Raw genomic sequence first — 57,671 nt, 5'->3', positions numbered from 1 at the left:
TGGTACGCCTCTAATTTTTGCACTGAGTTCACGCAATTGGTCTCGTGTGGGTATTATTTTATTGGGTATTATTTTAATGGTAATTATCATTGATTTTATTTCAAGTTCGATACGGAAGAAAATTGTATAATTTATTTTAAGCACCTATAAAAGGTGCTTTTTTATATAATAAGAATAATAAATGTGAACAATAGGGGGGATAATTTGGCTTTACAGCACGAGTTTGTATTTGTTTCGAATGAAAAAAAAGGGTTGGATTTTATAGGTATAGATTGGATTGAACTTTGTTTTCTATATAAAGAAGAGGCAACGATAGATGAGTGTGTTGTATTAAGTGATGAGCTAATCGTATATCTATTAGATTTTACCCATTGGATTCCGACCTATTATCCAGCGAAAAGAGCAGAAGGGTTTGGAATTCACTATTATGGTATTACGAAAATAGAACAGCAAGGGGCAGTGATAGCAGAACAGTTATTTTGTTCGCTAGTTAACATGTTTTCTCTAGCGCCAGAAACAATCGAACTGACAGGGCAGTTTCAATGGGAAAATGATAATAATACTGATGGAGGATATGAAAGATACGTATTTGATCGAGATAAATTATGCCAAGATTTAAATTCTTTTATTCGTTTGCTTTGCAGAGTGAAAAATGGGGAAGGATATATTTTGCATTATGGAATTTGAAAATGATGAATAAATATACAGATAATTCCCTTTCTTTTTAAAATAAAAATAATGAAAAAGTATGTCATATTGAATACCCATACATTCCCGAAATCATTGATTTTTTTATGAAAAGCCAAAAAAATATCAACATATTTGTCGATACATGTTGTATAATCTTGCGTGGGAAGCTATCATATAAATGTATAAAACGTTTACTAATATAAGCGAAGGGAAGAATAGCATGTCACATTCAATCGAACAACTTTCTATCAACACGATTCGCACATTATCCATCGATGCGATTGAAAAAGCAAACTCTGGTCACCCAGGAATGCCAATGGGTGCAGCACCAATGGCTTATACATTATGGACTCAATTTATGAAACACAATCCAAATAACCCAACGTGGTTTAACCGTGATCGTTTCGTATTATCTGCAGGTCATGGTTCAATGTTACTATACAGCCTACTTCACCTATCTGGTTATGATGTAACAATGGATGACTTAAAGAACTTCCGTCAATGGGGAAGCAAAACTCCAGGACATCCTGAGTACGGTCATACAGCAGGTGTAGACGCAACTACTGGTCCACTTGGACAAGGTATTGCAACTGCTGTAGGTATGGCAATGGCTGAAAGACATTTAGCGGCTAAATATAACCGTGATGCGTATAATGTAGTAGATCATCATACATACGCTATTTGTGGTGATGGAGATTTAATGGAAGGCGTTTCTGCTGAAGCATCTTCATTAGCTGCTCATTTACAATTAGGTCGTCTTGTTGTGCTTTATGATTCAAACGATATTTCATTAGATGGCGATTTAAATCGTTCATTCTCTGAAAGTGTAGAAGATCGTTACAAAGCATACGGATGGCAAGTAATCCGTGTTGAGGATGGAAACGATATTGAAGCTATCGCGAAAGCAATCGAAGAAGCGAAAGCTGACGAAAAACGCCCAACGCTAATTGAAGTAAGAACGACAATTGGTTTCGGTTCTCCAAACAAATCAGGAAAATCAGCTTCACATGGTTCTCCACTTGGTGTAGACGAAACAAAATTAACGAAAGAAGCATATGCTTGGACTGCTGAGCAAGACTTCCATGTAGCAGAAGAAGTATATGACAACTTCCGTAAAACTGTACAAGATGTTGGTGAAACTGCGCAAGCAGCGTGGAACACTATGCTAGGTGAATATGCACAAGCATACCCAGAATTAGCAAACGAATTACAAGCGGCAATGAATGGTCTTCTTCCAGAAGGTTGGGAGCAAAACTTACCAACTTATGAATTAGGATCAAAAGCAGCAACTCGTAATTCTTCAGGTGCTGTAATTAATGCAATTGCAGAGTCTGTACCATCATTCTTCGGTGGATCTGCTGACCTTGCTGGTTCTAACAAAACATACATGAATAACGAAAAAGACTTTACAAGAGATGATTACAGCGGAAAAAACATTTGGTACGGTGTACGTGAGTTCGCAATGGGTGCAGCAATGAACGGTATTGCACTACATGGCGGTTTAAAAACTTACGGTGGTACGTTCTTCGTATTCTCTGACTACTTACGTCCAGCAATTCGTCTTGCAGCATTAATGCAATTGCCAGTAACGTATGTATTCACACACGACAGTATCGCTGTTGGTGAAGATGGTCCAACACATGAACCAATCGAGCAATTAGCAGCGCTACGTGCAATGCCAAATGTATCTGTTATTCGTCCAGCTGATGGTAACGAATCTGTTGCAGCTTGGAGACTAGCTCTAGAATCTACAAACAAACCAACTGCTTTAGTATTAACTCGTCAAGACCTTCCAACATTAGAAGGTGCAAAAGAAGATACGTATGAAAAAGTAGCAAAAGGTGCATATGTAGTTTCTGCAAGCAAGAAAGAAACAGCTGATGTAATCTTACTTGCATCTGGATCTGAAGTAAGTCTAGCTGTTGAAGCGCAAAAAGCGTTAGCAGTAGACGGCGTTGACGCAGCTGTTGTCAGCATGCCATCTATGGATCGCTTTGAAGCTCAAACAGCTGAGTACAAAGAATCTGTATTACCGAAAGCCGTAACAAAACGTTTCGCAATCGAAATGGGTGCTACATTCGGATGGCACCGTTACGTAGGTCTTGACGGAGATGTGTTAGGTATCGATACATTCGGTGCTTCTGCTCCTGGTGAGAAGATTATGGAAGAGTATGGATTTACTGTAGAGAACGTTGTTCGTAAAGTAAAAGAAATGCTTTAATGATTTTAGAAAAATCTCTCCGGCATGGAGAGATTTTTCTATGTAAATGAGTTTTTTCGACAGAAAAAGTTTTTTATCTCTCCGCAGTCAGACAATCATTGCAAAATTTCTTCTATATAATGAAGGGAAAAGGTTGTCCAGATTGGGAGGCGAAAGATGAAAACGTATGAATTGTATTTAATTCAAGAGGATATTGCGAAAGCTTACTTTGGTCGTGAATATTTGTTTTTTGATTTATTTGCTAGATTTTCAGAATCTGGGTCCCTTTCGGAGAGAAAAGTGTTATATAAACAAATGATGTATATAACGATGCCATTACAAGTAATGAAAATTCACCATAAATTAGAACAAGCTTTGCGCGTTCTTGGTAAATATGATCGAACACATCATACACATACACTTTATACAGGAGCGGAATACGGCGAAATAATGGTGAAACCGCACTATATTCGCATGAATACCTCTGGAAACGTTTCTATGGAAACGACTTTCTTTGAGGTGTTAAGAAAGTGTGAATTAACATTTTTAGCTATGGATTATGAAAATACAAAGTACGGATGGCTGAATCCTCTAAAACAAGTACGAACATATGTGTAAAAAATGTCGAATTGTATCTTGTCTTATTGAAAAGGTTTTAGTACACTGTAAGGTAGACAACATGAAGGAGGAAAATATATGCCAATTTGGTTAGGTATTCTAGTGGGCGTAGTAGCACTAGTAGCAGGCGTGGCGTTAGGATTTTTCATTGCCCGCAAATACATGATGAACTACTTAGAAAAAAATCCACCAATTAATGAACAAATGTTAAAAATGATGATGATGCAAATGGGACAAAAACCTTCCCAAAAGAAAATCAATCAAATGATGAGCGCGATGAATAAGCAACAAACGAAATAAGCGCTAAAAGACACTCGCTAAGAGTGTCTTTTCTTTTTGTTAGTTATGTAGTTTAAAACTTTTAAAAATTCAGTATTTTTGGTAAACTGAAAACATCGCTCATTTTAAGGGAGGAGGATAAAAATGAAGGTATTTATTAATTTAGCGTGGTTTTTTAAACAAGAAAAACGAGCGTACATAATCGGAATTATTATGTTATTTGGTGTCGCGCTTCTTGAACTTGTAGCTCCGAAAGTACTAGGTATTGTAGTAGATGAAATTAATAATGGAACATTAACATCTGAAAAATTGTTGAAGTGGGTTATTCTGTTAGTAGTTGTAGGGATTACTATGTACATATTACGTTATTTATGGCGTATTATGATTTTTGGATCTTCGTTAAAACTAGCCCGTCAATTACGAAAGAATTTATATGAACATTTTACAAGGATGAGCCCATCTTTCTATCAATCACGTCGTACGGGTGATTTGATGGCGCATGCGACTAATGATATTCAGGCGATTCAACAAACTGCTGGATCGGGCGTTTTAACACTTGTTGACTCATTAGCGGTTGGGGGATGTGTACTCGTAGCGATGGGTTTTACAATTAGTTGGAAGTTAACATTGTTAAGCTTAATCCCAATGCCGATTGTAGCGATTTCGACAAATTATTATGGAACGTTATTACATAAAAGGTTTCATAAAGCGCAGCAATCGTTTTCAGAAATCAATGATAAAGTGCAGGAGAGTATGAGTGGGATGAAGGTAATTCGATCACTTGGACAAGAGAAAGAAGATTTACAAGCATTTCGAAAAAAATCAGAAGATGTTGTACATAAAAATATGTTAGTCGCACGTATTGATTCGTTGTTTGATCCAACAATCTCTCTTATCGTTGGATTTTCTTTTTTAATTGCAGTGTGTTACGGGTCAGTATTAGTTGTGAGGGGTGAATTAACTGTAGGTGATCTCGTTACATTTACAACGTATTTAGGTACCCTCGTTTGGCCAATGTTAGCCTTTGGATGGTTGTTTAATATTATGGAGCGTGGGCGTGCTTCGTATGACCGTGTAGAAAAAATTCTCTCGCAAAAATCAGATGTAGTAAATAGAGAAGATGCTGTACATAAAGTAGCAAGCGGTGATGTTACATTTGCGGTCGATTCATTTTCATATAAGAAAAATGAACTGTTACAGCTAATAGATGTTCACTTTGATTTGAAGAAGGGTGAAACACTAGGAGTTGTCGGACGTACAGGAGCAGGGAAAACGACTTTATTAAAATGTTTAATCCGTGAGTATGATCATTTTAGTGGTGAATTAAAAGTTGGGGAGCGGGATATTCGCGATGTAACACTTTACGGTGTCCGTTCTGCCATTTCATACGTGCCGCAAGATCATTTTTTATTTTCAGCGAGTATTGGGGAGAATATTGCCTTCGGAAAGGCGGATGCTACATATAATGAAATAACCCGCGCTGCAGAGATTGCTTGTATTCATAATGACATCCTCCAATTTTCAGAAGGGTATGAAACGGTAGTAGGAGAAAGAGGCGTTTCGTTATCTGGAGGTCAAAAACAGAGAATCTCTATTGCACGTGCTTTATTAACGAATGCGGAAATTTTAATTTTAGATGATTGTTTATCAGCGGTAGATGCAAAAACAGAAGAAACGATTTTAAATGCATTAAAGAGGGAAAGAGCAGGAAAAACAACGATTATTACTGCTCATCGTTTAAGTGCAATTCAACATGCCAATCTTATACTTGTTGTGGATGAAGGCAGAATTGTGCAACGAGGTACACATGAACAATTAATGAAAGAAAACGGTTGGTATAAAGAAATGTACGAGAGCCAGCAGTTAGAAGCATTAGTCGAGAAAGGAGGCGTATGATGACCGGGAAGAAGCGGAGTGATTTAAGTAGATTACTTTCTTATATGAAGCCATATAAAAGGTTACTATCTTTAGCATTTATCTTTTTAGTTGGTGCAACTGTAACTGAAATGATGGGTCCTTTTTTAATTAAACAATTTCTTGATGAACATTTAGTACCACGTAACTTTGATCAATCAGCACTTGTTACTCTATTTGTAGTGTATCTTATTGCTCACTTATTAAAAGTATTATTTACTTATTTAGACTTATTGTATTTTCAAAATATCGCTTTTAAAATTGTTCAAGATATGCGTGTTGAAGTATATAATCATGTTCAAAAGTTGTCATTAAGTTTCTTTGATCGTACGCCGATTGGTACGCTTGTATCGCGCATAACGAATGATACGGAAGCAATTAAAGATTTTTATGTCAGTGTATTATCCACATTTGTCAAAAATGTAGTCTTTTTAATAGGTATTTTAGTAGCAATGTTTTTATTAAATGTAAAACTAGCTCTATTTTCTCTCGTATTAATTCCGATAATGTTTGCAATTATGGTGCTATATCGCCGGAAGAGTGCAGCCTTTTATTTAGAAGTACGTAATCAATTAAGCGTGTTAAATGCAAAGTTGAATGAGTCCATTCAAGGAATGAATATTGTTCAAGTGTTCAGGCAAGAAAAGCGTATGAGAAAAGAGTTTGAAGAAGTGAATAATAAACATTATAGTGCAGGGCGACGGACGTTAAAGTTAGACGCGTTACTTTTACGTCCAGCAACTGATTTAGTTCATATTGTGGCTATTGCGTTAGTACTTGGTTTATTTGGAATTGATGCTTTGAAGAGTCCTGTTGAAGTAGGTGTCTTATATGCGTTTGTTAACTATATACATCGTTTCTTCCAGCCTGTAAATGAGATGATGATGAAATTATCATTTTTCCAACAGGCACTTGTTTCATCATCACGTGTATTTCATTTAATGGATGAGAAAGATTTAGCTCCAGTTCAAAAAGGGGATGGAAATCCTCAAGTTGTTAATGGAGAAATTGAATTTAAAAATGTTACTTTTTCGTATGATGGAAAACGTGATGTTTTAAAAAATGTATCTTTTCACGTGAAACAAGGGCAAACAGTTGCTTTCGTTGGGCACACTGGTAGCGGAAAAAGTACTATTATGAATTTGTTAATGCGATTTTATAATATTAAGTCCGGAAATATTGTAATAGATGGTGTAGATTTAGAGAGATTTGAAGAAAGAGAAATTAGAAAGAAAATAGGACTCGTATTGCAAGATGCATTTTTATTTGCGGGAAATGTAAAACAAAATATTCGTATGTACAATGAAGAAATTACGGATGAAGAAGTAAAAGAAGCGGCACAATTTGTGCAAGCGAATACGTTTATTGAAAAATTACCAGAGCAGTATGAAACAGAAGTAGTAGAAAGAGGAGCTGCATTTTCTAGTGGTCAACGACAATTAATTGCTTTTGCTAGAACGATAGCAACGAATCCGAAAGTATTAGTATTAGATGAAGCAACAGCTAATATTGATACAGAAACAGAAGATGCGATCCAAACAGCATTACAGCAAATGCGAAAAGGGAGAACGACTATAGCAATTGCACACAGATTATCTACAATTCAAGATGCAGATCAAATTTTTGTTATGCATGATGGAGAAATAGTAGAAAGAGGAACACATCAAGAATTACTGAGTGAGCAAGGGTTGTATTATAATATGTATTTACTACAAAATAAAGGGATTTTACAAAAGGCCTTGTAATTATAAGGCCTTTTTACTTTGTTTATAAAATATGTTTGCTCTCAATTTCTATAGTATAAACGTCGTGACCCTTTATTAAAGTTGTACATATTGTATGTATACGAAATGAAAAAAATTGATAGGAGCTTTTATATGCAAGATAGATCTAGTTCAAATATTACGTTTATCGATGTGTCTCATTGGGAAGGGAACATTGATTGGAATGCAGTGAAGGGATCGGGTATTTCAGCGGCGTATGCAAAAGCGACAGAAGGTGTGAATAATCTTGATCCTACTTTGGTTCAAAATGTACAAGCAGCACGAAATGCGAATGTATTAATCGGTGCATACCATTTTGCACATCCAGAACTAAATGATGCAATTTCAGAAGCGAAACATTTTGTGAATATATTACAAAGCAATCAGACAGACTTAATGCCAGTTTTAGATTTAGAATCACCGATAGATCCGAGTAATAGTAATTTAACTGGTACTGCTATATCTAATTGGGCAAGAAGTTTCATAAATTATGTGAAACAGGCTACTGGAAAAGATGTCATGTTATATACAGGAGTTTGGTATATTAATGAGTTTGGAATTAACGGATTAAGCGATATTCCACTTTGGATTTCTAAATACTCTAGTACGCCGCCTGCTGATGCTGGTGGATGGACAGAGTGGACAGCATGGCAATACACAGATTCTGGTCAAATTTCAGGTGTAGTAGGAAATTGTGACGTATCAGCAGCGGTTTCATTAGAAGCTTTGCAAGGAAATGGAACAAATGGTGGTGGAAATGTTTCTCCACCTAGTACTGCTACTGCAGTCTACGGCGTTGCTGTAATTAAAGGCGATAATGTAAATTTACGGAGTGGACCATCTTTACAATCTAGTGTAATTCGCCAGCTAAATAGAGGAGAATCATATGAAGTTTTGAATGAACAAGATGGTTGGCTTGCTTTAGGTGGAAACGAATGGATATACTATGATCCAAGTTACATTCAGTATAAACATTATGTGGCGACTATTACTGGTGATAATGTGAATCTGCGGGATGCTCCATCATTAAATGGAAATGTTATAAGACAGTTACATCGCGGTGAGGCTTATAGAGTATGGTGTAAGCAAGATGGCTGGCTTGGTTTAGGTGGAAATGGCTGGATATACTATGATTCAAGTTATATTCAGTATGGTGTACAATAAAATGCACGTAAAAGGTATCTCGCCTGAGATTCCTTTTATTCTGCTATTTGCGAGCAACCTGAAACAATCAGTAGGGAATGAGAAAAATCGCTTATTAAAGTCTCTCTTCATTAAAAATATGTGATTTTTACAAAGTGTATATTGAAAGCATAGTATAATATAATGGATGTTTATAAAAATAAATGAAAATGGAATAAAGGAGTAAAGATATGGATTATGTGCTAATAGGTGTGATTTTATTATTATTAGCTGTAGTATTCGTGCTGTTCTATAAAAATAAACAGCTAGAATCAGAGAGTCAGCAAGTAGAATTTGAAAAGAAACAAGCAATTGAAACGTATGAAACTGAAATTGCAGCTACGGTTACAGAGCATAAAGAACAACAAAATACATTGAAAAATATGGAACAGAAGAAATACAATGATTTACAAATAAGTGCAGCTAGAGAACTTGAAAATATGCGTATGATGAAAAATCAATTAGCTATGCAACATAGTAAAGAACGAAGTGAAATACAAGAAAAACATAGTAACGAAATACACATGTTTCAAAAGTTAATTGCAAATTTGCGAGAGTATACGAAAAATGGAGCTGAAGTGAATACACACGAAACATTACATTATATGAAGCGTGGCTTCGTAGAGCAAGGCATAATACTAGACACTGAATTGCATATTATGCCAAATGTTTTTATTAGAAATCAGCATGGAGGAAATGATTGTCGCATTCATCATCTTGTCTTAAGTAAAACGGGTATGTATCTACTTGAGACGAAAGAATGGACAGGGAAATTAATTCATGGCTTAACGAAAGAAAATGCTAGTATATATTCATTTATGATTGATGAAATTGGCAAGTATCAACAAGAAGTAGAGAAAGAAGAGACATTTGAATGCGTTACAGGTGAAGATTCATTAACGATACAAGTGAAAAATGAAGGGAATCCAGTATATAGAGCGAAGAAATTATCTCATATTCTATACAATTGTTTAAAAGAAATACAAGTTGATATTGTAAAGGAAAAAGTAAAACCGATTGTATATTTTTATAATGAGAGTGGGAAAGAAGTGCTAGATCTGTCTGAAGAAAAAACGCCGAGATTAAAAGATAGAGAGCAAATTGTAACGTTCTTCAGAAATGAGATCTTAACAGGGAAAGTAATATATACAGATCAAGAGTTAGAAAAACTTCGAGAAATCATTAGCCGGATGAATTATAAAATAAATTAAAAAGAGGTGGGCTTTTTGAGTGCTATATTAAGGGGTATTTTGTATGTTTATGTTTGTTTGTATATACTAATGTATCTTGCGTTTATGTTTGTTATTGATGTGGTTCATATGTCAGTAAGTGTAAAAAGTATGTTTGTAGTAGTCATGCCATTTGCTATATTAGTCGTAATTCAAAAGTTCGTCTTACGTACTTCTGTAAATCATAATACAGAAAAAAAGCAAATGCTAGGTGTAATGATAGTAGGTTGTATTCTATTGATAGTGTGCACTGCGCAATTAAGTATGAATACATACACCTCTAAGTTTAATCAAGATCGGTGGTTACATGCTGAAGAGAAACGGGTACATATGGTAGATGATCTAATGCAAAAATATAAATTAACAGGGAAGTCAAATGAAGAAATCACAAAATTATTAGGAACGCCTACTGAAACGAGAAATGGAGAAGAAGGGATTACCACTTCGTACTATCTTGGAAATGAACGTGGCTTTATTTCAATAGATAGTGAACAGCTTGTTTTACAATTTGATAGAGATGGTAGAGTTATGGAATATAAGGTGCATAGAGGTTAAAGAAATGTAGAGGGAAGCTATATATTATAGCTTCTTTTTATATTCCAATATAGTAAATGTAGGCAAATAGTAGTCATTCCTATCTATACGAATCGGAATGAGTCTGTTATATTGTAAATGGTTATGTAGTTTAATAGTTTACTAGATGTCCTATATTTTGGTTGAGGAGGGGGAAATTAACACGAATTTAATTATGGCGTGTTAAGTATTATGATGAAAAAAAGATTTTATAATGTTTTAGCTGCATCGATTGTATTTAGCGTGGTAACGATTCCGAATTATTCCTATGCTAATGAGTTGGAAAAAACTGTAGCGGTTTCACCTGATGAACAAGCTTTAAAAAGTATTGAAAACCATATGAAAGAGGAAGATGGTCGAGGAGAAGATAAAGGAGTAAAAAATGAAGTGCAAGGCGAATTTCTTGTACAAATAGTGAAAGAAGTACCTTTATATGATTCTAGTAATTTTCAAAAAGAGACAGGGGTTCACATTTCGAATCAAGTTGTAAAAGCTGAGAAGAGAAAAGGAAACGCTTACTATGTTCGGACTTCATCTGGAACTGGATGGATAGAAAATAGTGAGGGGAATGTAGAGGTTAAAGAATTTCACCCTTTATTAAGTGAAAAGTTGGTTATTAATGAAGTAACCTCTACTTACTCTGAACCATTTACTTCATACAAAGAAGAAAATGTATTGGAGCCACAAAATATTCAAGCAATTGGACAGGCCGGAGAATGGTTCCAAGTAAAAATAAATGATGAGATAAAATGGATTTATTCACCTTCAGCAAAATTTGAAGGAACAAAAGCTTCAATTATTCAAGAGGCAACACCAGCACGTACAAAACGTGCAGCAGTTATGTATGCTGCACCAATAGAAGAGAAAACAACGGATATTTATGGTGTAACTTTAAAAGAAATGATTGTACCGAAAGGAAATGAAAATATCCGTCCCGGTTATGCGATGAAGCCGAAGTATATTACGATTCATGAGACAGATAATTACAGTGTTGGGGCAAATGCTAAAAACCATGCAATATATTTATATAACCAAGCAACGGGAACGGAAGATCGTTCAGCGTCATGGCACTTTACGGTAGACGATAAAGAAATTTACCAACATCTTCCATTGAACGAAAATGCTTGGCATGCAGGAGATGGAGCAGAAGGAACTGGAAATCGAGAATCAATTGCGATTGAAATTGCTGTAAACGAAGATGGTGATTATAATAAAGCTGTTGAAAATGCTCGTAAATTAACAGCTTACTTAATGGGAGAATTACATATTCCTTTAGAAAATGTGAAGAAACATCAATTCTGGAGTGGAAAGAATTGTCCGGCTATTATGATTAAAAATAATGCGTGGGAACCATTCTTACAAGGAACAAAGGTTTATTATGATGCGAACCATAAAGATGATATAACAGGTGGTTGGTACGAAGCAGACATTCGTGAATTAGATAAACGAGGCATTATGATTGGGGATGGGAAAGGTTCTTATTGGCCAGAGCGTCTTGTCACACGTGGCGAATTTGCGAATTTAATTTCAAGATCATTACAGTTACCTGAAGGATCATCGAATTTTAATGATTTAAATACAGCACATCCATCGCTAATAGATGGTATTAATCGTGCAGCAACTGCCGGGATAATAAGTGGTAGAGGAAATGGGACGTTTGCTCCAAATGATACGATTAAACGAGATGAAGCTGTTATCATGATTGATCGTGCACTGCAATATAAAAAAATTAAAGGTAACTTAGTTCCGTTACCATTCTCGGATCAAGATTTAGCATATGATAAACAAGCTGTACAACGTGTTTATGGATTAGGTATTGTAAAAGGAAATGAAAATAATGAATTTATGCCGAAAGGTTCTGCAACGCGTGGAGAATCGGCAGCATTTATTAATAGAATGTTAAAAGTAATAGAAAGTAAATAATAAAAAAGCACTCGCTTTTGCGAGTGCTTTTTTATTTTTCAATATATTACGGAAGGGAGAGAAGGATTTTGAGTGGAATAAGGAATGAAAGCGGAGGTGATGCATATATATGGATGCATTGGGTTGTTTTTATCTCGCTATTTGCGGGCAATAAGACTCCCACTTCAAAGTTTCACTTTATCATATTGTATAAATGAAAAGGAGGTAAGACGGTGAAAGCAATCCCGACTGATGTCCTGAGTAAAGAATTAATGGAAAGAGAAGGAGTTATATCTATTACAGTAAAGGAATTTGAAAAGATAGAAGTAGCTGGAGTAGTAGTCGCTGGTCCGGCAGTTATTTTGATTAATCAAGATTAAGTACATATTATTGAAATAAAAAGCATCCATCTAGGATGCTTTTTATTTGTATACAAGGAAGAATATGATGGATAATTGCTTTACTGGAGGGAAAGTCTGTGGCAATTATTATAACGATGTTAGTAATGGGAGTTTTATTAGGATTTGTTGGAGCAGGGGGAGCTGGTTTTATTATCGCAATACTCACTTTAGTATTCCACATTCCTATTCATGTTGCGCTTGCAACGTCTTTAACTGCAATGGCATTTACGACATTATCTGGGGTTATAAGTCATTATCGTGAAGGAAATGTTGTAGTTACTATAGGAGGGATTGTTGGTGGATGTGGAGCACTTGGTTCTTATATTGGTGCAAAGCTTGGTTCACTTATACCACCGCATCTTCTTCATTGGTTTACAGCTGGGATGTTATTTTTATCTGCAATTTTTATGTTTGTTAAATTAATTAAGTTTCAAAATAGGGAAGAACTACTTTTAGCAGAAATTAAAGATTTTTCGAAAGACAATATAATGAAATGTATATGTCTCGGATTAGTCACTGGAATGATGGCTGGTTCATTTGGGATTGGTTCTGCACCATTTATTCAACTTGGATTAATGGCTCTATTAGGATTAACAATCCAGCAATCTGTAGGAACAACAATGCTTGTCATATTGCCGATTGCGATTGGAGGTGGGCTAGGATATAGTTCAGAAGGCTACCTAGATTATATACTGTTATTGCAAGTATTAATGGGCACGATGTTAGGAGCGTATATCGGGGCGAAGTTTACAAATTATGCACCACGTATGCTTTTGAAGCTTTCAATGATTATGACACCAGTTGTAGCTGGATGTATGTTATTGATGGAATAAAAATAATATAGCAAACTAATATGTTTTACGAATGAATTATGTAAGTAATTCATATTTCCCATATAAAAGGATTTACTTTAATATAATGAGTGTAAAGTTCGAGTATTCGAAGTACTACTTGAATTATATCCCTATCCCTTTTCTAAAAATGCGAACAAGTTTTGCCCTATTCTATTCAATAATTAATTGCATAGAAATATATTGTTCGATGACCATTATGGAACGTACATAATGGGAAAATCCCGATCCTTAAAGAGGATGCCCCTAATCTTCATGTGAAAATATGATCGGATAAGAAAGCTGACCAATTTATGGTCGGCTTTCTTTTTGTTCAAAAGTTATTTCTTCTTTAATTTCTGTTTGCAATAATAAAGCTTTTCCGAAACGACGTTTACATTCCGCACGCACTTTTTCAATGGCTAGTAGCTGAGTAGTGGCGGGAACTGTTACGATAGCTTGGCGTGGTTTTCGATTTTCTTCACAAAAGACACATTCCACAACATATTTAGAAATCATATTTTCATCCTTCCGTTTTTAATTTCTAAGAAGGGATTGTCTATGAAGTTAATGTGATTTTTCGTCATTAGTTTACTTTTTTCCTCTTTTTTCAAGGAGAAAATGATAAAAAAGGTGAATTTTTGTAGGGGAGGGATGTATATGGAAAGATGGATAGGTTGTGCAGCAGTATGTATAAATGAAAAAAATGAAGTTTTAATGGTGTTGCAAGGGCAAAAGGGTGAAGAAAAAAGGTGGTCTGTTCCAAGTGGAGGGCTTGAAAAGGGAGAGACACTAGAAGAATGTTGTATTCGAGAAGTTTGGGAAGAAACAGGTTACAATGTGGAAGTTGTAAAGAAAATATACGAAAAAGAAGGTATTACATACGGGGTTCCTGTATACATTCATTATTATGTCGTTAAAAAAATAGGCGGTAGTATGAAAATCCAAGATCCTGATGAGTTAATACATGAAATTGCTTGGAAGAGGATAGATGAAATGAAGGAATTAACGCTATCTTTCCCGGAGGATTATGAGGTTTTAAATAAATATATAAATAAAAAAGCGAGTGTTTAAACACTTGCTTTTTCAATGTATCCACGACAAGAAAAGCGGAACGATAACTAAACTAGCTCCTGCTGTTAAAAGCATAGATAAACTTGCAATGGTTCCTTCTACAGGGCCGATTTCGAATGCTTTTGATGTACCGGTTCCATTTGCGCTAGTGCCTAACATAATGCCTTTTGCGAGCGCTGTTTTAATACGGCATATACGTATGAGAGCAGGTCCGAGCAATGCTCCTGTTAACGCAGTTAAAACAACAAATACAGCTGTTAATTGTGACATACCACCGATCATTTCTGAAATGGCCATTGCAATTGGTGTCGTTACAATATGAGGCGCTAAACTATGTTCTAACGATGAATCAATTTGAAAATAATTAGCTAGTAGTGCTGAAGTAATAACTGATAAAAATGAGCCGACAATGACATTAAGTAAAATAGCTATTCCATGTTTCTTGAGTAAATCAAAGTATTTATAGATTGGCCATGCGAAAGCAACTGTTGCAGGCTTTAATAATTCTGTTAACCATTGACCACCTGTTTCATATGTTTCATAAGTTGTGTCTAGTCCGAGTAATAAAGCAATTAAAATAATAGGGCAGACGAGAAGAGGAGAAAGTAAGCTCCAATTCCAGCGTTGATACATTTTCTTCGATATCCAATATGTGAATAGTGTTAATAGTAAACAAAGAAAGCCGATCATTGTGTTGATCCTTTCCGCTTTAGTAGCAATTCTGTTAGGAGTCCTGTAGCGAGAGTGACACAAAGTGTACTAATCATAATAATTAAAATGAGATCGATTCCATATTGTGATAGTGTATCTTTGTAGCGTATGACAGCGACTGCAGAAGGAATGAAAAATAAAATAAGTTCTTTTAATAAAAAGTCTGCTCCGTCCTGTACCCACTCTTTTTTCACTAGGTTAAATTTTAATGAAATTAACAATAAAAAAATACCGAGTATACTTCCTGGAACTGGGAGGTGTGCCTGTTTTGCAATCCATTCACCTGTCCAAGCGAAACAAAATAATAATAAAATTTGTCCGCTTAATTTCCACCATTTCATACAGTACCCACCTCTTTCTTTTTTTACATAAAAATTGTAAAAAAGAATTAACAATTTCTACTATACGTTCATTCGAAAAATTTGTCTAATATATAAATTATATGTTATTAATATATTAGATGTATTAATTGAAAGTGAAAAGGGTGTCCAAAATGGAATTACGGCATTTGCAATATTTTGTTGTAGTGGCAGAGGAGTTACACTTTGGACGAGCAGCTGCTCGTTTACAAATGACACAACCACCGCTTAGTCAACAAATTCAGCAATTAGAAAAAGAAATGGGAGTTATGTTATTTTCAAGAACGAAGAGAAAAGTTGAATTAACAGAAGCTGGAGAAATGTTTTTAAAAGAAGTAAAAAAAGCGTTCGAACAAATTGATAAAGCAGTAGAAGTTGCACAAAGTGCCCAAAGGGGAGAAGTGGGATCACTTTCAATTGGTTTTGTAGGTGCGGCGATATATGATATTTTACCATCTATCGTAAGGGAGTATAGAAAGAAATTTCCGAGAGTGTCTGTTGCATTACATGAACTGTCAACACCGGATCAGGTGCATGCACTTCACGATAACCGTATTGATATTGGCTTTTTGCGTCCGCCAATTCCAACGCAATTACTAGAGTTAGAACCAATTCAAAAGCTTTCTTGTACGTTATGTTTACCGAAGGCACATCCACTTGCTGAAAAGGATGAAATACATATTGAAGATTTAAGAGACGAACCGTTCGTATTTATTACGAGACCGGTATGGCCAGCGTTATACGATACAATTTTATCACTTTGCCGCGACGTAGGATTTAGTCCACACATTGTACAAGAAGCAACGGAATATCAAACAGTTATGGGACTTGTAGCGGCAGGAATCGGAATTACGGTAATACCTGTATCGGCGAATAAATTGTATAAAACCGAAGTCGTATATAAAGAGTTATGTGATTCTAATTTTGTTGCAGAAATGTCAGTAGCGTACAAAAAAATGAATACTAATCCAGAACTTTTAGAGTTTTTGAAAATTGCAAGAGAGAAGAAAAGAATAGAAGTTGAGGATGAGATTAATTAATTTGTTAAAAAGTACACCTCGTTAAACACTAAAGCGGAAATGCAATATAATTGCATTTCCGCTTTAGTGTTCTTTTTTTAGTTCTATACTAAAGAGATAAACATGTTCGTTTTCTTGTAATAGTTGGTCAATAGCAGTTTTTTCCTCAAGCATTGGAATTCTTACGGTTTCTTTATTCGTTTTTATTATAGCCGCTAAAGTCGTCTTTTGATTGTATGTTAAGTTTATAGCAGATTGAAGAGTAGTAGAGGTAGAGCTATTTATGATTGGAGGTGCTTCTTCAGGAGCGAGCATGGAACTACCTTCAATATTAACATACCAATGTTTTTGCACTTGTACATCTTTATCGAGTTGGGATTGAGGTGGTAAAAAAGAAAGCTTTACTTTCTTTTTTTGAAAATGGGAGGTAGCTATATTCGCAATTACGTTTGTTTTTTTACCATTTTGATAATAATCAATTGTAGCATGTATTTCATCTTTTTCATTTTTTAGGGTAACGTTATAAAACATGCTGTCTCCTTCTTGAAAAGGAGTCATTTGTAAAATAGAAGATTGCTCTTCTGTTAATTTGTATGGCTCAACAATGGCGATCTCATTGTTTTTAAGTGAGCTACAACTTGTGAGAAATAATAAAAATAAGATTGATAGTAATTTTATGCGCATGCAACCCCCTCCTTTTTACAATTATATTCTGAATATGATTTATTTTCCATTTTATTTTCTAGGACTAAAGACTTAGAAAAAATTCAGATTGTAGTGCGATGTTTAAAATGTCATATTTTTATACACTAGTAGTATAGAATGAGTATGGTATGAAGTAAGGTAGGGGAAGAACATATGTCTTTATGTCAGTTAGTGAGAAAAAATATAAGAACATTTGCTGCCAAAAGGATGAAGCAATTCATGTGGGTTGCTATGAGTACTATGATTTTATTTTTTATGATATCGCTCCAATTTAATGAAGGAGCTATTGGGAAATTAGAGACTACACTTTTATTTCAAATGAGCTTTTACATGCTGTTTATTGTATTCATTTTTATTTGTATTTTTACTACATATAAAATAACGTTTTCTCTTCTGCAAGTGAGGAAAGAGGAAATTAAATCTTATGTAGCAGAGAGTAGGAAGAGAAATGACGTACTATGTTTATTATGTCAGGAGCAATTATTTATTTATGGAGCAGCGTTTGTTTTTGGATTAGTGAATGGGATGTTATTTTTGAAATTATTTACGATTATCTTTATGAAAATAGCAGGAATACAAGGGATAAATAGTGCACCGATTACAATATATGCAATAGTAGTTGTTAGTATAATTGTGATTGTGGTCGTCCTATTATCGATGATGCAATGTTTTCGATTTGTTCAAAGTTTACAAGATTAAAATTCGTTTTAATTTAAGGAAAAGGCATGAGAAATCATGCCTTTTCTTATTTTACACATAAAAATAATCATGTTACAGTGTAAAGACCTGACAAAGAATGGGAAGGAAAGGTTGTATAGTATGACAAATGAACAATCAATTGTAAAGGTTGAGCGGTTAACGAAGCGAATCGGTTCAAAGACACTTGTAGAAAATATTAGTTTCGAAGTTAAAAAGGGTGAAGTAGTTGGCTTGCTCGGACCAAATGGTGCTGGAAAAACGACTTTAATGAGAATGATGGTCGGCATGATTCGTATGACAGAGGGTGAAGTTTGGATTGACGGTCAATCTGTAAAAAAGCAATTTGAAAGTACTGCTGCGAAAATTGGAGCAGTAATTGAGACACCGGAATTTTATCCTTTTTTGAGCGGCTATGAAAATTTAACATATTTCGGACGAATGAATGGTAACGTGACGGAAGAACGTATCGATGAAGTAGTGAAATTGTTAGGGATGGGACAAGTAATTGACCGAAAAGTAAAAGCATATTCACTCGGCATGAGACAACGTTTAGGAATTGCTCAAGCGCTTATTCACGATCCAGATGTATTAATATTAGATGAACCAACGAATGGATTAGATCCTAGTGGAATACATGAAATGAGAATGTACATAAAGAAAATTGCACATGAACAAGGGAAAGCGGTACTTGTATCTAGTCACTTACTTTCAGAAGTTGAATTAATGTGTGATAGAGTTATCATTATTCAGCATGGAGAATATGTGGCGACGCAAAATATTCAGCATAATCAAAGAGAAGAGATGGAGACAATCCGTATACGTGTAGATGATGCGAATAAAGCAGCAGAAATGTTAGACCAAGATGTTTTAATAAAAGGTAATGATCTACTTATTCATGTAAAAGATGAAGAAATCCCAAATGTTATTCGTATATTGCTTGAGAAAAATATTCAAGTGTATCGTGTATATGAAGAAAGAAAAACGTTAGAAGAGCAATTTTTAGAATTAACAGGGGGAAAAGATATTGTTTAATTTAGTGTATAACGAACTGTATAAAATATTTAAGCGAAAGCGAACGATTATTCCCTTTGCAGTTATTGCAGTATTAATAATTGGATTAGGGTGGGTTACGGTAAAGTATTTAGAACCGGAAACAAAAGGATGGAAAGCCGATTATACAGAACGAACTGTAGAAATAGAGAAAAAGCTAGGTATGAAAAAAGAAGCTATATTAGCAGAACGATCTGGGGACGAGCTTGTAAAGGAATATCAGCTTAAGATGAAGCATTTAGATACAGATACAGCACCGGCAAGCAGTTCTCCGCTTTCTTTCATGAGAGATACAGGTTTTATCGTATTTCCAATATTGCTCCCATTTATCCTCGTGTATGCAAGTACAATTTTTGCGAATGAATATAGCTGGGGAACATATAAATTTTTAACGATACGACCAGCGAGTCGATTTAAAATTTTGACAGCTAAATTTTTAGCAATTGTGATATTTGCAGCGTTATTGTTTATATTTAATATGATTTTCTCCACTTTATGTGGACTTGTTATTTATAAATTCCAACAGCCTGCATGGAGCGAGCTTATTTTCCAAGATGGAAATATTATAAAACAAAATATTTTTGTGGAAGCTAGTAAGTATTATATCTTATCGTGGTTGCCGACGATTGTGTACGCAGCGTTTGCATTTATGATTTCTGTATTAACAAGATCTAGTGGAGGCGCGATTGGTATTTCACTATTTCTTGCTTTATCAGGAAATATTGCATTATTAGCAGCGACTAGATATGATTGGGCGAAATATTTATTGCCAGCAAACACAGATTTATACAGTATTTCAAAGAATGGAAGTTTTATTGATGGAGTAACATTCCCGTTTGCTTCATGTATGTTATTACTATATTTATTTGTATTTTTAAGCATTTCCTATACAGTATTTTTAAAACGCGATTTAACTTAAAAAAGGAGCCGTTAAGTATTTCTTAACGGCTCCTTTTTTATGCAAATTGTTTAAGTGCTTTTTCAGCTAACAAAGCGAAGTATTCTGCACTTATAGGTAATGCTTGCTCATCTACTGTAAAAGCTGGATGATGCCATTCATGTGTACCACTCGTTCCCATAAAAACGAATGAACCAGGTATTTCTTGTTGATAAAAAGAAAAATCTTCTCCGGCCATTGACGGGGTAGGAGAGATGATATTTAAATTCATTTTTTCAGCAACTTGAGAGGATAAGTTTGTTAAAGATGTATCGTTATGAACAGCAGGAGGACCTGCATAAAAACGAAATTCTGTTTTTACACCTAATGCATCAGAAACTCCTTGAATAATACGTTTCATTAGTGCAGGAATCTTTTCACGTGTTTCAGTTTGGAATGTACGTACAGTTCCTTCCAGCGTTGCTTTTTCAGGAATTACGTTCCACGTATTTCCTGAATGGATGTTTGTGACACTGACGACGGCATTATGTGAAGAGCTTATATTTCGGCTTACAATTGTTTGGAGTGCCATCACGATTTGAGAGGACGCGACAATAGGGTCTACCCCAGCATCAGGTACAGCTGCATGTGTACCAACTCCGTGAATTTTAATTTCAAATCGATCGACCCCGGCCATCAGTGGACCATCTTTAATACCGATTGTACCTACTGGTAAATCAGGTTTATTATGCATACCGAAAATAGCTTGCACGCCATGTAAATGCCCGGCTTCAATTATTTTGCGAGCACCATTGCTACTTTCTTCAGCTGGTTGGAATATAAAGCGTACAGTTCCGCTAAGAGAAGATTCTTTTTCTTTTAATAAATAAGCGGCACCTATAATAGCAGCTGTATGAAAATCATGCCCACAAGCATGCATTTTACCGGGAATTTTTGAAGCGTACGGTAAATGTGTATCTTCTTGAATAGGAAGGGCATCAATATCAGCACGGATTGCTATAATTGGTCCGCTATTATTCCCTGAAATTTCAGCAATAACGCCTGTTTCTAAACTAGAATTTATAATCGTAATGTTTTTCTCTTCTAACCAATTTTTTATAGTCTTCGTCGTTTCAAATTCTTCGTATGATAATTCTGGATGCTCATGTAAATTTCGACGAATAGAAATTAGCATCTCAGTTAATTGCTCTAGATTTGCTGCCACGTATAATGCCTTCTTTCTTAATTAATGTATTTACATTAATTATACAATAAGAAAAGAGAGGATTCTCAAATGAAAATCCTCTCTCGTTTTATGCTGCCAATTTTTTGTGTGTATGATGTTTATGATAACGTCCACGCATTGCATAGGCAATTTGCGGGATTGCAATACCGATTAAAATAAGTGATACACCGATCCATTGTGAAGATAGCACCGCTTCTTTTAAAACGAATACAGACATAATTGTTGTAACTGGTAGTTCTGCTGCACCAAGAATAGTCGCTAAGCCAGAACCGATCTTTGGAATACCGATTGTAAAGGCGATAGAAGGAATGACGATACTAAATGTTCCTAATCCTAAACCGTATTTCCAAAGTCCTTCAGAAATTGCACCGCTAAAAATAAATGTTGGCGGGAATACGATCATTACTAAAGTTAAAGCGCCAGTCATTAAGAGAACACCGCGCGGTAATGAAGGTACTTCAACAGCAACTTTTCCGCTCACGAAAATGTATGTTGCGAATGTAACAGCAGATAATAAACCTAGTATGATTCCAGTCATATCGAAATCACCTGCTGATTTTTCTAGTAAACCACTTGATAAAAATGTACCTGCAAGTAAGAAAATAACGGAAATAACCTTTTCTCTTGAAGGTAATGTTTTTGTTGCGACTGCTTCAATAATAATTCCGACCCAAACGAATTGGAATAAAAGTATAATTGCAATAGATGCTGGTACAGTTTTTAATGAAGCATAATAAAAAATTCCAGTAAAACTTGCAGATGTACCTGCAACGAATAAAATTAACGCTTGTTTTAATGGAACACGATGTCTAGAAAATAGAAGAGTAATAGCAAGCAAAATAATCCAACCGAACAAATATTGGCTGCCAATTACCTCTCCAAGTGAAAATCCTTCTGCATAGGCAAGTTTAACGAAAATAGCTAAAATCCCATAACTACACGCTCCTAATAAAACTAAAAGAGAATAACGAAGCATGAAAAATTCCTCCCATCTATATGAAATTGTTCCTAACGGACATATATAACTAGAGGGAAGTATACAAAATTAAAAATAAAGGGTCAAATAAAAGAAAAGTGTGACATTTTATAGAATAATAATAAAAGTATGATATTTATGCATAATCTTGAAATTAGTAATAATAAAAGTATTGTAAAATCAGCTTCGTATTGTATAAAGACAGCATTTGAAAAAAATATTTTTTAGGGATATAGAAGGGTAGTCCATTATAGTGTGCTAATCATTTGAGAAACTATGTTACCTTTGTTATGTTAATAACAATTAGAGAAGTTTCTTAGTCCAATTAAGATTGTTCTATATAATAGAAGGAAATGAAAACGTTTTATTAGAAACTGTTTGTAAGGGTAGTTTTTCTTATTATCACGTTGTTAAAGTGAGTTCACGAATTGTTCATAGTATTTTTATGTGTTTTTGCTACAATATGTAAGGAGAGGAGTGGAATCATGCAAGATATTAGTATTTTTTTAGCGTTTGGCGCTGGATTTTTATCATTTATTTCCCCATGTTGCTTACCGCTTTATCCGGCATTTTTATCGTACATAACAGGTATGTCGGTTTCTGAGTTGAAAGAAGAAAATGCAATGCTTCGCAAAAGAAGTATGATACATACAGCGTTTTTCTTACTTGGATTTTCAATTATATTTATTGCAATTGGATTTGGTACAAGTTTTATTGGAGGCATCTTTACAAATTATAAAGATTTAATTAGACAGTTAGGTGGTATATTTATCATCGTGTTCGGTCTTATTATTGTCGGTGTGTTTAAGCCAAAGTTTTTAATGCAAGACCGTAAATTTACGTTTAAAAATCGTCCGAGTGGCTATTTGGGATCCGTTCTAATTGGGTTGGCCTTTGCTGCAGGGTGGACACCATGTACTGGACCTATTTTAGTGTCTGTAATTGGATTAGCTGCAACAAATCCAGAATCAGCAATGATTTATATGATAGCATACATACTTGGGTTTGCTATCCCATTTTTCGTACTATCATTCTTTATTACGAAAATGTCTTGGATTAAAAGAAATAGTATGAAATTCATGAAGATTGGAGGATATGTTATGATTGTCATGGGTATCTTCCTATATTTCAACTGGATGACGAAAATTATCGTATATTTCTCAAGTTTATTTGGTGGTTTTACCGGTTTTTAGTATTATTCTGTGAAAATGTTGGAAATACTAACGGAAAAGCATATAATGAAAGTATATTTTGCATATAGCCACAAAAAAGGATGAGAAAATATGAACATAGTTGTTTTATCCAGTATCGTTGCTGTTTGTATGGCTGTTGGTGCGATGTTTATTCGTTTAAAAGCAGCTAAGAAACCGGCAACATTGAAAAAAATTATACTTCCACCATTTTTTATGAGCACGGGAGCGTTGATGTTTGTTTTTCCTGAATTTCGATTAACTCCAGCAGAAATGTTAGAAGCAATTGGCGTCGGTTTGTTTTTCTCTATTTTTCTTATTAAAACATCTAAATTTGAAATTAGAGGACAAGAGATTTATTTGAAGCGTTCAAAAGCATTTGTTTTTATATTAATTGGATTACTTGTCGTGCGGATTGTATTTAAAACATACTTAAGTCAATCTCTTGATTTAGGACAACTTAGTGGCATGTTCTTCTTACTGGCGTTCGCGATGATTGTGTCATGGAGAATTGCTATGTACCGTTCCTTTACGAAATTACAGAAGGAAATGGAAAAAGAAGATGGTTTTTATAATGAAAAAGATATGAAATTAACTTAAAAACTGTATATGTATAAAATAAAAAGACAGCGTCAAAGGCGCTGTCTTTTTTATTGAAAATAATGTGAAGTTATTTTGCGAGTAAAGACTTATAGTTTGAATAATCAATCTCTTTTTCTTGTAGTTTTTTTACTAAAAATTTATGATCACGCTTCGGTGTAGCAATAATATATCCTTTGATAATTAAATCTTGTGTAATTTGAGAGGCTTTTTCTTGTAATGCCAGTTCTCCGATTTTGCCAGCAATTTTTGATTTAGCAACATCGCGAAATAGTTCTGGAACAGGACTTACGAGCTCTTCTAACAATTGTTTTTGTTCTTCATCCCATAAATGTCTAGTTTTATTAATATAGTGCTCTTCCCAATCTAAAATGGACATACCATCTTCTTTAGGTAATCGTTTTAGGAATTTTCTGAACATAAAGTATCCACCGATAGACATAAGTCCTAATAAAATAACAGTCCATAGCACTATGAACCAACTGAACCATCCTTCGAGCAAGCTTATCCCCCCTTAATGATTGCGGTTTTCTTTTATTCATATTATAAACAGTGATATTCATAGAAAGCAAGAACGCCTGGTCAATTTGACCAAGCGTTATCATTTAAACAAAGTATAGTTGTTCAACACATAAATTATTATTATCATCTTCTACATATTCAATGATTAATGTGCCAACTTTACGATCTTTATCTTCAGTTGTGAAAATAGAGTAAGAAGTAAAACGTGCTGTTGATAGGCCGCTTATATGTGTAGGTAAAGAAATGTAGTCGTTATCGCGGAAGAATTCCATCAGTTCAATATCTTCAAATTCTTTTCGATCAACTTGTTTGTTTGTATAGCGGCGTTGAAGTTGTTTTAAAGACTCATTCCAAGAAATTGCTTTTGTATCGTATACCATTGTTCTATCTCCTTACTGTATGTAATCATTAAGAACATACGTTCTAAATTAGTATACTCTTTTTATTAGAAAAGGGAAAGCAAAAAATAATGTAAGCTTGGATTTCCAAGCTTACATTATTGATGCGTCCGTCATAATCTCTATTTTTATTATAAGTTAGATAAGATTAAGAAACAAGATGATATATATTCTGTTTATAGTTTTCAAAATTCTGTATATTATAGGTGTACTAAAGTGCAAGGGAATGAGAGGAATGGCATATGTAATTTCACTCCAAGGACCGATGGCAAGTGGGAAAACAACATTGGCTATAAGGTTAGAGCGATGTGGATTTTCAATTATATATGAAAATCCATATCCAATTGTAGAAAAGAGAAAACAATTAAATTTGGATATGAATTCAAAAGAAGGGTTTATTATAAATCAAAAAATGTTCATAGAAGCAAAAATAAAGGAGTTTCAAAATGTGAAAGATTCAGTCGTGATTTTTGATCGCGGACCAGAAGATATTGAATTTTATACACTCTTTTATCCGAAAATGATAGGGAAAGAGTGGGATATAGAAACAGAATTAAAAGATGAATTGTATAAATTAAGAGAATGCTGTTCGGATGCAATTTTTTATTTAGATGTTACGAAAAAGAATGTATATGATAGAAAAAATAATGATAGGACAAGAAACCGCAGTACATTTGAAGAACTATTTAAATTAGTAGAAACTGAAAAAGAATGGTATAAACAATTTCCTGTAACTTATGTGGACACGAATACATTAACAGTGGATGAGTTAGAAGCATATTTTATGGGCTGGTTAAAGGAGAAAGGACTATGAAAAAAATATTATTATTCGTATACCCAACATTTGCGGAGTTTGAAATTACAGTAGCAACAGCATTGTTGAAAAAGAAATATGAAATCATTACTGCGGGCTTAACAAAAGAGTTGATTATAAGTGAAACAGGATTGCAAGTACAACCGCATATAGAATTAAGTGAAGTGCGTGTAGATGAATATGAGGGGATTATGATTCCAGGGGGAGACGCAGTACATATGAAAGACGCAGATATTCTCTTTTCAGTCATTCGCCAATTTTCTGAAAAAGTAAAATTAGTAGCTGCGATTTGTGCTGGACCGTATGCGATAGCAAAAGCAGGCTTATTCAAAGACATCTCGTATACAGTGACTATGGATTATAAAAAATTAGATTGTTTTCCAGTAGAAAATTTTGTGTATGAAGAAGTTGTGCGACACTCAAATATTATTACAGCACAGGGGCATGCATTTGTACCATTCGGAATAGCGGTTGCTTCTTATTTTGGAGTAGCGAACGAACATAATATAAATTTTTACGGTGGTAAGGGCAATATGATGCTGGAGAAACTTTTACATGAGAATGTATAAAAGCTAGCATTTGCTAGCTTTTTTCTTTTTTACATCGATAAATGGCTAACGTTTTCGGGTCGCGCCATATACCGTTATGAAGTGACAATTCATTTTCTACTTCTTCTTTTAGCCATTCCTTCATTTCGGCGTGAAGATATGTATTATCAGGTATATTTAGCGATGGAAACATGCTAGAAATATAGTTTACAATCGGAGTAGCATGATGAAAAACGAGAGCATTATGAATAACTGTTTCTTCAACAGTTGGAAAAACAGACTGTAATATCTCTTTACCATTTTCTAAACAAAATGGAGTGACTGATGATGTTGTTTTTGGTAAATCAAATGCGTCTAACATGCGGTTACACATTTCAACTATACGAGGTAATGTAACGTCAGAATTTGTTGTAGCTAAAAGTGAGCCTCCGGGACGAATTACTTTATGGAATCCTTGAACTGTTTTTTCGACATCTTTCATGTGATATAACATATGTCTTGCGATGACCCAGTCATAGCAATTAGCTTCAAAAGGAAGTTTACCAGCATCACCTAGTCTCCATTCAATTATGCTATTCTTTATTGCAGCTTCAGAAAGCATCGTTTTCGATTGATCAAAACCGGTTAGTTGGCCTTTATGACCGTTAGTTTGTAAAAGGGAAAGAAAATTTCCATTAGCACACCCAACCTCTAATATTTTTTCTTCTCCTTGAAGTTGTAAATGTTCCATGACGAGTTCATCTAAATTCATTTGTTTTTCTTCGTAATGTTTATGCGTATCGATACGTGTCTGTAAATGGTTGCTTACGTTATATTGGCGTTTTACATCATTCATTTTTTCACATTCCACCTTCGTGCAAAATTGCTGAATCGCGTGTGTTAATACGTCGGTTTTCCTTAAACCTTCGTAATGGAGTGCAGCTTCAAACCTTTCAAGTAATTTTTCTTCAATTCGAAAATGAATATCTTTTCGCTTCTTCATTGAAATCTCGCCCCTTTGCATCTGTTAGTGAGACTATAGCACGCCTGAAAAATTCGTGTAAATAATTTGTGTACACAAATGGAGGGGATGAAAAAATTGTTCGAATGTGAGTTTAAACTATTGACGATTTAACCGTTTTCATATATTCTTAAATTAAGAAATATTCAAATAATTAAAAGAAATGAGAGAGTCACATGCTTCTTCAAGGAACACATCGAATTGGTCGTATGGCCATGTTGTTGGCACTTGCGGATGAGAATGAAAGCCCTGTATTATCTATTCCAAAAGGTTGGAAGTATTGTACGGGGAAAGTGGGTTCGATGAATTCGCAAAAAGTTGTAGCAGCAATGGAAACAGCGGCTAAGAGCACCCAAGTTATTGAAACAGATGTTTACAGAGAAACACATGCACTTTATCATGCAATTATGGAAGCTTTGTACGGAGTGACGAGAGGTCAAATTCAGTTAGCAGACGTTCTTCGTACAGTAGGACTTCGCTTTGCGATTGTGCGCGGTAGACCATACGACGGAAAAAAAGAAGGCGAATGGGTTGCTGTTGCATTATATGGAACGATTGGTGCACCTGTAAAAGGATCTGAGCATGAGGCGATTGGTTTAGGAATTAATCACATATGATTTGCCCATAGTCTATTAGTTAGAAGGGGGCCTTACTTTTTTAGGACAGAAGTCTGTCTTAAAAAGATAAGGTCCCCTTTTGCCTTTTTAAGGAGGAAAAAGAATGATTACGTTAACAGGACACACATTGACAATTGAAGAAATGAAGAGGTTGTTACTTGAAGGGGAAGGTGTAACAGCTTGTCCAAATAGTATGCAAAAGGTGGCGGAGTGCCGCGAAGTTGTTGAGAAAATTGTAGAGGACGGAAAAGTCGTTTACGGTATTACAACTGGATTTGGAAAGTTCAGTGATGTGCTTATTCAAAAAGATGATGTAAAGGCACTTCAACACAATTTAATTCAGTCACATGCATGTGGTATAGGTGATCCATTCCCTGAAGAAGTATCACGCGGTATGTTAATTTTACGAGCGAACACGATGCTAAAAGGAGTATCTGGTGTTAGACCACTTGTTGTAAATATGCTTCTTGAGTTTGTAAATCGTAAAATTCACCCAGTCGTTCCGCAACAAGGGTCACTTGGTGCGAGTGGCGATTTAGCACCTTTATCTCATCTTGCGCTTGTATTATTAGGCGAAGGTGAAGTGTTCTATAAGGGGAAACGCGTTCATGCGATGGTTGCTCTTACAGAAGAAGGTCTTGAACCGATTGAACTTGAAGCGAAAGAAGGGCTTGCATTAATTAATGGTACGCAGGCGATGACAGCGCAAGGAGTTCTTTCTTATATAGAAGCAGAAGCAATGGCGTATCAAGCTGAATTCATTGCTTCGATGACAATTGAAGGATTACAAGGCATTATTGATGCATTTGATGAAAATGTTCATAAAGCGCGTGGTTATAAAGAGCAAGTGGAAGTAGCGAGCAGAATTCGTAACATCCTTCATGATAGTAAATTAACAACAAAACAAGGAGAACTACGAGTACAGGATGCATATTCACTTCGCTGTATCCCGCAAGTACACGGTGCTTCTTGGCAAGTTTTAAATTATGTGAAAGAAAAATTAGAAATTGAAATGAATGCAGCAACAGATAATCCGCTAATCTTTGATGGCGGAGAAAAAGTAATTTCGGGTGGGAATTTCCATGGTCAACCGATTGCGTTTGCGATGGACTTCTTAAAAGTAGGAATGGCGGAACTTGCAAATATTTCAGAGCGTCGTATTGAGCGTTTAGTAAATCCGCAATTAAATGATTTACCTCCATTTTTAAGTCCAGAACCAGGACTTCAGTCTGGTGCAATGATTATGCAATACGCTGCAGCGTCACTTGTTTCTGAAAATAAAACGTTAGCACATCCAGCGAGTGTTGATTCAATCCCGTCATCAGCTAACCAAGAAGATCACGTAAGTATGGGAACAATCGCTTCACGCCATGCACATCAAATTATTCAAAATGTAAGACGTGTTCTTTCAATTGAGATGATTTGTGCGATGCAAGCAGCGGAATATCGCGGTATTGAAAACATGAGTACAGTGACGAAGAGCTTCTACCATCAAGGCCGTCAACAAGTACCTTCTATTACAAATGATCGCATATTCTCAACGGATATTGAAAATATTACGCACTGGTTAAAAACGAATTATTCGATAAAAGAAAGATTAGATGTAAACGCGGCACTATAAAATGAGAAAAGGGAGAGATTGAAATGGAAAAAGTTAAACAAACAATTCGCGCGCCAAGAGGTACTGAATTACAAACGAAAGGGTGGGTTCAAGAAGCTGCACTTCGTATGTTAATGAACAATTTAGATCCTGAAGTTGCTGAAAAACCAGAAGAATTAGTTGTATATGGCGGAATTGGCCGTGCAGCTCGTAACTGGGAAAGCTACCATGCGATTGTAGATTCATTAAAAACGTTAGAAAGCGATGAAACATTACTTGTTCAATCAGGAAAACCAGTTGCAATCTTTAAATCGCATGAAGATGCACCTCGCGTTCTTTTAGCGAATTCAAACTTAGTACCAAAATGGGCGAACTGGGATCACTTCCGTGAACTAGAGAAGAAAGGTCTTATGATGTACGGACAAATGACAGCAGGTAGCTGGATTTACATTGGAACACAAGGTATTTTACAAGGAACATATGAAACGTTTGGCGAAGCGGCACGTCAACATTTCGATGGTTCATTAAAAGGTACATTAACACTTACTGCTGGCTTAGGTGGTATGGGTGGTGCACAACCTCTTGCTGTAACGATGAACGGCGGTGTTGTCATTGCTATTGATGTTGATAAGCGCAGCATCGATCGTCGTATTGAAAAGAGATATTGTGATATGTATACAGAATCATTAGAAGAAGCATTAACGGTTGCGAACGAGTATAAAGAGAAGAAAGAACCAATTTCAATTGGTTTATTAGGAAATGCGGCAGAGATTTTACCAGAACTAGTGAAGCGCAATATTACGCCAGATTTAGTTACGGATCAAACATCTGCTCATGATCCATTAAACGGTTATATTCCAGTAGGTTTCACATTAGAAGAAGCAGCGAAACTTCGTGAAGAAGATCCAGAACGTTACGTACAATTATCAAAAGAAAGCATGACAAAACATGTAGAAGCAATGCTTGCTATGCAAGAAAAAGGCGCAATTACATTTGATTACGGAAATAACATTCGCCAAGTTGCTTTCGATGAAGGTTTGAAAAATGCATTCGATTTCCCAGGATTCGTTCCAGCATTTATTCGTCCATTATTCTGCGAAGGAAAAGGACCATTCCGCTGGGTAGCACTTTCTGGTGATCCAGAAGATATTTATAAAACAGACGAAGTAATATTACGTGAGTTTGCGGATAATGAGCATTTATGTAACTGGATTCGTATGGCTCGTCAGCAAGTTGAGTTCCAAGGTCTTCCATCTCGTATTTGTTGGTTAGGTTACGGTGAGCGCGCGAAATTTGGTCGCATTATTAATGAAATGGTGGCAAATGGTGAATTATCAGCACCAATCGTTATCGGTCGTGACCATTTAGATTGCGGATCAGTAGCATCTCCAAACCGTGAAACAGAAGCGATGAAAGACGGTAGTGATGCAGTAGCAGACTGGCCAATTTTAAATGCATTAATTAATAGTGTAAATGGTGCGAGCTGGGTATCTGTTCACCACGGTGGTGGCGTTGGTATGGGTTATTCACTTCACGCTGGAATGGTTATCGTTGCAGATGGAACAGAAGCAGCAGCAAAACGTATTGAGCGCGTATTAACGTCTGACCCTGGTATGGGTGTTGTTCGTCACGTTGATGCAGGATATGACTTAGCTGTAGAAACTGCGAAAGAAAAAGGCGTTAACATTCCGATGATGAAATAAGGAGGAGAAAACATGCTGGACACTTTACTAATAAATATCGGTCAATTACTAACAATGGATCAAGAAGATGGCTTGTTAAGACGGGAAGCGATGAACACGCTTCCTGTTATCGAAAATGGTGTGGTTGGAATTGAAAACGGCGTAATTACTTTCGTTGGAACAGTGGAAGAAGCTAAAGGATTACAAGCGAAAGAAGTTATTGATTGCGGCGGGAAAATGGTTTCTCCTGGTCTTGTTGATCCGCATACTCACCTTGTATTTGGTGGATCTCGTGAAAATGAAATCGCACTAAAATTACAAGGAGTTCCGTACTTAGAAATTTTAGAAAAAGGCGGAGGTATTCTTTCAACTGTAAATGCAACGAAAAAGGCGTCGAAAGAAGAACTTGTTCAAAAAGCGAAATTCCATTTAGACCGTATGCTATCTTTCGGAGTTACAACTGTAGAAGCGAAGAGTGGTTACGGATTAGATGATGAGACGGAATGGAAACAATTAGAGGCAACTGCACAATTACAAAAAGAGCACTCGATTGATTTAGTTTCCACATTTTTAGGTGCTCATGCAGTTCCGAAAGAGTATAAAGGTAGATCAAAAGAATTTTTACAATGGATGTTAGACCTACTACCAGAAATGAAAGAGAAGCAATTAGCTGAATTCGTTGATATTTTCTGTGAAACAGGTGTGTTCTCTGTTGAAGAGTCAAAAGAGTTTTTATTAAAAGCGAAAGAGCTTGGGTTTGATGTGAAAATTCATGCAGATGAAATTGACCCTCTTGGTGGCGCGGAAGCAGCGGCTGAAATTGGTGCAGCATCAGCGGACCATTTAGTTGGCGCTTCTGATAAAGGAATTGAAATGCTTGCAAACTCTAATACAGTAGCGACTTTATTACCAGGAACAACTTTCTATTTAAATAAAGAAAGCTTTGCTCGTGGACGTAAAATGATTGATGAAGGTGTTGCAGTTGCTTTGGCTACAGACTTTAACCCAGGTAGTTGTCCAACTGAGAACATTCAGCTTATTATGAGCATTGCAATGCTCAAGCTGAAAATGACACCAGAAGAAGTTTGGAATGCAGTAACAGTTAACTCTTCTTACGCAATTAATCGTGGCGATGTAGCTGGGAAAATTAGAGTTGGTCGCAAGGCAGATTTAGTTCTATGGGATGCTTACAATTATGCTTACGTACCGTATCATTACGGCGTAAGTCATGTAAATACAGTATGGAAAAATGGTAATATCGCATATACAAGAGGTGAACAATCGTGGAGCACGGCCACTATTTAAAGAAAAATGCAAAGTTTATCGATCGTGAAGTGACGAAATGGAGTGAGATGATTAAAGATTGGGAGGAAGGCTTGGAAATATTCGGTGCTGCCTTAATTGGAGCACCCCTTTCTAAACCATCTATTAGTCATTCAGGAGCAAGTTTTGCACCAAAAACAATTCGTGCAGTGTTAGATGCATATAGCACGTACGCAATTACAGAAGAAAATGATATGAAAGAAAGTGTCTTATATGATTGCGGCGATATTACGATGCATGTGACGGATATAAAAGAAAGTCATAAGCGAATTGCGAAAACAGTTGGTCATGTAACGAAAGTAAATCCGAACATGATACCAATCGTTCTTGGTGGTGACCATTCGATTAGTTTTCCGAGTATAACAGGGTTTGCAAATAGTAAAGGGAAGGTCGGCGTTATTCAATTTGATGCCCATCATGATTTACGTAATTTAGATGATGGTGGCCCATCAAATGGGACACCGTTCCGTAGTTTACTAGAAAATGATGTCATTACAGGAAAACAACTCGTTCAAATCGGAATTCGTAATTTTTCAAATGCACGAGCGTACCATGAATATGCAAAAGAACATGGCGTGACAGTGTATACAATGAAAGATGTACGAGAGCGACAAATCAAAGATATTATCACAGAAAGTATTGAAGTATTAAGAAAGCAAGGCGTGACTTCTATTTACATTTCTCTTGATATGGATGTACTAGATCAAGCATTTGCACCAGGTTGTCCAGCAATTGGTCCTGGCGGTATGGATAGTACGACTTTACTTGATGCGATTGAATTTCTTGGTAAAGAACCGCTCGTTCAAGGGATGGATATAGTAGAAATTGATCCAACCCTTGATTTCAGAGATATGACGAGTCGAGTAGCTGCGCAAGTGATTATGAGTTTTCTTTTAGCGAGAGAGACAGTACGTAAGCAGGTAAGTGTATAGGCGTGAAATTAATAGGGAATGTTTAACGATTCCGTATAAAAAACACATTACTATTTATATGTAGTAATGTGTTTTTATGTAAAAAGAGAAGGTGAAATTAGAATGTATATATGTGCGGAAAAGTTAATAAGATTGCGGGTTTTTAATGATATTTTACGAAATTATTTTCTTAGTTCGAAAGGATTGACATTAAAAATAATTTTATGATAAAATAAAAATTTTGCTAAAAAATTGATTGTGTGTTAAGATTGAGAAGGTTACCATATATGGAGGTGGATTATTTGTTTCAAATTGGCGATAACATTGTTTATCCAATGCAGGGAGCAGGTATAATTAAAGCCATAGAAGAGAAGGAAATCACAGGAGAAAAACAACAATATTATGTTATAAAAATGTCGGGTAGTAATATGGAAGTAATGATTCCGGCAGGGAGAATATTGAGCTCAAATATACGACCAGTCACGGATATAACGGCAATAGCACACATATTGGATATTTTTCAACATGGAGAATCTGATAGATTACTTACGTGGAAACAAAGGTATAAATTGAACACTGATAAAATAAAGACGGGTAAAATACAAGAAGGTGCTGAAGTTGTACGTGATTTATTACGTATGCAGAAAGAAAAAGCACTTAATGCAAGCGAAAAGAAAATGTTAGATAACGCACACGAATTTTTGATTAGTGAACTGGGATTAATTGAAGGTATCACAGAAAGTCAAATAAAAAGCTTTTGTTAAGATTCATTACAAATAATGTATTAGATCCCAAAAAAGGTTTTGAATTTTTTGGGAACATAATTATAGAGAATTAATCATTTCAAAGACATTCAATTCTTTCAAACCACTTTTAGAGCATTAACCTCTTTTGTTATTACTACAATCAAATCCATTTTTATTTTTTAAATTCTTTACGAATATTCGAAGTTTAATTAAACACTTCGATAGAATAGTTACTTGATTTTTGCAATCCTGATTCACACTGGCACGGACGAGGAGCCGTAAGGATGAAAGAGAGGTAGGGCTTTCATTGTTTTAGGTTTATAAGTTATTATTTTTAGAAGAATACTGAACCATTCTCACTTCTACTGCTAAGGAATTTTTTATATGTGAAGAGATAATAATTGTTTATATTCTTTATATTAAAGAGATAAATGAATTTTTAGCCATATACGGTCAACTAAAAAGGAGTGTCATATAGTCGATAATTCGACTATGTGACAGCTCCTTTTTTCATGGGGATGAACGGATAAATAGAAAAAACAATGTGTTAGATATGCAATTATTATCGTAATGCTTGTTGTTTGCATGTTGGAAACGAATTTGTTCCCTATCTTCTTTAGAGCAATGACAGAGATGGAGACTAGGCGATGTGGACTAAGAAATCAATCGCGAAAGAATATAAATGGCGAGGCTGATGTACGTATATGGGGGAAAAACCGTGCTTTTGCACGGCTTTTTTTATGTTAGTTATCAAGAGAAAGCAAACAGATGTTACTCCATTACGATAATCGGCTTAATCGTTTTCCCTGTTTTAGAATCTTCAAATGCTTGAGCGATTTCTTCAAAAGAATAGAATTGTACAAATGTATCGAATGGGAATAATCCTTTTTGATAGAAATTAATTAATTTTGGAATGAATAGTTGTGGCACTGCATCACCTTCAACTACTCCTTTAATTGTAATAGCTTTTACGACAATTTCATTTGTTACGTTTATAGTTAAATCTTTTTTACCGACAGCAACAGTTGCCATAGTCCCTTTTACTCGTAAACATTGAATGGATTGAAGTGTAACAGTATTTACGCCAGTTGTTTCAAATGAGTAATGAGCTCCACCGTTTGTAATTTCTTTAATTTTGGCAACTGGATCTTCGATTAAGCTATTAATCGTGTGTGTAGCCCCTAATTCTTTTGCTAATTCTAAACGACTATCATGAATATCAACGGCAATGATTGTAGTACATCCAGCAATTTTAGCTGCCATTAAGCCACTAAGACCAACAGCGCCAGTTCCAAATACAACTAGGCTACTACCTGGTTTTGCTTGTAGTGAATGTAAGATTGTACCGCTACCAGTCATAATTCCGCAACCAAGTGGACCTAACAAACGTATATCAACATCTTTTGTTACTTTTACAACATTATTTTCATCAACTACGGCATGGTATGCGAATGAAGATTGGCCGAAGAATTGAGAAATATCATTATTGCTAAGATCGTGTATAGGTGTTACATGGCGTTTGTTTTTTCCAGAGAAGTTTAACTCAATCATATTTTCGCAAGCAGCAGCATTACCATCTAAGCAACTTTCACAATGACCACAGTAAGAGAATCCGAGTACTACATGGTCACCAGGTGTAACGGATGTTACATTACTTCCCACTTTTTCCACGATACCAGAACCTTCATGTCCTAAAACAACTGGTTTTGGTGTGGGCATTGTCCCGTCTAAAACTGTTGCATCTGTATGACATATACCAGAAGCGATAATTTTTACTAATACTTCATCATCTTTAATCTTGTCTAAGTATACTTCTTGCATATTAAAATCTTTTTCGGGTTTAGAAACGATAGCTTTTGTTTTCATTGTTATCCTTCTTACTAAAAGTTAAATAAGAAAAAATACGTTCAACTATGTAGGAGTCTTTTATTCGTTCCTAAAATTTTGTTTGTACAATAAAAAACAAATGAATGATTGAAGCCTCGTTACTGTAAGTTTGAATATAGTACAGTGGAAATCGTTTTTTTTAGTAAATAGTTTGAAAAACAATTACCAATATATTCTATAGTAATAAAACTAGAAGAAATGAAAACATCCACTTAACAAGTATTTTCCTCATCCACTTACTGAACATAAAAATAGACAGTAGAGTCTTGAATACCAGAACCCTTAAAGTTAAAAAACAGTTAGTTTTATTATGCGAATATTTCTACATAAGAGCGTATAAATTGACGTTACTATCTAAAAGTAAGTATGATGCGATTATAGTAAGAATTTTTTAGGGGGAAGAAAAATGACAAGTTCAAATAATAAAGCAGCAAGTATTTATGAAGGAACAAATATAAATGATTGGGGTTCTTTTGAAAAGATTGAAGAAACGAAGTTATTTGACTCGATTCAAATTGGACCTTGGTCTCTTCGTAATCGCATAGCAATGGCACCGATGACGAGATGTTTCGCGAATCATGAAACAGGAATCGTTGGTACTGATGTAGTCGAGTACTATAGAAAACGTGCAGCTGATGGAGTTGGCTTAATTATTACAGAGGGAATCGTCATTAGCCCAAGAGCAAAAGGAAATCCAGGAGTACCAGGGATTTATACACAAGAGCAAATCGATTCGTGGAAGCCTGTTACAGAGGCAGTACATAAAGAAGGTGGAACGATTATTGCTCAAATATGGCATGTTGGCCGTATGAGTCATCACGAGATAATTGGTGGACAAATGCCACAAGCACCGTCTGCTATCGCTGCAGAGGGAAATGTTCCGCGTTTTCGTAAACCGTTCGACACGCCAGAAGCAATGACGTTAGAAGAAATACAAGAGGTGATTGGTCAATACGCACAAGCTGCGAAAAACGCGATCGAAGCTGGATTTGATGGAGTAGAAATACACGGTGCACACGGATATTTAATCGATCAATTTACTTATGAGTTCGCAAATAAGCGTACTGATAAATACGGCGGAGATTTAAAGCAAAGGCTAACGTTTATGAAAGAAGTAACGGAGGCTGTAATAGAAGCTGTTGGGGCTGATAAAACACTTCTTCGCTTCTCTGCTTTCAAAGGTGATAATCCAACTTATATGTGGGAAAACCCTGAGCTTGCAATTGAAACGTTTGTAAATATGTTCAACGAAGTTGGATTAACGATGATTCACCCTTCAACGATGAATTATACTGCAGTTATTGCTGACGGAAAGAATTTTCATCAATTAGTAAGAAAATATTGGGAGGGTACGATTGTAGGAGTAGGGAATTTAAATCCGAAAGAGGCTGAAGAAGCGTTGCAAGAAGGAACAATTGATGTAGTGGCATTCGGAAGACCTTTAATAGCTAATCCAGATTTTATTCATCGAATTAAAAATGCTGAAAGTTTAGTTGAATATGATGCGAAAGAGCATCTTGCTACGTTAATTTGAATAAAGATAAAAGGAGAACACATCAGGTGTTCTCCTTTTATTATGGATTTTCATAGGAGGAAGCGGGATGAGTGAAACGCTACTCGTTATTATTAGTATATTGCTCTTATTGATGTTACTATTAATCATTTTTTTTATTATTACATTTTTTATTAAAAAACGGACGCATCATTCTATATTAAAGCTGCATCCATACTTAGGAAGGATGCGTTATTTACTTGAAAAGATAGGACCGGAATTTAGGCAATATTGGTTTGATCATGATACGGATGGAAAGCCCTTTTCACGTTATGATTTTCAAAGTGTAATGTTTCTAGCGAAATACCGTTCAGAAATACTCGGTTTTGGATCAAAACGAGATTTTGATGCATCTGGATATTATATTGCTAATACATTATTTCCGATATTAACAGATGAATTAAGTGTGAATGTAACGCAAGAACGTGAAGGGAAAAAGTATGTGATTCATAAAGAAGGGTTATTTTCACGAAGAGAAAAATTGACAGCGGATACAACGAATCTTTGGTTATATGAAGAAGACGATGCAATTATAGTCGGTGAAAACCGCAAATATCCGTGGAAACTACATGGCATGTTTGGGGCATCTGCGACTTCTTACGGTGCGATTGGCGAAAATTATATTTTAGCGAGCGGATTTGGTGCGAAGATGGCTGGCGGATCGTGGATTAATACTGGCGAAGGTGGCGTTATTCCAGAACATTTACATACAGGTGCGAATATCGTTGCGCAAATTGGTCCGGGTTTATTTGGGTACCGTGATGAGGGTGGTAATTTTTCAATGGAGAAATTTATGGAGAAAGCAAAAGAAAGCAATATTAAAGCATTTGAATTGAAATTTGGGCAAGGTGCGAAAATACGTGGTGGTCATCTAGAGGGACAAAAAGTAAATGAGAAAATTGCTTCTGTTCGGAATGTGCGAGAAGGAGACACGATTAATTCACCGAATCGATTTCCATTTTTAAAGAATGCAGTAGATACACTTTATTTTATTCAACGTTTGCAAGAAAACGGCGGTAAACCAGTCGGTATGAAAATTGTAATTGGACAGCAGGAGCCGTTGGAAGATTTATTCAAATCGATGAAAGAGTTAAACATTTATCCAGATTTCATTACAGTTGATGGTTCAGAAGGTGGATCAGGTGCAACGTATAAATCGATGGCAGATAGTATGGGGATGCCGCTTATTCCAGCGTTACTGACATGTATTGATACAGCGAATCATTATGGTGTTCGGGACAAATTCAAAGTGTTTGCCTCGGGGAAATTAATTACACCAGATAAAGTGGCAATTGCTTTAGCTATTGGTGCAGATGCTGTAAATTCAGCACGTGGATTTATGATGGCAAGTGGCTGCATAATGGCACTTCAATGTAATTCCGGACAATGTCCATCTGGAGTTGCCACGACGAATCCGCACTATCAAAAAGCGCTAGATCCGTATGAGAAGAAATGGCGAGTAATGAATTATGTTGTTAGCATGAGATATAGTTTGTTCTCACTTGCGGCCGCAGCGGGAGTAAAGAGCCCGCGTCATTTAACGAGAGAGCATATTGTGTTTAAAGATGAGGTGGGGCGGATAGTTCCTCTTTCAGAATTGTTTCCTACTAGTAAATAGAAGATAAGCTATGTTTAATAGATTAAAAGTCATACATTCGTATGGCTTTTTTTCTTTTAAAATTTGTCTGATAAGTGAATGAAAATAAGGTATTATATTTTCTGAATATTTTTACTTTAATTTATTTTAAAACCGGGGTAATCCACTGGGATAAAGGCGTTTATAAAGGTTTTCACATGTAGTGAAAAGGGCCTGTTCACTTGAAAGAACAAAAAATGTTTGTTAAGGTAGGGAACCATAAGCGAAAACAAGAAAATAGAAAAAGTCATTTTTCGAAATTTTGAATGGCTTATGTAACTAAGGGAGAGATTCGGTGAAGATTGAGATTATGGTTTCGCTTGCTATTTATATGGCAGGTATGTTGTATATCGGTTATTGGTCTTATAAGAAGACATCCGATTTATCAGATTATATGTTAGGCGGAAGGGGACTCGGTCCAGCAGTTACAGCTTTATCAGCTGGTGCTTCTGACATGAGTGGTTGGATGCTAATGGGATTACCTGGTGCGATGTATGCAACAGGATTATCTAGTGTATGGATTGCGATAGGGTTATTAATAGGTGCTTATGCAAACTATTTAATTCTTGCCCCGCGTTTGCGAACGTATACAGAAGTGGCAAATGATTCAATTACGATTCCAGACTTTTTAGAGAATCGATTTAAAGATCGTACGAAAATACTTCGTTTTGTCTCCGCTATCGTCATTTTAGTATTTTTCACATTTTATGCGTCGGCTGGTTTAGTATCAGGTGGGCGTTTGTTTGAAAACTCTTTCAACCTTGATTACAAAATTGGTTTATTTGTAACTGTCGGTGTCGTAGTTGCTTATACACTATTCGGTGGCTTTTTAGCAGTAAGTTGGACCGACTTTGTGCAAGGATGTATTATGTTTATTGCGCTTGTATTAGTACCAATTGTTGCTTTTACAGATGTGGGCGGTGTAACAGAAACATTCAATACAATTAAGCAAGTTGATGCATCGCGTTTAGATATGTTTAAAGGGACTACAATTCTTGGTATTATTTCATTTTTAGCATGGGGTCTTGGGTATTTTGGGCAACCGCATATTATTGTTCGCTTTATGGCAATTACTTCTATTAAAGATTTAAAAACTTCTCGTAGAATCGGTATCGGTTGGATGACGATTTCAATTATAGGTGCAATGCTTACTGGTCTAATTGGTATTGCTTATTACGCTAAAAATAATGAGACATTACAAGACCCGGAAATGGTCTTTGTAACATTCTCAAATATTTTATTCCATCCGTACATTACTGGGTTTTTACTATCAGCTATTTTGGCTTCGATTATGAGTAGTATTTCCTCGCAATTACTTGTTATTTCAAGTGCAGTAACGGAAGATTTCTATAAAACATTTTTCCGTCGGGACGCTAGTGATAAAGAACTTGTATTTATCGGTAGACTGTCAGTATTAGTAGTAGCTATGATTGCAGTTGTTTTAGCATATCATCCAAGTGATACAATTTTAACACTTGTCGGTTATGCTTGGGCAGGATTTGGTTCAGCATTCGGACCCGCTATTTTATTAAGTTTATATTGGAAGAGAACGAACAAATGGGGCGTTCTTGCTGGGATGATTGTAGGTGCAGTAGTTGTTATTACTTGGGTACAAATTCCAAGTTTAAAAGCCACTATGTATGAAATGGTACCTGGATTCTTCTGTAGCTTATTAGCTGTTATTGTTGTAAGTTTATTAACGAAAGAACCAGTGAAAGCAATTCATCGTGAATTTAATGAGATGGAAGCAGTGTTGGAAGAGGAAACGAAATAATTAGCGAAGAGAGTAAATGATAACTAGCATTTACTCTCTTTTGATTTAAAATGAAAATAAGTAACTTGTTGACAACTAAAAGTAAGTAACTTATAATAAATCTTAAGTTCAAGATAATTTATTTCCGAATAAAGATTTCAGATGGAGTAAATATTTTTTGGAAATTATCTCGAATTCGAGATGAATTCAATGATATAGAAGATAATGCGTAATTTCACAGCTTATATCTCGAATTAAAGATAAAATCATAACGATGGATTTTACTTTGCAGTATGGACAAAATGAATAATGAATTTTAATGTATACAAGTTTTTAAAATGAAATAAAAAGGGGCGGAGAAAATGGAAAAGAAAATGATGGGAATTCATCACATTACAGCAATCGTAGGACACCCACAAGAAAATGTAGATTTTTATGCTGGTGTGTTAGGTTTACGTTTAGTGAAACAAACAGTGAATTTTGATGATCCAGGCACGTACCATCTTTATTTTGGTAATGAAGGAGGAAAGCCTGGAACAATTATTACGTTTTTCCCATGGGCAGGTGCTCGTCAAGGAATTATTGGTGACGGTCAAGTAGGCATTACGTCTTATGTCGTACCAAAGGGCGCAATGGAGTTTTGGGAAAATAGATTAGAAAAATTCGATATTTCGTATACAAAAATGACTCGATTTGGAGAGCAGTATTTAGAATTTGATGATCCACATGGTTTGCATATAGAATTAGTAGAAAGAGAAGAAGGCGAATTAAATAATTGGACTTTTGGAGAAGTTACGCCAGAAGTAGCAATTAAAGGATTTGGCGGTGCTGTTCTTTTATCTGCACAACCTCAAAAAACAGCTGAATTGTTAGAGCATGTTATGGGTCTTGAGAAAATTGGAGAAGAAGGTGAATTCGTTCGATTCCGTTCTTCTGCTGATATTGGGAATATTATCGACTTGAGGCTATCGACAATCGGGCGTGGCCAAATGGGTGTTGGTACAGTCCACCATATTGCTTGGAGAGCGACTAACGATGATGATCAACTAGACTGGAAAGAGCATGTGTCTCGTTTTGGATATCACGTAACTCCTGTACAAGATCGAAATTATTTTAACGCAATTTATTTTAGAGAACACGGGGAAATCTTATTCGAAATTGCAACAGACCCTCCTGGTTTCGCTCATGACGAATCGTTAGAGACGATGGGTGAGGAATTAAAGTTACCGGAGCAATATGAACCACATAGAAAACAAATTGAACAAACACTTTTACCATTTGAAGTGAGAAATTTAGACGAAAAGTGATTGAAAGGGGAAAAGGATTATGATGAAACATATTTTTCAAAAAGGAAAAGATACGTCAAAACCAGTGTTGTTATTACTTCATGGTACAGGAGGTAATGAATTAGATTTATTACCACTTGCAGAAATAATTGATCGGGAAGCATCTGTATTAAGTGTTAGGGGGAATGTATTAGAAAATGGCATGCCACGTTTCTTCCGCCGATTGGCAGAAGGTATTTTTGATGAAGAGGATTTAATTTTCCGTACGAAGGAATTAAATGAATTTTTAGATGAAGCTGCAAAAACATATGAATTTGATAGAAATAACATTGTAGCTATCGGTTATTCAAATGGAGCAAACATTGCTGCAAGCTTATTATTCCATTACGAAAATGCATTAAAAGGTGCTGTGCTTCATCACCCAATGGTGCCTAGAAGAGGAACACAATTGCCTAATTTAGCAGGGAAATCCGTGTTTATCGCTGCTGGGACAAATGACCCGATTTGTTCATCAGGAGAGTCAGAGGAATTAAAGGTACTATTAGAAAATGCAAACGCTACTGTTACAATGCATTGGGAAAATAGAGGGCATCAATTAACAATGAGTGAAGTAGAAAAAGCAAAAGAATGGTATGACAAAGCATTTTAAAAAAGAAGCATCTGCTAACAACTAGTAGATGCTTCTTTTTTTATTTACGGCTGAATTGCAAGATGAGACGAAGAAAGTGGTAGCTGAATATCAACGATCGTACCTTTATTTAATTCGCTTGAAATGTGTAATTTACCATGATGTTCTTCAATTATTTTGTAACACATCATTAATCCTAGTCCTGTTCCCTTTTCTTTTAAACTATAAAATGGTTCACCTAGACGAGAGATACGATCTTCTGGGATACCGCAACCTTCATCGATAATCCGTATTAAAATGAAGGTATCATCTAATGGTTTTGTCTGGATGTAAATATTTCCGCCATTTGGCATTGCTTCTATCGCATTTTTTAATATATTTATAAAAACTTGTTTTAATTGGTTACCATCACATTGAATATCATGTTTGTAATCAAAATGATCCATAATGATATGAACACTATGCATAATAGCAGTTGGTAAAATAAATGTAACTACCTCTTCAATTAAAGCTTGTATGTTACAAGTTTGGATAGATAGTACTTGTGGTTTAGACATCGCCATAAATTGACTTGTGATAGATTCCATCTGTGAAATCTCACTTAACATAACATCGATATACCATTTCTGCTCCTCATTTATTTCAGGGAGTAGCAATGTTAGAAAACCTTTTAGAGAAGTGAGTGGATTTCGAATTTCATGTGCAATTCCAGCTGTCAGTTGTCCGACTACTGCGAGCTTTTCTGATTTTCGTAATAACTTTTCCGTTTCTTTTAGCTCGGTAACATCTCTTCCCATTACGATAAGACCTTTACGGGAGCCGTCAGAATGATAAAGTGGAACTTTCGATATACTTAAGATTAGATCGAAATCATCTCTATGAATAATAAATTCCTCGCCATGAAGAATTTGTCTTTGTTGCCATGCTAGTTCGTCGACTTCTTCACAATGTAAAAAAGCCTCTCGGTACGCTTCGTTATATTGAATGAGTTCACTATCTTTTTTCCCGTGGTAAGGTACATGATGGAAATTGAAACAAGAAAGTGCGTAGTCATTTGCCTCAAGCCAGCGTCCCTCATGATCCTTAAATATAACAAACGCAGGCATGGAGTTCACTAATGTACGTAACCTCTTCTCACTTTCTTTTAGCATATTCTCAATTCTTTCTGATTTTTCAAGAGGCTTCATAATGGCATATACGCCAGTTAGACGATTTTGGACAAAAATAGGAACTAGTTTTGTCACGACGTCTAATAAGAATCCATTTTTATGATAAATTGATAAGATATACTCTTGTTGATTATCCGCTCCAGTATTCTTTATATTTTGTAATACTTGCTCAGAAATACGAGCTTCTAAAATAGAGGTAATATTTTTCTGTTCTAATTCTAAAGAAGTGTAACCTAATATTTTTTCGGCAGAAGGATTTATATGTAGTATAACTCCCTCTAAATTTAATGAAATAATACTATCAGGATTGTGTTCGAACAGAGATGCGTACATTTCTGTTAATGAACGATTTTGTATATGGTCTCGCAAACGTCTAGAAATGTTCGGATGACGTTTTCTTTGAGTTGATGAATATTTTTTACGACTCATAATAGTTCCTCCGTACAAATAGCATCTAAAAAGATTTGTCTATTCATAACTATAATATAGATGTAATGTGTATTTCTATAAAAAATGGAAGTTATATAATAAATTTTGTTTTCTTTATTTTTTGCAAAGTGAGTACAAGTTGGTAATAAGGGGAGCTTATATTGTTTTATAACTCTTTTGTAAGTTACAAAAGTAGGTTTTCTTTATAACATTAGGGTAGAAGAGGGGGAAAGAAAATGAGACATTATATTCAAGGTATCGATCATGTACAAGTAGCTGCGCCTGTAGGATGTGAAGAAGAAGCACGAGCGTTTTATGGTGGAAAAATAGGTATGGAGGAAATACCGAAGCCGGAGGAATTAAAGAAGCGTGGTGGGTGCTGGTTTAAGTGTGGAAATCAAGAGATTCATATCGGAGTTGAGCAAAACTTCACCCCAGCTAAAAAGGCGCATCCAGCTTTTTATGTTTTAAAAATTGATGAATTTAAACAAGAGTTAATAAAGCAAGGCATTGAAGTAATAGATGATCATGCACGGCCAGATGTAATTAGATTTTATGTGTCAGATCCGTTCGGAAATCGAATTGAATTTATGGAAAATAAAAACTAGGTGGAAATCCACCTAGTTTTTTAACCTTTTCTAAACAATCCTAATACTTCAACTGTTTCGGTAATGTTAACGAATGCATGAGGGTCAATTTCGGAAATTGTTAATTTCATACTTGCTAATTCTTCACGAGAAACGACGGTCATAAGTACACGTTTTTTTTCGCTGGAATAAGCACCTTCGCCATCAAGTAATGTAATTCCACGTACAACAGTTGAAAGGAGTTGTTTTTTCATTTTTTCTGCTTCATTTGTTACAATCATAAGTGTAACCTTTCGATGTTTCGTATGAATAGCATCGATCACTTTACCAGTTACATAAATTGAAAGTAAGCTTGTAAGAGCAACATCCCAAGTGAAGAAGAATCCTGCAATTATTACAACGACTGCATTTAAAATAATAAGGAATCCACCAAGTTTAATGTCTCTTTTTCGAGACAATAGCATACCGATAATATCAAATCCACCAGTTGATCCATTACAGTTAAAAACAAGGCCGATACCAGCTCCGGCAATGACACCACCAAAGATAGATGATAAAAGTGGGTCTGTTGCTACGACTTTTACTGGAACGTAGTATAATGCAACAGATAATACAATAACAGAGATAACAGTGTTAAAAATCACTTTTTTTCCAAGACCTATGTAACCTAAAATAAGGATAGGTAAGTTTAATACAAAGTTAATAATACCCGTGTTTACAGGAGTTACAATCCCTAAAATAATAGCAATTCCGCCAATTCCACTACTTAAAATTTTGTGGGGGATAAGGAAAAGATTAAATGCAATCGCAATAATAATAGAACCGATAATAACACCAAGAAATCTGACCATTTCTTTCCCGTCCTTCACTAAAAAATTCATATTATTTCAAGATTATATATGATATTGAAAGTTTTGGGTAAAAACAGTTTATTTCGGAAAATTAGATTAATCAAAAGAATTCGAGTATTTTCTCATTTGAAAGGGGATACAGATATGAGGATAAAAACGTATCAACAGAAAAGCCCGTTGAAGCAAGAATGTGAGGATTCTTATTTTTGTAATGAAGAAAAAAAGATGTATGGTGTATGTGATGGTGCAACACCGCTCGTCCCGTTTCGTGATGAAAAGGGACATAATGGAGCATACATCGCTTCGCATTTATTTGCAAGTTATTTTGCTTCATTACGTGAAAATCATAGTTTGCAAGTTGCCGTTGCAAAAGCAAATGAAGCATTGCAAAGCAAAATGTTAGAGTATGAAGTAGATACGAGAAAGAAAGAGCATTTGTGGTGTACATGTATTGCGGCAGTTCAAATAGATGGTGAGAAAATTGAATACGCACAGTTAGGGGACTGTATGATTGTCGCAATACTTCAAAATGGAACGATGCAAGTATTAACGCAAGACACGGTTGAAGGAATTAGTAAACGAGCAAAAAAAAAGAGGGAAGAAGACCGTAATAAAGGGTTAACTGTACCAGAAGAACATGTTTTTCAAGATGTGCGAGAACAGTTAAAATATAATCGTTATCTTGCAAATATGCAGGACGGGTATTCTGTTGCAAATGGAATGAAAGAAGCGATACATTATTTACAACATGGTGAACTACATATAGATGAAGTGAGTGGGATTTTTATTTGTTCAGACGGATTATTCCACCCAGATTGGCCACTTGAACAAACTGTTGCATATATAAGAAAGAATAGTATAAGTGAATATGTAGCAATTATTGAAGAGCTAGAAGGGGAAAAGAGAATAAGACCAGATGATAAAACAATTATGATCATTGATTTTTAAGGGGAGGATGTTCAAATGGAAATTAAATGTGTTAATTTAACATTTCAAGATGAATTAGTTCCTTTAGAGAAAGTTAATAAACTGATTATCCACCATACATCCGAAGATGGATGGGATGTGTATAAAACACATGAATTTCATCAAAAAGTAAGAGGGTGGAGCGGGATCGGTTACAATTATTTTATTGAAGAAGATGGAACTGTAGTCCAAGGGCGAGGTTTACATATTGGAGCACATGCGAAAGATAATAATAGGGATACAATTGGAATATGTATGACGGGTAATTTTGATAAATATGATCCAACTACCGCACAAATGAATGCATTATATTCTTTATGTAAAATGTTTATGAAGCAGTTTGCTATAAAGAAAGAAAATATACTTGGTCACAGGGAGCTAGAAGGCGTTACAAAAAGTTGTCCTGGAAAGCATTTTTCTATGGTAGAGTTAAGAAACGGACTAACTTAAATATAGAGGAGTAACAAATGATGATGAATATAAAAATACCTAATGATAAAAAAGAAGAGCTTGTGGCACAAATTCAGCAATTTTTCGTTGAAGAAGATTTAGATGAAATTGGACGTTTCCAAGCAGAGCGATTAATAGAAGAAATGATTAAATTAGTAGGACCGTTTGCATACAATCAAGCAATTGGAGATGCTAGAAAGCTTGTAACAGAGAAACTATCTAATATTGAAGAAGATTTGTATGTGTTAGAGAAGAATGAAGGGAAGTAAAAAGAGCCATTTTGGCCGTATTCCGTCAATTATAAAATAAGTATTATGCCACGGCTTTTTCCGATGTTCTGTTTGGAAAAGGCCGTGAAGTTGTTTTTGGGCATATAAAATAAAGTTTCATTTCTTTTGTCAAAAAGAACCCTAGAACTAAAAACGTTATTCTTTCTTAACAAGCTAGATGAGAAAGAATAACGTTTTTTAGATTGAGATTAAAAATATATTATCTTAATTTTATCTTTTTTTAATAATTTATTTATAGGCAATTTATAGTTGCTATTTATAATTCCTATATATAGCAGCTATGGATACTACAAAGAAGAAATTTGGATGTGTAACCCTTTGTATCCAATTAGCTGTAATCAAAATTTAAAACATGAATTGCTCACATAGAATCTTCTTTTGGAAGATAAGTGGTGTAATTCTTTGTTAAATGAAGGAAGGGATTGGGAAGCTATGAATAAAACAATTTTAAAAACATGTATCATATCAGCAGTTTTAGGTGGAAGTTTATTAAGTGAAACGAGTGGAGAGGTGAAAGCAGAAGAGGTTACACCAAACACGAATCATACTGGTGTATTCAAAGATGTTCCAAAGGGGCACTGGGCATATGAGGCGATTCAGCAATTAGCAGGTGAGAAAATCATTTTTGGCTATGATGATGGAAGATTTGGTTTTGGAGATAACGTAACACGTGAACAAGTTGCAGCTTTAATGTATCGTTATTTTAATATGGAAGAAAACAAAAATTATCAAAACCCATACGGTGACGTAAGTGAAGATTCAACAAGCTATATAAAGGAAATTTTATCTTTAACAGAAATGGGTGTTTTTAAGGGGGATGAGCATGGAAACTTTAGACCGAAGGCATCCTTAACACGCGCAGAAATGGCACAGGTTCTTACAAATGCTTTTCATTTAAAGGCAAAGAGTGATCATACTTTTAATGACGTTGCAACGAACTCATGGGCAAGAAATGCAATTAGTGCTGTTCAAACAAATAATATTGCAAAAGGAGTAGGAGGAGGGAAATTTGCTCCAAGTATGGATGTGACGCGTGAACAGTACGCACAATTTTTATACAATGCAATACAAGAAACCGAGCAAATTCAACAAATGAAAGGGCAACTACTAGCTAGCATGCTTGGTGAAACAAACTGGAAAGGGACAAAAGTCTATGACAAAGATCATAATGATGTAACGAAAGAAAATCAAAATTTCATCGGGCTTGCAAAATATGATGCTAAAACTGCAAGGTATGAATTTTTTAATGCAAGTACAGGAGAGAGTCGTAATGATAGCGGTACCTTTTTTATAACGAATGATGGAAAGAAAAGGGTGTTAATTTCTGAAACGCAAAATTATCAAGCAGTTGTTGAATTAACGCAATTAGACAAGGAGAAATTTACATATAAAAGAATGGGAAAAGATGCAAAAGGGAACGATGTAGAAGTGTTTGTTGAACATGTTCCTTACCATGGAAAAGAACTTTCTTTCACGCGACCTGATAAAAAGTTGGAAAGCTCGACGGGGAAAATAGTTACAGACGTTAATGGAGATGAAATTTTATCTAGTACACTATGGAATGGAACGGTGGTATTAGACGAACAGGGTAATGATGTAACAAAATACAACTCAAACTTAATCAGTCTAGCAAAATACGATAAAAATACAAATAAATACGAGTTTTTCAATGCGAATACAGGAGAAAGTCGTGGAGACTATGGTTTCTTTGATGTTGTACATGGTAATAAAATAAGGGCTCACGTTTCGTTAGGAAATAATAAATATGGTGCGGTCCTTGAACTGACTGAGCTAAATAAAGAGAAATTTACGTATACAAGAATCGGGAAAGATGCGAATGGAAAAGATATAAAAATCTTTGTTGAGCATGAACCGTATACAGGTGACCTAAAACCAAATTTCACAAAGTAATCTTTTACTCTAGCAAATGCACTATGTTAGTAAGAGAAAGCCTGAGCTATTAGGTAATTATACAGTAGAAGTAAAATAGTTATTTAAAGACAAATAGATGCCTTGAGGCATCTATTTGTCTTTAAAATGATTTTATGGGTAAATATAAAATACAAATTCTTTTTTCTAGGATCTAGTAACTCCCTACTTGCACAACCATATATCCTAGTTCTTTTTTATTTATTCTCTTTATGCTCTTTATATTCATGTACTTTCTCTTTTACATTACCAACCGTATCTTTAGCAGTGCCTTTCACTTTATCCCATTTTCCTTCAGCTTGTAATTTCTTATTGTCAGTTACTTTCCCGACAACTTCTTTTACTTCACCTTTTACTTTATCAATGGCACCTTCTACTTTTTCTTTTAAACCATGATCATTCTTAGTCATACATTTCTCCTCCTTGTAGTTTGATTAGAATTCTCTTTTCATGTTGCAAGTTGAATGATGTATCTAGTAATAGCGTAACAAATCTAGTTTGAATATTCAAATGATTAATAGGATAGAAAAGGAATTGTCATGAAATGTATAAAATTGTAATGAGAAGAGAAAGCATGTAAATTACATGTCTTTTGCAGTCCATATTGATTTTGTATAAGCAATTTTCATATGGGCACGTTCCATATTATTTTGACTTCCGGTACCGAACCTTGCTTGTCCGACTATTAAATGACAGTTTTTCGCTAGGGCTTTTTCTATTCGTTTTTGAATTAAGGCAGTATGACAGCCTTTACGCTGAAATTCTGGCAAAGTAGCAGAAGCAGCTAATGAAGCAATCCCATTATTTATATACAGGACACCAATGCCTGCAGGAGTATTTTGAACTTCGGCTATGAAAAAATGCCAGCCAGGTTTATTGTAGAGAATTTCGTTATTTTGGCGTACGCCATCTTTTGTAAAGGGTGGCATGTTAAATCCACGTACATATATGTCTGCAAAAATATGAAATTCATTTTCTTTTAGTTGGCGTACTGAAATGTTAGAAGTAAGTAGGGATGGATCTTCTCTCGGTATACTATATAAAGCGGTATGGAAGCTGGATTGGTAAAATCCTTTTTGAGATAAGTATTGAAATAATTCAGCTGTACCTTGAGCGGGTGTAATTTCAAAACGACAAGGGATTTGTAGCGATTGATAATAAGAGATGATTTCATCTATCTCATCTGTATTTGTAAAGGTAACGCCTTTTACTGTGTTAAAAGCAGGACCAAAAATTATTTTTGATGAAAAGGCAGTGGCATTCCCGAACTTTTTCATTTGTATTTGCATTGGATTTTCAGCTAACGCTTGTAGTGCTTGTAGTCTAGAAGAGAGCATATGTATTTCTGCGTTTTCAATTTCTTGAGCTGCATTGAGTGTCATAATTGTACTCATAATATTCCTCCGTCAATAAATATATTTCATAGTACATATACGATGTTTGTTCGGAGATTCCTGTTGAAATGTAAGAGAATAAGAGGTTTTTTGGAAGGGAAATGGAAGTGAACTGTCGAAGGGAGTGGAAACAGATTAAAGGTGGTGCTCTCATGAAACAGGAAGACGTGCAGACATGCTCTAATTGTGGTTCTCATAACATAGGAGAAGGGGAGTTTGTCGGTTATGCACAAATACGGAAAAAGGAGACGATGTTCACATCTTCACCAGTAGATGCTTATATTTGTACAGATTGTGGGAATATCCTTTTATTAAAAGTACGACATTATGAAAAGTTTAAGCAGAAGCCGTTATGATTATGGAGAAGTGTTTTTATTAGGGAAGTTAGAGGAGTAATATTTTACATATATATGAGTATGTCCTTATATAAAGAGATGACAACATATACTGTGTGGGATGCTTATTAATCGTTGCACGACATACAAAAATGTATAGAAGAAATTGTGAATCAATATGGGGAAGACAAATTAACCCTTATTGGAATACTTCATATCGAAAACTCCTTTAAATGAATAAGGGAGTTTTTGTTTTTTTGTGACAGTAATTACCTTTAATTGTTATAATTGGTTATTGGGAGAGGGTATTTTATTAACGCCATAATCATAGAAGAAAACTAGCTAAATCGTATAGAAAACGGCTATATAACACAATCGCAACCATAAGTTTACAAAGTGCAACTGCAGGAAGATAGAGATAAGGGTAATGTTTACATACAATTTAGTTAAGAAAACAAAGGGGGACACACATATGGGATTTGGTGAAAAGCTTTTTAAATTAAGAAAGGAAAAGGGCCTTTCTCAAGAAGCATTAGCTGAAAAATTAAACACAACAAGGCAAGCGGTTAGTAAATGGGAAAACGGTCAAGGTTTTCCTGAAACTGAAAAGTTAATAATGATTGGAAATGTATTTGAAGTATCACTCGACTATTTATTAAAAGAAACTGCTGAGCAAAGTAATGAAAATGTGGAGGGCTATTACGTAAGTCAGGAAATGGCAGAAGGGTATATAGTGTATGGGCAAAAAATTTCTAAATATATTGCGTTAGGATTTAGTTTGCTCATTTTATCGACAATACCGTATTTATTATTTAAAGAAAATGCAACAATGTCGACATTTCTTGTCATTATCATTGCTGTCCTTGGAATTGGAGCAATGATGGTACCGGCAACGATAGAAGAGAGTAGATACAATGTATTGAAAAAAGAAGAACTACTATTTGATCAAAACTTTCTAAAAGAATTGACAAAAAGATATGAAGTAATTAAGAAGAAGTATGCTGCAGTAATGATCGTTGGATTTTGTTTTATAGCAGCAGGAGCGATACCATTTTTATTTGAGAAAAAGCATATCATTTCAGGAGAATTAGTGCAGTATTATCCGTACTGTGTTGTACTTATTGCGATTGGAGTCTATCTTTTTGTTCGTGTTGTAGGAGTGTGGGAGATATATCGAATTTTAGTAGAGAATAAAGAATATAGCAATCGTATTATTTTTAAAATGAAAAAGAAAGTAAGAAAAAAGGTAGATAGTTTATAAAAAATAAAAAACATGTTTCGAATCAATGTATTCAAAACATGTTTTTTATCGTTCTGAATTATTTCCAAAGAAATAATTCAGAAAATACGGAAAAATGTCGTAATCACTTGTAGAAGTCTGTTATAATGAACGAAATGAAAACGCTTTAAAGGGGGATATAACCAATATGATGATGAATGTACCGTTAACAATTAGTTCTATGATGGAAAGAGCAGAAAAACTGTTTTCAAAGAAAGAAATTGTTTCACGGACACATGATACAGTTACGACGTTAACGTATAAGCAGTTAGGTGAAAGGACGAGAAGGCTTTCTAGTGCGTTACAAAAGCTTGGGATTAAAGAAGGCGAGCGTATAGGAACGTTAGCGTGGAATCATCATCGACATGTGGAAGCGTATTTTGCTATTCCTGGTATTGCTTCCGTTTTACACACAATTAATATTCGTTTATCTCCTCAACATATTTCATACATTATTCAGCACGCAGAAGATCGAATTCTACTTATAGATGAAGATCTCGTACCACTTGTTGAAAATATTCAATCACAATTATCAACTGTACAAGCCTACATTATTATGACTGATAAAGATGAACTTCCCAATACTACGCTAGAACCTGTATATCATTATGAAAAGCTATTAGAAGAAGGCAATCCAACTTTCCAATTTGTAAAAGATATTGATGAAAATACACCTGCTGGTATGTGTTATACGTCAGCGACTACAGGAAACCCAAAAGGTGTTGTATATACGCATCGTAGTACTGTATTGCATTGTATGGCACTCGGTTTAGCGGATACAGCTGCTTTATCGGAAAGTGATGCGGCGATGGCAATTGTACCGATGTTCCATGTGAACGCTTGGGGGCTTCCTTTTGCAGCTACTTGGTTTGGAACTAAACAAGTACTGCCAGGACCAATGTTTACTCCAAAAATTTTATTAGAGATGATTCAAGCTGAAAAAGTAACGATAGCAGCAGGTGTGCCGACAATTTGGCTCGGTGTATTACAAGAGTTAGAAAATAATAGTTACGATTTATCTAGTATAACGAGAATATTATGCGGTGGTGCTGCTGCACCGAAAAGCGTTATTAAAGCATTTGAGCAAAAATATAATGTTCCTTTCGTACATGCATATGGTATGACTGAAACAAGCCCACTCGTAACACTTGCACGTTTAAAAAGTTATGAAACAGAATTATCATATGAAGAGCAATTAGAAATCCGCTCAAAACAAGGGTATCTTGTCCCTGGTGTAGAGATGAAAGTAGTCGGTACAAACGGTGAAGTGAAGTGGGATGGTACGGAAATGGGAGAACTATGTTTACGAGCACCATGGATCGCTGAAAGTTATTATAACGATGAACGTACTGTCGAAGGTTTTCGTGATGGTTGGTTATATACAGGAGATGTCGTTACGGTTGACGAGGAAGGCTGCGTGAAAATTGTTGACCGTACGAAAGATGTTATTAAAAGCGGAGGTGAGTGGATTTCTTCAGTTGACCTTGAAAATGCATTAATGGCACATGATGCTATATTTGAAGCAGCTGTCGTTGCCGTTCCTCATCCGCAGTGGCAAGAGCGACCAATTGCCTGCGTCGTTCAAAAGAAAAATAGTACAGTAACAAAAGAAGAAATATATGAGTTTTTAAAATCACAGTTTGCGAAGTGGTGGTTACCAGATGATATTGTATTTATGGAAGAAATACCGAAAACATCTGTTGGGAAGTTTTTAAAACAGGCGCTTCGGAAAGAACTTGAGCATTTGCATAAAGAGAAATAATTGAAAAAATATTTGTAAACCTATATTTAAAACAAGTTGACAAAGACTAAATAGAAAGATAATATAACTCCTATAATATGTTATCTGAAAATCATTTTAAGTTTACAAATAGGAGAAGCAAATATGAATACAAAAAACTTAGTTTTCGTCGCTTTATTTAGTTCTATTATGGGAGTGTTAGGGTTAATACCTCCAATTGCTCTTGCTATTACACCAGTTCCGATTACATTACAATCACTCGGTGTTATGCTTGCTGGTGGATTGTTAGGATCACGTCTTGGTGCATTAAGTCAGCTTATTTTCTTACTTATAGTTGGAGTTGGAGCACCATTACTTGCTGGTGGACGCGGTGGTCCAGGCGTATTTGTTGGGCCAAGTGCAGGATATTTACTTGGTTATATCGTTGGAGCGTTTGTCATTGGTTATTTAATTGAGCGTTTACGTGAAGTTTCTATAATAAAGGTATTATGTATTAATATAATTGGTGGTATTTTCGTAGTTTATGTATTTGGTATCATTGTACAAGCTTTCTTTATGGATGTTTCTATATGGCAGACGATGAAAGTAAGTGCCGTATTTTTACCAGGTGATTGCATAAAAGCGATTATAGCAGCAATTCTTGTAACGAAATTACATCGTTCATTGAAACATATTATTACGCCTGCTCTCAAGAGTGGGAAATATACAAATGCGGGATAAGAAAGAGAAGAAACACGTTCATTGCGTGTTTCTTTTTATTATTTTGTAAAGAAAGGACGTCTCAAATGGGGATTACAAAAGAATATAAAAAGTATGCCTCTTTACAAACAAATAAAATAGCAATAAAGGAAAATGATCGAGTATTAACATTTAAAGAATGGTTTGAGTCAGTGTGTAAAGTAGCAAACTGGTTGAATGAAAAAGAATCGCAGAATAAAACAATAGCAATTGTATTAGAAAATAGTATGGAGTTTTTACAACTATTTGCTGGTGCTGCTATGGCCGGATGGGTTTGTGTGCCGTTAGATATAAAGTGGAAACAGGATGAGCTCAAAGAAAGAATTGCGATCAGTAATCCGGCTATGATTGTGACAGAGCGATATAAGGTAAAGGATTTACCGGATGAAGAAGGAAGAGTAATTGAAATTGATGAGTGGAAAAGAATGATAGAGAACTCTCTGCCTGCATATGCCCCTGTAAAAGATGTACAACATGCTCCGTTTTATATGGGATTTACATCAGAATCGACTGGGAAGGCAAAAGCATTTTTACGTGCACAACAATCGTGGGTTCATAGTTTTGATTGCAATATACATGACTTTCATATGAAAAAAGAAGATTCTATTTTAATAGCTGGGACGCTCGTTCATTCTCTTTTTTTATACGGCGCAATAAGTGCATTATATGTAGGGCAAACGGTGCATATTATGAGAAAGTTTATTCCAGATCAAGTACTGGAAAAGTTAGAAACAGAAAATATTTCGGTCATGTATACAGTTCCGACAATGCTAGAATCTTTATATAAAGAAAATAGAGTAATAGAAAATGGGGTGAAAATTATTTCGTCAGGAGCGAAATGGGAAGCTGAAGCGAAAGAAAAAATAAAGAGTATATTTCCTTATGCGCAAAAATATGAATTTTACGGTGCATCGGAACTAAGTTTTGTAACAGCACTTGTTGATGAAGAGAGCGATAGAAGGCCAAATTCAGTAGGAAAACCTTGTCACAATGTTCAAGTTCGAATATGTAACGAAGCAGGAGAAGGAGTACAGAAAGGCGAGATAGGAACTGTTTATGTGAAAAGTGATCAGTTTTTTATGGGCTACATATTGGATAAGGTTTTAGTTCCAGAGTTGACTACGGATGGCTGGATGACAGTGCGAGATGTAGGTTATGAAGATGAAGAAGGCTTTATATACATAGTGGGTAGAGAGAAGAACATGATTTTATTTGGAGGAATTAATATTTTTCCAGAAGAAATAGAAAGTGTATTACATGAACACCCAGCTGTTGATGAAATAGTTGTAATTGGTGTGAAAGATAGTTACTGGGGTGAAAAACCTGTCGCCATTGTAAAAGGAAGTGCTACGAGGCAACAATTAAAAAGTTTTTGCTTACAACGATTATCCTCGTTTAAAATACCGAAAGAATGGCATTTTGTAGATGAAATACCGTATACAGATAGTGGGAAAATCGCTCGTATTGCAGCAAAAAATATGATTGAAAACCGGGAGAAGATATATGAATAGAGCGGTTATTGTAGAAGCGAAAAGGACACCTATTGGTAAGAAAAATGGGATGTTGAAAGATTATGAAGTTCAGCAATTAGTAACGCCGCTTCTTACGTTTTTAAGTAAAGGGATTGAGAGAGAAATAGACGATGTCATATTAGGGAATATTGTGGGGCCGGGAGGGAATGTTGCAAGATTATCTGCTTTAGCGGCAGGACTTGGTTATCATATTCCTGGTGTAACGATTGATCGGCAATGTGGTGCCGGATTGGAAGCGATTCGCACCGCATGTCATTTCATTCAAGGCGGCGCAGGTAATTGTTATATTGCAGGAGGAGTAGAGAGTACAAGTACATCAACTTTTCAAAATAGAGCACGATTTTCACCAGAAACAATTGGTGATCCTAATATGGGAGTGGCGGCTGAATATGTTGCAGAGCGTTATAATGTAACGAGAGAAATGCAAGACGAGTATGCTTGCCTTAGTTATAAACGGACACTGCAAGCATTAGAAAATGGATATTTACAAGATGAAATACTTTCTTTTAATGGACCTTTAGATGAGGCTATAAAACGAGAAATGAATTATGAAAGAATGATTAAAAGAACTAAGCCCGCATTTTTACAAAATGGTACAGTAACGGCAGGTAATTCGTGCGGTGTAAATGACGGAGCATGTGCTGTTCTTGTAATGGAAGAGGGGCAAGCCCGAAAACTAGGATACAAGCCTGTTCTTCGTTTCGTCCGCAGTGCTGTAGTTGGAGTGGATCCAAATCTTCCGGGGACTGGTCCGATATTTGCGGTGAACAAATTATTAAACGAAATGAATATGAAAGTAGAGGACATTGATTATTTTGAAATAAATGAAGCATTTGCTTCAAAGGTTGTTGCTTGTGCAAAGGAGTTACAAATTCCTTTCGAAAAATTAAATGTAAATGGTGGTGCAATTGCGCTCGGTCATCCGTACGGTGCATCTGGAGCTATGCTTGTGACACGTTTGTTTTATCAAGCGAAAAGAGAGCATATGAAG

Annotated in this window: 59 protein-coding genes (2 of these 59 running past the window's edge); 45 read left to right on the top strand and 14 right to left on the bottom strand. The window is 35.4% G+C overall.

Features of this window, described 5'->3' with window-relative positions; all coding sequences use genetic code 11:
* From phnE to CER22_RS13610, 13 genes are all read left to right on the top strand, one after another.
* Positions 1-130, top strand: partial view of a phosphonate ABC transporter, permease protein PhnE gene (gene phnE / locus CER22_RS13670; protein ID WP_048565869.1) — the end only. The gene continues 674 nt to the left of window position 1, outside the view; only the last 130 of its 804 coding nucleotides appear in the window; its start codon lies off the left edge, out of view; the stop codon is at positions 128-130.
* A gap of 74 nt (positions 131-204) precedes the next feature.
* Positions 205-687: a coproporphyrinogen III oxidase gene (locus tag CER22_RS13665; protein WP_088608934.1), complete on the top strand. Its 483-nt coding sequence runs from the start codon at positions 205-207 to the stop codon at positions 685-687.
* 223 nt (positions 688-910) lie between these two features.
* Positions 911-2,911, top strand: coding sequence for a transketolase (gene tkt, locus CER22_RS13660; RefSeq protein ID WP_060487429.1), 2,001 nt, complete (start codon positions 911-913; stop codon positions 2,909-2,911).
* 156 nt (positions 2,912-3,067) lie between these two features.
* A complete protein-coding gene (gene sirA / locus CER22_RS13655; RefSeq protein WP_048527522.1) occupies positions 3,068-3,508 on the top strand; it encodes a sporulation inhibitor of replication protein SirA in 441 nt (146 codons plus the stop codon).
* Positions 3,509-3,586: 78 nt separating this feature from the next.
* Positions 3,587-3,808, top strand: a complete 222-nt coding sequence (locus CER22_RS13650) for a YneF family protein (protein ID WP_001123315.1) — start codon at positions 3,587-3,589, stop codon at positions 3,806-3,808.
* A 123-nt stretch (positions 3,809-3,931) separates the two neighbouring features.
* Entirely contained in the window at positions 3,932-5,683 is a 1,752-nt protein-coding gene (locus tag CER22_RS13645) for an ABC transporter ATP-binding protein (RefSeq protein ID WP_048544175.1), read from the top strand.
* Positions 5,683-7,446, top strand: coding sequence for an ABC transporter ATP-binding protein (locus CER22_RS13640; protein ID WP_060487428.1), 1,764 nt, complete (start codon positions 5,683-5,685; stop codon positions 7,444-7,446). Before CER22_RS13645 ends, CER22_RS13640 begins: the two co-directional genes overlap by 1 nt.
* A gap of 132 nt (positions 7,447-7,578) precedes the next feature.
* Positions 7,579-8,628 (top strand): GH25 family lysozyme, encoded by a 1,050-nt coding sequence (locus CER22_RS13635; RefSeq protein ID WP_088608933.1) that lies wholly within the window; start codon positions 7,579-7,581, stop codon positions 8,626-8,628.
* A gap of 209 nt (positions 8,629-8,837) precedes the next feature.
* The gene (locus CER22_RS13630) at positions 8,838-9,857 is read left to right on the top strand and encodes a nuclease-related domain-containing protein (protein ID WP_088064227.1); all 1,020 of its coding nucleotides are present in this window, start codon (positions 8,838-8,840) and stop codon (positions 9,855-9,857) included.
* Between the two features lie 6 nt (positions 9,858-9,863).
* A complete protein-coding gene (locus CER22_RS13625) occupies positions 9,864-10,430 on the top strand; it encodes a hypothetical protein (protein WP_088064226.1) in 567 nt (188 codons plus the stop codon).
* 213 nt (positions 10,431-10,643) lie between these two features.
* The gene (locus CER22_RS13620) at positions 10,644-12,371 is read left to right on the top strand and encodes an S-layer homology domain-containing protein (RefSeq protein ID WP_088064494.1); all 1,728 of its coding nucleotides are present in this window, start codon (positions 10,644-10,646) and stop codon (positions 12,369-12,371) included.
* 212 nt (positions 12,372-12,583) lie between these two features.
* Positions 12,584-12,730 (top strand): BC1881 family protein, encoded by a 147-nt coding sequence (locus CER22_RS13615; RefSeq protein WP_000644411.1) that lies wholly within the window; start codon positions 12,584-12,586, stop codon positions 12,728-12,730.
* A gap of 98 nt (positions 12,731-12,828) precedes the next feature.
* The gene (locus CER22_RS13610; RefSeq protein ID WP_088064225.1) at positions 12,829-13,584 is read left to right on the top strand and encodes a sulfite exporter TauE/SafE family protein; all 756 of its coding nucleotides are present in this window, start codon (positions 12,829-12,831) and stop codon (positions 13,582-13,584) included.
* Positions 13,585-13,893: 309 nt separating this feature from the next.
* Here CER22_RS13610 and CER22_RS13605 read toward each other — a convergent pair whose 3' ends face one another.
* The gene (locus CER22_RS13605; protein WP_000624203.1) at positions 13,894-14,100 is read right to left on the bottom strand and encodes a DUF3903 domain-containing protein; all 207 of its coding nucleotides are present in this window, start codon (positions 14,098-14,100) and stop codon (positions 13,894-13,896) included.
* 141 nt (positions 14,101-14,241) lie between these two features.
* Here CER22_RS13605 and CER22_RS13600 point away from each other — a divergent pair, with 141 nt between their 5' ends.
* Complete coding sequence (locus tag CER22_RS13600; RefSeq protein ID WP_088064224.1) at positions 14,242-14,655, top strand: NUDIX hydrolase; 414 nt, start codon at positions 14,242-14,244, stop codon at positions 14,653-14,655.
* A gap of 12 nt (positions 14,656-14,667) precedes the next feature.
* On the opposite strand, the gene CER22_RS13595 is transcribed toward CER22_RS13600, so the two are convergent.
* Together CER22_RS13595 and CER22_RS13590 are read right to left on the bottom strand one after the other, a co-directional pair.
* Positions 14,668-15,345: an LrgB family protein gene (locus CER22_RS13595; RefSeq protein ID WP_088064223.1), complete on the bottom strand. Its 678-nt coding sequence runs from the start codon at positions 15,343-15,345 to the stop codon at positions 14,668-14,670.
* On the bottom strand, positions 15,342-15,707 hold the full coding sequence (locus CER22_RS13590) for a CidA/LrgA family holin-like protein (RefSeq protein WP_088608932.1): 366 nt from the start codon (positions 15,705-15,707) through the stop codon (positions 15,342-15,344). The genes CER22_RS13595 and CER22_RS13590 overlap by 4 nt, the downstream gene beginning before the upstream one ends.
* Positions 15,708-15,859: 152 nt before the next feature.
* On the opposite strand from CER22_RS13590, the gene alsR reads away from it, so the two are divergent.
* On the top strand, positions 15,860-16,765 hold the full coding sequence (alsR, locus tag CER22_RS13585) for an acetoin biosynthesis transcriptional regulator AlsR (RefSeq protein WP_000423221.1): 906 nt from the start codon (positions 15,860-15,862) through the stop codon (positions 16,763-16,765).
* A 63-nt stretch (positions 16,766-16,828) separates the two neighbouring features.
* Here alsR and CER22_RS13580 read toward each other — a convergent pair whose 3' ends face one another.
* Positions 16,829-17,428, bottom strand: a complete 600-nt coding sequence (locus CER22_RS13580; RefSeq protein ID WP_088064221.1) for a histidine kinase — start codon at positions 17,426-17,428, stop codon at positions 16,829-16,831.
* Positions 17,429-17,602: 174 nt separating this feature from the next.
* Between CER22_RS13580 and CER22_RS13575 the strand changes: the two genes are divergently transcribed.
* The 3 genes from CER22_RS13575 (at position 17,603) to CER22_RS13565 (ending at position 20,117) form a co-directional block, all read left to right on the top strand.
* Entirely contained in the window at positions 17,603-18,148 is a 546-nt protein-coding gene (locus tag CER22_RS13575; protein WP_088608931.1) for an ABC transporter permease, read from the top strand.
* A gap of 120 nt (positions 18,149-18,268) precedes the next feature.
* Positions 18,269-19,180, top strand: a complete 912-nt coding sequence (locus tag CER22_RS13570; protein WP_142293479.1) for an ABC transporter ATP-binding protein — start codon at positions 18,269-18,271, stop codon at positions 19,178-19,180.
* Positions 19,173-20,117 (top strand): ABC transporter permease, encoded by a 945-nt coding sequence (locus CER22_RS13565; protein WP_000482782.1) that lies wholly within the window; start codon positions 19,173-19,175, stop codon positions 20,115-20,117. The genes CER22_RS13570 and CER22_RS13565 overlap by 8 nt, the downstream gene beginning before the upstream one ends.
* A 37-nt stretch (positions 20,118-20,154) precedes the next feature.
* On the opposite strand, the gene CER22_RS13560 is transcribed toward CER22_RS13565, so the two are convergent.
* A complete protein-coding gene (locus CER22_RS13560; RefSeq protein ID WP_088608929.1) occupies positions 20,155-21,300 on the bottom strand; it encodes a M20 peptidase aminoacylase family protein in 1,146 nt (381 codons plus the stop codon).
* 88 nt (positions 21,301-21,388) lie between these two features.
* Positions 21,389-22,297 (bottom strand): EamA family transporter, encoded by a 909-nt coding sequence (locus tag CER22_RS13555; protein ID WP_087982059.1) that lies wholly within the window; start codon positions 22,295-22,297, stop codon positions 21,389-21,391.
* A gap of 331 nt (positions 22,298-22,628) precedes the next feature.
* Here CER22_RS13555 and CER22_RS34105 point away from each other — a divergent pair, with 331 nt between their 5' ends.
* The 3 genes from CER22_RS34105 (at position 22,629) to CER22_RS13540 (ending at position 24,087) form a co-directional block, all read left to right on the top strand.
* Entirely contained in the window at positions 22,629-22,766 is a 138-nt protein-coding gene (locus tag CER22_RS34105) for a peptidase T (RefSeq protein WP_079999649.1), read from the top strand.
* Positions 22,767-22,782: 16 nt separating this feature from the next.
* On the top strand, positions 22,783-23,490 hold the full coding sequence (gene ccdA, locus CER22_RS13545) for a cytochrome c-type biogenesis protein CcdA (RefSeq protein ID WP_001152685.1): 708 nt from the start codon (positions 22,783-22,785) through the stop codon (positions 23,488-23,490).
* 90 nt (positions 23,491-23,580) lie between these two features.
* Positions 23,581-24,087, top strand: a complete 507-nt coding sequence (locus CER22_RS13540; RefSeq protein ID WP_001028637.1) for a CcdC family protein — start codon at positions 23,581-23,583, stop codon at positions 24,085-24,087.
* 70 nt (positions 24,088-24,157) lie between these two features.
* Here CER22_RS13540 and CER22_RS13535 read toward each other — a convergent pair whose 3' ends face one another.
* Both CER22_RS13535 and CER22_RS13530 read right to left on the bottom strand, forming a co-directional pair.
* Complete coding sequence (locus CER22_RS13535) at positions 24,158-24,589, bottom strand: DUF2621 domain-containing protein (RefSeq protein WP_000889390.1); 432 nt, start codon at positions 24,587-24,589, stop codon at positions 24,158-24,160.
* Positions 24,590-24,692: 103 nt separating this feature from the next.
* Positions 24,693-24,989 carry a hypothetical protein gene (locus CER22_RS13530; RefSeq protein WP_000262403.1) on the bottom strand — a complete coding sequence of 99 codons (297 nt, stop codon included), beginning with the start codon at positions 24,987-24,989 and terminating at the stop codon, positions 24,693-24,695.
* 253 nt (positions 24,990-25,242) lie between these two features.
* Here CER22_RS13530 and CER22_RS13520 point away from each other — a divergent pair, with 253 nt between their 5' ends.
* Together CER22_RS13520 and CER22_RS13515 are read left to right on the top strand one after the other, a co-directional pair.
* Positions 25,243-25,821 carry an AAA family ATPase gene (locus tag CER22_RS13520; RefSeq protein ID WP_088608928.1) on the top strand — a complete coding sequence of 193 codons (579 nt, stop codon included), beginning with the start codon at positions 25,243-25,245 and terminating at the stop codon, positions 25,819-25,821.
* Entirely contained in the window at positions 25,818-26,390 is a 573-nt protein-coding gene (locus CER22_RS13515; protein ID WP_088608927.1) for a DJ-1/PfpI family protein, read from the top strand. The genes CER22_RS13520 and CER22_RS13515 overlap by 4 nt, the downstream gene beginning before the upstream one ends.
* Positions 26,391-26,403: 13 nt before the next feature.
* Here the strand turns inward: CER22_RS13515 and CER22_RS13510 are convergent, their stop codons facing one another.
* Entirely contained in the window at positions 26,404-27,351 is a 948-nt protein-coding gene (locus CER22_RS13510) for a class I SAM-dependent methyltransferase (RefSeq protein ID WP_141542802.1), read from the bottom strand.
* A gap of 194 nt (positions 27,352-27,545) precedes the next feature.
* Here CER22_RS13510 and hutP point away from each other — a divergent pair, with 194 nt between their 5' ends.
* The 6 genes from hutP (at position 27,546) to CER22_RS13480 (ending at position 34,266) form a co-directional block, all read left to right on the top strand.
* Complete coding sequence (gene hutP, locus CER22_RS13505; protein WP_000926520.1) at positions 27,546-27,986, top strand: hut operon transcriptional regulator HutP; 441 nt, start codon at positions 27,546-27,548, stop codon at positions 27,984-27,986.
* A 103-nt stretch (positions 27,987-28,089) separates the two neighbouring features.
* The gene (hutH, locus tag CER22_RS13500; RefSeq protein ID WP_000631836.1) at positions 28,090-29,607 is read left to right on the top strand and encodes a histidine ammonia-lyase; all 1,518 of its coding nucleotides are present in this window, start codon (positions 28,090-28,092) and stop codon (positions 29,605-29,607) included.
* A gap of 23 nt (positions 29,608-29,630) precedes the next feature.
* Positions 29,631-31,289 carry a urocanate hydratase gene (gene hutU / locus CER22_RS13495; protein ID WP_000416700.1) on the top strand — a complete coding sequence of 553 codons (1,659 nt, stop codon included), beginning with the start codon at positions 29,631-29,633 and terminating at the stop codon, positions 31,287-31,289.
* A gap of 12 nt (positions 31,290-31,301) precedes the next feature.
* Positions 31,302-32,573 (top strand): imidazolonepropionase, encoded by a 1,272-nt coding sequence (gene hutI / locus CER22_RS13490; RefSeq protein ID WP_075312265.1) that lies wholly within the window; start codon positions 31,302-31,304, stop codon positions 32,571-32,573.
* On the top strand, positions 32,552-33,523 hold the full coding sequence (gene hutG / locus CER22_RS13485; protein WP_088608925.1) for a formimidoylglutamase: 972 nt from the start codon (positions 32,552-32,554) through the stop codon (positions 33,521-33,523). Before hutI ends, hutG begins: the two co-directional genes overlap by 22 nt.
* 281 nt (positions 33,524-33,804) lie before the next feature.
* A complete protein-coding gene (locus tag CER22_RS13480) occupies positions 33,805-34,266 on the top strand; it encodes a CarD family transcriptional regulator (protein ID WP_170771247.1) in 462 nt (153 codons plus the stop codon).
* Between the two features lie 753 nt (positions 34,267-35,019).
* On the opposite strand, the gene CER22_RS13475 is transcribed toward CER22_RS13480, so the two are convergent.
* Complete coding sequence (locus CER22_RS13475) at positions 35,020-36,114, bottom strand: NAD(P)-dependent alcohol dehydrogenase (protein ID WP_088064208.1); 1,095 nt, start codon at positions 36,112-36,114, stop codon at positions 35,020-35,022.
* A gap of 427 nt (positions 36,115-36,541) precedes the next feature.
* On the opposite strand from CER22_RS13475, the gene CER22_RS13470 reads away from it, so the two are divergent.
* From CER22_RS13470 to CER22_RS13450, 5 genes are all read left to right on the top strand, one after another.
* Complete coding sequence (locus tag CER22_RS13470) at positions 36,542-37,669, top strand: alkene reductase (protein WP_088608924.1); 1,128 nt, start codon at positions 36,542-36,544, stop codon at positions 37,667-37,669.
* Between the two features lie 67 nt (positions 37,670-37,736).
* Positions 37,737-39,305, top strand: a complete 1,569-nt coding sequence (locus tag CER22_RS13465; RefSeq protein ID WP_088608923.1) for an FMN-binding glutamate synthase family protein — start codon at positions 37,737-37,739, stop codon at positions 39,303-39,305.
* 313 nt (positions 39,306-39,618) lie between these two features.
* Positions 39,619-41,097 carry a sodium/proline symporter PutP gene (gene putP / locus CER22_RS13460; RefSeq protein WP_048544125.1) on the top strand — a complete coding sequence of 493 codons (1,479 nt, stop codon included), beginning with the start codon at positions 39,619-39,621 and terminating at the stop codon, positions 41,095-41,097.
* A 341-nt stretch (positions 41,098-41,438) separates the two neighbouring features.
* Positions 41,439-42,383, top strand: coding sequence for a ring-cleaving dioxygenase (locus CER22_RS13455; protein WP_088608922.1), 945 nt, complete (start codon positions 41,439-41,441; stop codon positions 42,381-42,383).
* 19 nt (positions 42,384-42,402) lie between these two features.
* Positions 42,403-43,011, top strand: coding sequence for an alpha/beta hydrolase (locus CER22_RS13450; protein WP_088608921.1), 609 nt, complete (start codon positions 42,403-42,405; stop codon positions 43,009-43,011).
* A 44-nt stretch (positions 43,012-43,055) separates the two neighbouring features.
* Here the strand turns inward: CER22_RS13450 and CER22_RS13445 are convergent, their stop codons facing one another.
* Entirely contained in the window at positions 43,056-44,588 is a 1,533-nt protein-coding gene (locus CER22_RS13445; protein ID WP_088608920.1) for a BA3702 family sensor histidine kinase, read from the bottom strand.
* Between the two features lie 236 nt (positions 44,589-44,824).
* Between CER22_RS13445 and CER22_RS13440 the strand changes: the two genes are divergently transcribed.
* A complete protein-coding gene (locus tag CER22_RS13440) occupies positions 44,825-45,196 on the top strand; it encodes a VOC family protein (RefSeq protein ID WP_088608919.1) in 372 nt (123 codons plus the stop codon).
* Positions 45,197-45,216: 20 nt separating this feature from the next.
* Here the strand turns inward: CER22_RS13440 and CER22_RS13435 are convergent, their stop codons facing one another.
* Positions 45,217-46,026 carry a YitT family protein gene (locus CER22_RS13435; RefSeq protein WP_000251342.1) on the bottom strand — a complete coding sequence of 270 codons (810 nt, stop codon included), beginning with the start codon at positions 46,024-46,026 and terminating at the stop codon, positions 45,217-45,219.
* A gap of 144 nt (positions 46,027-46,170) precedes the next feature.
* Between CER22_RS13435 and CER22_RS13430 the strand changes: the two genes are divergently transcribed.
* From CER22_RS13430 to CER22_RS13415, 4 genes are all read left to right on the top strand, one after another.
* Complete coding sequence (locus CER22_RS13430) at positions 46,171-46,974, top strand: protein phosphatase 2C domain-containing protein (RefSeq protein WP_088064202.1); 804 nt, start codon at positions 46,171-46,173, stop codon at positions 46,972-46,974.
* A 15-nt stretch (positions 46,975-46,989) separates the two neighbouring features.
* Entirely contained in the window at positions 46,990-47,442 is a 453-nt protein-coding gene (locus tag CER22_RS13425) for a peptidoglycan recognition protein family protein (RefSeq protein ID WP_088122887.1), read from the top strand.
* A 17-nt stretch (positions 47,443-47,459) separates the two neighbouring features.
* Entirely contained in the window at positions 47,460-47,711 is a 252-nt protein-coding gene (locus CER22_RS13420; protein ID WP_001994665.1) for a DUF2164 domain-containing protein, read from the top strand.
* A 453-nt stretch (positions 47,712-48,164) separates the two neighbouring features.
* Positions 48,165-49,643, top strand: coding sequence for a DUF4822 domain-containing protein (locus tag CER22_RS13415; protein WP_142293478.1), 1,479 nt, complete (start codon positions 48,165-48,167; stop codon positions 49,641-49,643).
* 215 nt (positions 49,644-49,858) lie between these two features.
* On the opposite strand, the gene CER22_RS13410 is transcribed toward CER22_RS13415, so the two are convergent.
* Positions 49,859-50,071 carry a CsbD family protein gene (locus CER22_RS13410; protein WP_016077378.1) on the bottom strand — a complete coding sequence of 71 codons (213 nt, stop codon included), beginning with the start codon at positions 50,069-50,071 and terminating at the stop codon, positions 49,859-49,861.
* Between the two features lie 171 nt (positions 50,072-50,242).
* Positions 50,243-51,055 carry a GNAT family N-acetyltransferase gene (locus CER22_RS13405; protein WP_087982102.1) on the bottom strand — a complete coding sequence of 271 codons (813 nt, stop codon included), beginning with the start codon at positions 51,053-51,055 and terminating at the stop codon, positions 50,243-50,245.
* A gap of 152 nt (positions 51,056-51,207) precedes the next feature.
* Between CER22_RS13405 and CER22_RS13400 the strand changes: the two genes are divergently transcribed.
* The 6 genes from CER22_RS13400 to CER22_RS13370 form a co-directional block, all read left to right on the top strand.
* Entirely contained in the window at positions 51,208-51,411 is a 204-nt protein-coding gene (locus tag CER22_RS13400; RefSeq protein WP_048544090.1) for a hypothetical protein, read from the top strand.
* A gap of 451 nt (positions 51,412-51,862) precedes the next feature.
* Positions 51,863-52,651 (top strand): helix-turn-helix domain-containing protein, encoded by a 789-nt coding sequence (locus CER22_RS13390; RefSeq protein WP_088064197.1) that lies wholly within the window; start codon positions 51,863-51,865, stop codon positions 52,649-52,651.
* A 166-nt stretch (positions 52,652-52,817) separates the two neighbouring features.
* Positions 52,818-54,431 carry a long-chain fatty acid--CoA ligase gene (locus CER22_RS13385; RefSeq protein ID WP_088064196.1) on the top strand — a complete coding sequence of 538 codons (1,614 nt, stop codon included), beginning with the start codon at positions 52,818-52,820 and terminating at the stop codon, positions 54,429-54,431.
* Positions 54,432-54,554: 123 nt separating this feature from the next.
* Positions 54,555-55,130 (top strand): biotin transporter BioY, encoded by a 576-nt coding sequence (locus CER22_RS13380; RefSeq protein ID WP_001093321.1) that lies wholly within the window; start codon positions 54,555-54,557, stop codon positions 55,128-55,130.
* 65 nt (positions 55,131-55,195) lie between these two features.
* Complete coding sequence (locus CER22_RS13375) at positions 55,196-56,659, top strand: acyl-CoA synthetase (RefSeq protein ID WP_088608917.1); 1,464 nt, start codon at positions 55,196-55,198, stop codon at positions 56,657-56,659.
* Positions 56,652-57,671 carry the 5' portion of an acetyl-CoA C-acyltransferase gene (locus CER22_RS13370; protein WP_088064194.1) on the top strand. 72 nt of this gene lie beyond the right edge of the window, so only the first 1,020 of its 1,092 coding nucleotides appear in the window; the start codon lies at positions 56,652-56,654; its stop codon lies beyond the right edge, outside the window. Before CER22_RS13375 ends, CER22_RS13370 begins: the two co-directional genes overlap by 8 nt.

Origin of the sequence: Bacillus sp. K2I17, assembly GCF_002209985.1 — a bacterium.
In the GTDB taxonomy this organism is placed as follows: Bacteria; Bacillota; Bacilli; order Bacillales; family Bacillaceae_G; genus Bacillus_A; species Bacillus_A wiedmannii.
This window is presented reverse-complemented; position numbering and strand designations above follow the sequence as displayed.

Bases quoted from the DNA above. Each gene is read 5' to 3' on its own strand.
- ccdA (WP_001152685.1), top strand. From the start codon at position 22,783: ATGCAAGATATTAGTATTTTTTTAGCGTTTGGCGCTGGATTTTTATCA.
- CER22_RS13635 (WP_088608933.1), top strand. From the start codon at position 7,579: ATGCAAGATAGATCTAGTTCAAATATTACGTTTATCGATGTGTCTCAT.
- CER22_RS13580 (WP_088064221.1), bottom strand. From the start codon at position 17,428: ATGCGCATAAAATTACTATCAATCTTATTTTTATTATTTCTCACAAGT.
- CER22_RS13515 (WP_088608927.1), top strand. From the start codon at position 25,818: ATGAAAAAAATATTATTATTCGTATACCCAACATTTGCGGAGTTTGAA.
- CER22_RS13475 (WP_088064208.1), bottom strand. From the start codon at position 36,114: ATGAAAACAAAAGCTATCGTTTCTAAACCCGAAAAAGATTTTAATATG.
- CER22_RS13595 (WP_088064223.1), bottom strand. From the start codon at position 15,345: ATGATCGGCTTTCTTTGTTTACTATTAACACTATTCACATATTGGATA.
- CER22_RS13630 (WP_088064227.1), top strand. From the start codon at position 8,838: ATGGATTATGTGCTAATAGGTGTGATTTTATTATTATTAGCTGTAGTA.
- CER22_RS13440 (WP_088608919.1), top strand. From the start codon at position 44,825: ATGAGACATTATATTCAAGGTATCGATCATGTACAAGTAGCTGCGCCT.
- CER22_RS13390 (WP_088064197.1), top strand. From the start codon at position 51,863: ATGGGATTTGGTGAAAAGCTTTTTAAATTAAGAAAGGAAAAGGGCCTT.
- CER22_RS13465 (WP_088608923.1), top strand. From the start codon at position 37,737: ATGAGTGAAACGCTACTCGTTATTATTAGTATATTGCTCTTATTGATG.
- hutU (WP_000416700.1), top strand. From the start codon at position 29,631: ATGGAAAAAGTTAAACAAACAATTCGCGCGCCAAGAGGTACTGAATTA.
- CER22_RS13645 (WP_048544175.1), top strand. From the start codon at position 3,932: ATGAAGGTATTTATTAATTTAGCGTGGTTTTTTAAACAAGAAAAACGA.
- CER22_RS13445 (WP_088608920.1), bottom strand. From the start codon at position 44,588: ATGAGTCGTAAAAAATATTCATCAACTCAAAGAAAACGTCATCCGAAC.
- CER22_RS13570 (WP_142293479.1), top strand. From the start codon at position 18,269: ATGACAAATGAACAATCAATTGTAAAGGTTGAGCGGTTAACGAAGCGA.
- tkt (WP_060487429.1), top strand. From the start codon at position 911: ATGTCACATTCAATCGAACAACTTTCTATCAACACGATTCGCACATTA.
- CER22_RS13575 (WP_088608931.1), top strand. From the start codon at position 17,603: ATGTCTTTATGTCAGTTAGTGAGAAAAAATATAAGAACATTTGCTGCC.
- CER22_RS13605 (WP_000624203.1), bottom strand. From the start codon at position 14,100: ATGATTTCTAAATATGTTGTGGAATGTGTCTTTTGTGAAGAAAATCGA.
- CER22_RS13520 (WP_088608928.1), top strand. From the start codon at position 25,243: ATGGCATATGTAATTTCACTCCAAGGACCGATGGCAAGTGGGAAAACA.
- CER22_RS13600 (WP_088064224.1), top strand. From the start codon at position 14,242: ATGGAAAGATGGATAGGTTGTGCAGCAGTATGTATAAATGAAAAAAAT.
- hutP (WP_000926520.1), top strand. From the start codon at position 27,546: ATGCTTCTTCAAGGAACACATCGAATTGGTCGTATGGCCATGTTGTTG.
- CER22_RS13590 (WP_088608932.1), bottom strand. From the start codon at position 15,707: ATGAAATGGTGGAAATTAAGCGGACAAATTTTATTATTATTTTGTTTC.
- CER22_RS13375 (WP_088608917.1), top strand. From the start codon at position 55,196: ATGGGGATTACAAAAGAATATAAAAAGTATGCCTCTTTACAAACAAAT.
- CER22_RS13435 (WP_000251342.1), bottom strand. From the start codon at position 46,026: ATGGTCAGATTTCTTGGTGTTATTATCGGTTCTATTATTATTGCGATT.
- sirA (WP_048527522.1), top strand. From the start codon at position 3,068: ATGAAAACGTATGAATTGTATTTAATTCAAGAGGATATTGCGAAAGCT.
- CER22_RS13450 (WP_088608921.1), top strand. From the start codon at position 42,403: ATGATGAAACATATTTTTCAAAAAGGAAAAGATACGTCAAAACCAGTG.
- CER22_RS13555 (WP_087982059.1), bottom strand. From the start codon at position 22,297: ATGCTTCGTTATTCTCTTTTAGTTTTATTAGGAGCGTGTAGTTATGGG.
- CER22_RS13380 (WP_001093321.1), top strand. From the start codon at position 54,555: ATGAATACAAAAAACTTAGTTTTCGTCGCTTTATTTAGTTCTATTATG.
- CER22_RS13430 (WP_088064202.1), top strand. From the start codon at position 46,171: ATGAGGATAAAAACGTATCAACAGAAAAGCCCGTTGAAGCAAGAATGT.
- CER22_RS13410 (WP_016077378.1), bottom strand. From the start codon at position 50,071: ATGACTAAGAATGATCATGGTTTAAAAGAAAAAGTAGAAGGTGCCATT.
- CER22_RS13510 (WP_141542802.1), bottom strand. From the start codon at position 27,351: ATGAAGAAGCGAAAAGATATTCATTTTCGAATTGAAGAAAAATTACTT.
- CER22_RS13640 (WP_060487428.1), top strand. From the start codon at position 5,683: ATGACCGGGAAGAAGCGGAGTGATTTAAGTAGATTACTTTCTTATATG.
- hutH (WP_000631836.1), top strand. From the start codon at position 28,090: ATGATTACGTTAACAGGACACACATTGACAATTGAAGAAATGAAGAGG.
- CER22_RS13455 (WP_088608922.1), top strand. From the start codon at position 41,439: ATGGAAAAGAAAATGATGGGAATTCATCACATTACAGCAATCGTAGGA.
- CER22_RS13540 (WP_001028637.1), top strand. From the start codon at position 23,581: ATGAACATAGTTGTTTTATCCAGTATCGTTGCTGTTTGTATGGCTGTT.
- CER22_RS13425 (WP_088122887.1), top strand. From the start codon at position 46,990: ATGGAAATTAAATGTGTTAATTTAACATTTCAAGATGAATTAGTTCCT.
- CER22_RS13530 (WP_000262403.1), bottom strand. From the start codon at position 24,989: ATGGTATACGATACAAAAGCAATTTCTTGGAATGAGTCTTTAAAACAA.
- CER22_RS13420 (WP_001994665.1), top strand. From the start codon at position 47,460: ATGATGATGAATATAAAAATACCTAATGATAAAAAAGAAGAGCTTGTG.
- CER22_RS13620 (WP_088064494.1), top strand. From the start codon at position 10,644: ATGAAAAAAAGATTTTATAATGTTTTAGCTGCATCGATTGTATTTAGC.
- CER22_RS13400 (WP_048544090.1), top strand. From the start codon at position 51,208: ATGAAACAGGAAGACGTGCAGACATGCTCTAATTGTGGTTCTCATAAC.
- CER22_RS13405 (WP_087982102.1), bottom strand. From the start codon at position 51,055: ATGAGTACAATTATGACACTCAATGCAGCTCAAGAAATTGAAAACGCA.
- CER22_RS13415 (WP_142293478.1), top strand. From the start codon at position 48,165: ATGAATAAAACAATTTTAAAAACATGTATCATATCAGCAGTTTTAGGT.
- alsR (WP_000423221.1), top strand. From the start codon at position 15,860: ATGGAATTACGGCATTTGCAATATTTTGTTGTAGTGGCAGAGGAGTTA.
- hutI (WP_075312265.1), top strand. From the start codon at position 31,302: ATGCTGGACACTTTACTAATAAATATCGGTCAATTACTAACAATGGAT.
- CER22_RS13385 (WP_088064196.1), top strand. From the start codon at position 52,818: ATGATGATGAATGTACCGTTAACAATTAGTTCTATGATGGAAAGAGCA.
- CER22_RS13470 (WP_088608924.1), top strand. From the start codon at position 36,542: ATGACAAGTTCAAATAATAAAGCAGCAAGTATTTATGAAGGAACAAAT.
- CER22_RS13650 (WP_001123315.1), top strand. From the start codon at position 3,587: ATGCCAATTTGGTTAGGTATTCTAGTGGGCGTAGTAGCACTAGTAGCA.